A 56,194-nucleotide genomic window follows, 5' to 3' on the forward strand; every position below is an offset into this window, starting at 1 on the left:
CACGCTCTACGCCCTGTTCCTGCGCATGCAGGTGGGCGTGCACAGCTACTTCTTCAGCTACAGCTATCCGAAGGCGAAGGGCGAGGGGAGCGCGAGAGAGGGCGGCCCCGACCAGCCGGTGTTGCCGTCGATCGTGATCCTGATCCTCGGCATCGTGCTGATCGGTGTGCTGGCGGAAGTGATGTCGTCGCTGCTGACATCGGGCTTGAAAGGGAGCGGTGCACCGCCGGCTGTCACGGCCATCGTCGTCGCGGCGATTTCCGCCTCTCCGGAGATCATGACCGCCATGCGCGCCGCTCTCGCAAATCGCATGCAGGCGGTCGTCAATATCGCGCTCGGCGCTTCGCTTTCGACCGTCATCCTGACGGTGCCGGTGATGGAGGCGATCGCGCTCTATACCGGCCAGCCGTTCCTGATGGCGATGTCGCCGGTGCAGACGGTGATGGTGACGATCACGCTGATCGTTGCCGCGATCAACCTCAATGACGGCCAGACCAACGCCATCGAGGGCATGACGCATTTCGTGCTGTTTGCCACCTTCGTCATGCTCTCGGCGATCGGGCTCTGAACCGGCCGCCGGGCGAGCGTCAGGCCGTCGCCTTTTCCTGCGCCTTCCTGGCGACCACCTCTTCATAGGCGGCCTGGAGCGTGGCGCGCACCCGCGGCGGGCCATCGAGCGGCATCCCCAGATGGTCGTGCCGCAGCTCGTCCATGAAGCGATCCCAGAGCGCAGGGCCGCCGTTCTCCATGAGTTCGGCGCGAATGCTGAGCTCTTCGCTGACCGGCAGGTAGCGCCGTCCCCAGGTACCGAGCTGGGCCATGATCGGCACGAGTGCAATCGTCATTTCCGTCAGGCTGTAGATCGCCTTCTGCTTGTGCGTGGGGTCGTCGCGCTTCGTCAGCATTCCCTGTTCGACCAGCATCTTCAGCCGATCCGCAAGGATATTCGATGAGATACCCTCCTGCGATCGCAGCAGCTCCCGGAAGTGCCGTTTGCCGCCGAAGATCATGTCGCGAATGATCAGCAGGCTCCATTTGTCGCCGAACACTTCGAGCGAAAGATTGATCGGGCAACCCGAGCGCATGTCGTCCTTCATTGGCACCTCTTTAAAACCGCTTGCATTATCGCATCACTGACGCTAACGTTCAACTGATTTCAAAATTATAGCAGTTCACAATCGAAACCAGTTGCGTATAAGCCACCGGTTTCCGACCCAGAGGAGGCAGGACATGACTGACAGATCCGTGGAACATTCGAGCTTCACCATTGAACGCAGCTTCAAGGCGACACCGGTTGAGGTGTTCAGGGCGTTCTCGGAGCCAGCCGCAAAGGAGCGCTGGTTCGTCAACGTCGAAGCCGGGGCGCAGATCACCCACGACTTCCGCGTCGGCGGCCGCGAAAGCGGTCGCTTCAGCGTGGACGACGGGACGACCTATTACGACGATACCGTCTATCTCGATATCGTCGAGAACCGCCGGATCATCTTTGCCTATACGATGACGCAGAACGACAGGCGGATTTCTGCCTCCGTCGCCACGGTCGATATCCAGCCTGCGGGCACCGGCACGCGCCTCGTCTTTACCGAACAGGTGGCCTTCCTCGACGGGCTCGACAAGCTCGAGTACCGCCGCGGAGGCTGGGAAGAGTTGATGGGGGCGTTGGCCAAGGAACTCGGCGAGGCGGTTGCTGCCTGAGCACAACGTTTGGCCGCGCATAGCGATCGATATCCCGGAGGACACGTGCTGGTCCTCCGGGATTTTTTTGCTAGTGCATGGCGGCGATCGCGCTGCCGGCGATGCCGACGGAGAAGAGCGTGAGGCAGACGGCGGCGATCCGGCGCGGCAGGTGCGAAGCCGAAAGACCCTTGGACATCTGCACCAGCAGGGCGCCGGCCCCGATCCAGGTCGACCCGGCGGCGATGACCAGCAGGGAGAAGCCGGCGATCCAGGGCCAGACGGCTGCCAGTCCTGTCTGCGGCAACAGCACCAGGGCGACGATCAGGGCTTTCGGATTGAGCAGCGTCGTGACGAAGACTTGTCGGATGGAGATGACGACACCTTCGCTGCGCTCGGCATCGGTCGTCCAGAGCGCATAGGCGAGGTAGAGAACCCAGCAGGCGGCAATGAGCCTCAGCGCCAGGCCGAGGTTCGGATGGGCGGCAAGGAACGGTGCGAGCAACGCGACGGCGGGAATGATCACCGCGAGATAGCCGCCGAGTTCGCCGGTCAAAAGCGGCAGCGACCGGCGAAACCCGGCCGATGCGCCGGAGAGCCAAAGCAGCGTATTCGTCGGACCGGGCGTCGCGAGCAGGACGAGGGCGGCAAGGGCAAAGGCGAGCGGCTGCATGTCGTTGGGACCCGAGTTTCATGGTCGTTATCGCTGCCTTCTAGCAGCGGCGCAAGCGCCGGTTCTTGATCTCCATCAAGCTTGCTGTCCGATCTGTGGTGCAAGCCACCCCAAGAAATCGCCACAGCGCCGCCCCGACATGCCCCTTCCGCGCCCGTCGCGGCCGCGCTATCAGACGGGCTCCGCCGCTTCTCCTCCCGCCGGCGTGATCGAGGCTCCCATGAACAAGACCGTCCTGTCAGGCATCGTCATGACGACGTTTTCCTATTTCCTGTTTTCGCTGCAGGATGCGTCGGTCAAATGGCTGGTCGTCGGCTACTCGGTCTGGCAGATCCTGTTTACCCGCAGCATCACCATTCTCTTGCTCTGCCTTGTGATCGGTCGCGGCAAGCTGGTGCGCAGCGCCATCTCGTCGCCGGTGATCAAACCGCTCTTCGTGCGCAATCTTTTGCTGCTCGCTGCCTGGCTTTCCTATTTCAACGCGGCGCGCGACCTCGGCCTGGCGGAGATGACCACCCTTTACTACGCCGCGCCAATCATCGTGACGCTGCTTGCTGTACCGATCCTGAAGGAGGACGTGCCGCCGATCCGCTGGTTCGCTGTGTTCATCGGCTTCGTTGGCGTGCTCATCGCCTGCGATCCGCTCGGCACCGGCATGAAACTGTCGCTGCCGGTTTTCCTGGCGCTTATCGCCGCCGTCTTCTGGGCGATCGGCACTGTCATGCTGCGCAAGACGGCACTTCAGGAAACGACCCTGGTGCAGATGACGATCTCCAACGTCTTTTTCATCGGCATGACCGGGCTTGCCGTCGGCTTTTTCTGGACGCCGCCTGCGCTCTTCGACGTCGCGCTGATGGCCGGAACCGGCGTCATCGCCGGCATCGCCCAGTACGCGTTGTTCGAGGGTATGCGCCGGGCACCGATCTCGGTGATCGCGCCGTTCGAATATACCTCGCTCGTCTGGGCCTTCGGACTCGGCTTCCTGATCTGGGGCGACGTTCCGGCCATGAACGTCTTTGCCGGCGCCGGGCTGATCTTTGCGGCCGGCCTGCTGATCATCGTCGGCGAACGACTGGCGCATCGGCGCGCCGGTGCCGCCGCTTAGAGATACGGGACGGACGGAAATCGTCGTCATGCTTTGATGACGAGCGCCTCGGGAACACGGCCGGTCAGCCTGAAGAACATGTGTGAGGTCACGAGCACGTTTGGGTCGGCAAGATGCTGGTCGAGTGCTTCCAGATCGGCATCGAGTTCGGCCTGGCCGATGAAGCCTTCGGCGACAAGCCCGCCGCGGACATTGTCGATGAAATCCCGAAGGATCGGCCGGCGGTCGTGACCCGGCGGATAGACATGCTCGACCGCGTCGACGGATATCGCCTCGATACCGGCGTTCCGGAACAGACGATGCAGCCGGCGACCGATATTGAGGTCGATGCCTCTGGCGGCGGAATAGGCGACATAGGCGGCAAGCAGCCGGTCCCAGGCGGCAAGCGGCGGATCGCAGATATGTCCGAGGAAATCGGCCTCGAAGCTCGCGATCCAGCCACCCGGCCGTACCAATGACACCATTTCGAGCACGATCAGCTCTGGCCGCGGCACGTTGACGAGCACCAGCCGCATATGAGCGCCGTCGAAGGAACGGCGCGGCAGGCCTGTCGCATAGGCATCGCCCTCGCGCACATCCACCTGGGGGAGCGCATGGCCGGCAACGAAACGGCGGGCGAGTTCGACAAAATTCGGATCGCGTTCGATGCCGAGCACCGATCCGTTTGGCCCGACGCGTTTGCCAAGTAGGTGCAGAACCCCACCGGGGCCGCAGCCAAGATCGACGACGCGTTCGCCCGGCCGGATTCCGACCCGTTCGAGCTGCTGGTCGGAATCAGGGGCGAGATTGGCAATCTGTCGTTTCAGGCGTTCTTCTTCGGGCCCGGCGCGCCCAAGAAGATAGAGATCAGGCTCGCTCATGGCGTGTCCCCCTCTGACCTCGCGGAGGATGCGCCTGCGCGCGAAGAGCGTCAATCAGAAGATGCTGATAAGCTTAACGCACGCCGGACGTCATGAAACGTCGCTCGGGAGTTTCTTCATAGATCACAAGACCTTCGCGGCGGTAGAACGCCACCGCCGGATTGGTCGTCAGCACGCTGAGCTGCACGGGCAGGCCGATCGCCCTTGCTTCACCGAGCACTTGGCGAAGCGCGATCGCACCGTAGCCGCACTTCTGGTGACCGGGCGCGACGTAAAGCTTGTTCACCCAGAAATGGTCCTCGCGCCGCGTGACCGATACGCAGCCGACATCCTCGTGCCCCACGGCGATGATGCGATACTCGCCGAGGATGAGTGCATCCGCCAGCCGAGGCCGCCAGCTGCCCCAAAGCGCGATCGCATAGTTGCGCATACAGGCTTCTTCCAGCCAGCGCAGATAGGGTTCGTCGTCGGGGACGGCGGGGCGGAGGGCGGCTTTGGTCATGGCTTCGTCATGGAGTGTGGTTCAATCCGCGCAGGCCTAGCACCACAACCGTAACAGAGTGATGGCGGCCGGGTGGGCGCTAAGCCGGCAAGGGCCTCGAGCAGGCCGGGCTCAAACGAAAACAGGCCCTCGAGGGGGCCTGCTTCCAATGCTATTCAGCGAACCTTACGCCGCCTGTTTCTTCTCGCCGTAGGGGTCGAAGCGGCCGTAGAAGGTCTCGCCGCGTTCGGCCATTTCCTTGAGGAGTGCCGTCGGCTTGAAGTGGTTGCCATAATCCTTGGCGAGCGTCTCGCACATCGTGACGAAGGCCTTCACGCCCATGCCGTCGATGTAGGAGAGCGTGCCGCCGGTGTAGGGAGCAAAGCCGAAACCGAGGATCGAGCCGACGTCTGCTTCGCGCGGATCGGTGACGATGCCTTCTTCCATGGTGCGGGCCGCTTCGAGCGCGATCGTCGCCAGGAACCGCTGCTTCAGCACCTCAACATCGATCTTGTCGGCGTTCTTCTGCGGATAGAGGGTTTTCAGCTCCGGCCACAGATACTTCTTGGCGGGCTTGGCCGGATACTCGTAGAAGCCCTTGCCGTTCTTGCGACCGCGACGGTCGAGATCGTCGACCATCTTGTTGATCAGCGCCAGGTGCTTGGGATCGACGGCCTTTTCGCCGAGGTCGGCGACGGTGGCCTTGAGGATCTTCTGGCTGAGGTCGATCGCCACTTCGTCGTTGAGCGACAGCGGGCCGACCGGCATGCCGGCCATCTTGGCGGCATTTTCGATCATCGCCGGCGGTACGCCTTCGATCAGCATGTCATAGGCTTCGTGGATGTAGCGGAAGACGCAACGGTTGACGTAGAAGCCGCGGGTGTCGTTGACGACGATCGGCGTCTTCTTGATCGCCGCGACATAGTCGAGTGCCACGGCGAGCGCCCTGTCGCCGCTCTCCTTACCGAGGATCACTTCCGTCAGCATCATCTTCTCGACTGGTGAGAAGAAGTGGACGCCGATGAACTGGCCCGGGCGCTTGGAGTTCTTGGCAAGACCGGTGATCGGCAGCGTCGAGGTGTTGGAGGCAAAGATCGCGTCTTCGGCAATCACCGCTTCCACCTTCTCGATCACGTCCTTCTTGACCTGGCGATCCTCGAACACCGCTTCGACGACGAGGCCGGCGGTCTTCAGGTCATTGTAGTCGGCCGAAGGGGTGATACGGGCAAGCAGCGCCTCGCCCTCTTCCTTGGTCAGGCGGCCCTTGCCGATCGAATCCTTGACCAGGCCTTCCGAATGCGCCTTGCCCTTTTCGGCCGCTTCCATGTCGCGGTCGATCAGCGTCACCGCAATGCCGGCAGCAGCCGTCACATAGGCGATCGAGGCGCCCATGAAGCCGGCGCCGACGACGCCGACATGCTTGAATTCGGACTTCGGCACGCCGGCCGGACGACGGGCGCCCTTGCCGAGTTCCTGCATCGAGACGAACAGCGAGCGGATCATCGAGAAGGCTTCGGTCGTTTGAAGGATCTCGGTGAAGTAGCGCTGCTCGATCTTGAGCGCCGTGTCGAACGGTACCTGCAGGCCTTCATAGACGCACTTCAGGATCGCGACGGCGCCCGGATAGTTGCCGTAGGTCTCGCGGCGCAGGATGCCGGAAGCGGCCGGCCAGAGCTGGGCCGAAGCCGGCGTCCAGATGCCGCCGCCTGGAACCTTGTAGCCCTTTTCGTCCCACGGCTGGACCGGCTTCAGGCCGTTCTTGATCATCGCCTTGGCCGCGTCGACCAGCTTGTCGGCATCGACGACTTCATGCACCAGGCCAAGCGCCTTGGCGCGGGCTGCCGTCAGCGACGAGCCTGTCGTCATCATCTGCAGCGCATCCTGCGCATTGGTCAGGCGCGGCACGCGCTGGGTGCCGCCGGCGCCCGGGAAAATGCCGACCTTGACTTCCGGCAGCGCGATCTTGACCGACTTGGAATTCGACGCGACACGGCCGTGGCAGGCGAGCGAAAGCTCGAAGGCGCCGCCCATGCAGGTGCCGTTGATCGCCGATACCCATGGCTTGCCCGAGGTTTCGAGCTTGCGGAAGAGCCCGGTCATGCGGCCAACGAGGTCGAAGAGCTTCTGGGCGGCGTTATCCGGATCCTTCTTCTTTTCTTCCTGCTGGAAGGTGAACATCGACTTGATCATGGAAAGGTCGGCGCCGCCGGAGAAGCTCGACTTGCCGGACGTAAAGACGACGCCCTTGACCGCTGCGTCGGCCGTGGTCTGGTCGACGATGGCGTTGAGCTCTTCCATCACCTCCTGAGTGAAGACGTTCATCGACTTCTCAGGCATGTCCCAGGTGACGAGCGCGATGCCGTCAGCGTCGGTCTCGATCTTGAAATTGGTGTAATTCGTCATGGTTCTCCCCCTCAGTAGAGAATGGGTTCGATCTGCAGCGAGACGTTCGATCCGCCGCTGTAACGTTGCTTGCTGGTGTTGGTGGCGATCAGCCGGCCGTCGCGCTCGACGCGAATGGTGAAGCCCGCGTCGACAGCCTTGTCGAGTTCGGGCTTCGGCACCTGCAGCACGAAGGGCACGCGGGTGGCCTTGCCGTCGCTGACGACCGAAGTCTCGGCGATCAGTTTGGCGGCCACGTCCATCACGCCCTGCTCTTCGAGCCGGATCGTGACGGTGCCGGCCGGAACCGGGCCGCTCGCGACATTGGAGATCGCACCGGTGAGCGTGAAGCTGTCGCCGCCTTCCTCCTCGTCGGAGACGCAGCCCGCGGCTGCAAGCAGCCCCAGGCCCATCACTCCGACAAGGGTGCGGCGCATCACGTCCATGGTCAGACCCTTTCGATGATCGTGGCCGTGCCCATGCCGGCGCCGATGCAGAGCGTGACGAGCGCGGTGTTGAGATCGCGGCGCTCCAGTTCGTCGAGCACGGTGCCGAGGATCATCGCGCCGGTTGCGCCGAGCGGATGGCCCATGGCGATCGCGCCGCCGTTGACGTTGATCTTGTCGTGCGGGATGTCGAAGGCCTGCATGTAGCGCAGCACGACGGCCGCGAAGGCTTCGTTGAGCTCGAAGAGGTCGATGTCCGACAGCTTCATGTCGGCGCGCTTCAGAAGCTTTTCGGTGACGTCGACCGGGCCGGTCAGCATCAGTGCCGGGTCGGAGCCGATGTTGGCGAAGGCGCGGATGCGGGCGCGGGGCTTCAGGCCCATGCTTTCGCCGCCGGCCTTGGAGCCGAGCAACACGGCAGCAGCGCCATCGACGATGCCCGAAGAGTTGCCGGCGTGGTGCACGTAGTTGATCTTCTCAATTTCAGGATGCGCCTGGATGCCGACGGCTTCGAAGCCGCCCATTTCGCCCGGCATCTGGAAGGACGGGTTGAGCGAAGCGAGCGCCTGCATGTCGGTGCCCGGACGCATGTGCTCGTCGCGGTCGAGGATGGTCAGGCCGTTCTGGTCCTTGAAGGGCACGACGGACTTCTTGAAGTAGCCCTGTTCCCAGGCGTGCGCCGCACGCTTCTGGCTTTCGACCGCATAGGCGTCGACGTCGTCGCGGCTAAAACCGTACTTGGTGGCGATCAGGTCGGCCGAAACGCCCTGCGGCATGAAGAAGGCCGGCAAGTTGACCGAGGGGTCCATGAACCAGGCGCCGCCCGACATGCCGAGGCCGACGCGCGACATCGATTCAACGCCGCCGGCAATCACGATGTCGTCGGCGCCTTGGGCGATCTTGGCTGCGCCAAAGTTGACGGCGTCGAGGCCGGAGGCGCAGAAGCGTGAAATCTGCATGCCAGGCGCACGGGTCGAATAACCGGCTTCGAAGGCGGCAGCTTTCGGGATCACCGCGCCTGCGTCCATCACAGGATCGACGCAACCCATGATGATGTCGTCCACGGTCGAGGTGTCGAGGTCGTTGCGGTCACGCACCGCTTCCAGCATCTTGGCTGCCAGGCGAACAGACGGCACTTCGTGCAGCGATCCGTCCTTCTTGCCACGGCCGCGCGGTGTGCGCACGTGGTCGTAAACGAAGACTTTCGTCATGTCTCATCTCCCTTTCGGCAGCACCGTCAGGTGCTGCCCGTCAAAACATTTTAGATCGAACCCGCGGCGGGATTAGAAAGCGGCCGCATCGAGCGCCATCAGCGTGTCGGCGCCGGTTTCGATGCGGGCCTTGCGCAGGGCCGTTTCCGGCAGGATCCTTTCCATGAAGAAGGTCGCGGTGATCAGCTTGTTCTTCAGATAGTCTGCGCGCGCCGTTTCGCCAGAGGCAAGCTTTTCCTCGGCGGTCTTGGCGATCTTCGCCCACATGTAACCAAGGACGACGAGACCGAAGAGGTGCATGTAGTCGGTCGAGCCGGCGCCGGCATTGTCGGGCTTGGCCATCGCGTTCTGCATGAACCACATGGTGGCCGCCTGCAGGTCGTTGAGGCCTTTCTTCAGCGCCTTGGTATAGGCGGCGAGCTTTTCGTTGCTGCGGTTTTCCTCGCAGAAATCGCCGATCTCCTTGAACAGCGCCATGACGGCGCGGCCGCCGTTGAGGCCTAGCTTGCGGCCGACGAGGTCGAGCGCCTGGATGCCGTTGGCGCCTTCATAGATCATCGCTATGCGGGCATCGCGGACATACTGGCTCATGCCGTGTTCTTCGATGTAGCCGTGACCGCCGAACATCTGCTGCGCCATGACGGCATGGTCGAAGCCCTTGTCGGTAAGTACGCCCTTCAGGATCGGCGTCATCAGGCCGAGGACGTCGTCGGCCGTCTGGCGGTCGGCATCATTGTCGGAGCGGTGGGCGATGTCGGACTTGAGCGCGGTCCAGAGCGTGAAGGCGCGGCCGGCTTCGTTGAAGGCCTTGATCGTCATCAGGGTGCGGCGCACGTCCGGATGCACGATGATCGGGTCGGCCTTCTTGTCCGGCGCCTTCGGGCCGGAGAGCGAACGGCCCTGGATGCGGTCGCGCGCATAGTTGGCGGCATTCTGGTAGGCGATTTCAGCAATCGAGAGACCCTGCAGGCCGACGCCGAGGCGCGCCTCGTTCATCATCACGAACATGGCGTTGAGGCCCTTGTTCTCCGTGCCGATGAGATAGCCCTCGGCCTCGTCATAGTTCATGACGCAGGTCGAGTTGCCGTGGATGCCCATCTTGTGTTCGATCGCGCCGCAAGAAACACCGTTGCGTTCGCCCGGCTCGCCGGCGGCATCAAGCTTGAACTTCGGTACGATGAACAGTGAAATGCCCTTCACACCCTCGGGCGCGCCCTCAATGCGGGCGAGCACCAGATGGATGATGTTGTCCGACATGTCGTGTTCGCCGGCAGAGATGAAGATCTTCTGGCCGGAGATCTTGTAGGCGCCGTTGCCGGTGGGCACTGCCTTCGTGCGCAGGAGGCCGAGGTCCGTCCCGCAATGCGGCTCGGTGAGATTCATCGTTCCGGTCCAGGTGCCGGCAACCATCTTCGGCAGGTAGGCCTGCTTCTGCTCGTCCGTGCCATGCACGAGGATCGCGGCGATCGCGCCCTGGGTGAGGCCCGGATACATGGTCAGTGCCATGTTGGCCGACGACATGTATTCGCCGACGGCGGTGTGCAGCGTATAGGGCAGGCCCTGGCCACCGAATTCTTCGGGCACGGCAAGGCCAAGCCAGCCGCCTTCGCGGTAGAGGTCGAAGGCTTCCTTGAAGCCCTTCGGCACGCTGACCGAACCGTCGTCGCGACGCTTGCAGCCTTCCTGGTCGCCGGAAAGGTTGACCGGAAACAGGGCTTCTTCGGCAAGCTTGGCAGCTTCGCCGACGATCGCTTCGATCATGTCGGGCGTCGCATCGGCAAATCCGGGCAGGTTGTTGTAGCGCTCGATGCCGAGCACGTCGTTCAGGATGAAGAGGGTATCGTCGACCGGAGCCTTGTAGATGGGCATTCTTTCCTCGCCTTTGGTGCTTCGGGCTGCCGTCTCTCGTCGTCGACGCCCGGTTGCAGGATGCCGGATGCGCCGCCATCCTCATTGATTCCAGGGCATCGTCTCCCTCCCGTGCTTCCACGGGACAGCGGGATGCTCCAGGGCGGTCTCGCATCGTTGGCCGGATGCTACAAAATTTTGACGTTTGCGTAAACGTCAAAAATTGCGTGTCGTGCAGTTTGGTGGTGTGTGGGGGAGGTCGGCGGCACCGCGGCGCCTCAACTTCGCACGATCCTGCCAAATCGTTAAAAAATCATCCGCAGGTTAACCGCTTGTTTACCACGTTTCGTGAAAGGTGCGTGTTGAGATGGTCAAAGCTGCAACCTGTCCTGGCGTCGCATCGTTGTAGTTTTGCCCGCGTCGGAAGCGCCACAGGGGTGAAGAAAGCAGTTTTCTTCCGTGACGACTTTCGAGATGGCCGACGACAGGGGCGAAGAACAACATGAGCGGATTGCGATCAAATCCTCAGCGCGCAGGCAGCCAGTCCTATAGCGAGCGGCCGTCGCTCGACGCCTTGAACCGCACCATCGAAGGATTGGAGGCGCGGATCGAAGGCCTGATGAGCGGCACGGCCCGCGACCCGGCGCCAAGGCCGCCCGAGCGCCAGCCCGCCCGCGAACCCGTGCGGGAAACGGCCTCGCCCCGCGATGCCGTCGCCGAAATCATGCAGCGCCAGCGCAGCCTCAGCACCTCGCGCGAGCGCCCGACGCTTCGCGACCGGATGCCGCAGCGCGAGCCGGAACGTTATGCCCCCGAACGCCCCGTCTCCGATCGTTACGTCGAAGAGCCGCGCCAGCAACCGCTTCACAGCCAACCTCCGCGGCCCGCCTCCGCGGTCAACGATATCGCCGAAGCGCTTGTCGGTTTGCGCCAGGACCTGAAGCGCGACATCACTGACGGCCTGACGCGCGAGATGAATTCGCTGCGCACCGAAATTCGCGGCATCAAGGCGCAGGCGCAGGATCACAGCTTTGCCGAAGACGTGCGCGGCGACATGCAGCGCCTTGCCGATAGCATCCAGCATCTCGGCCGCCAGGCATCGCCCGCCCAGGCCGATGCGCTGCGCGGCGATTTTGACGACCTGCGCGCGATGATCGACGGTCTCGCGCGCGAAGACAGCATGCGCCGGATGGAAAACCGCTGGAGCGGTGTCGAAGACCGGTTGATCGCCTTTGATCAGAACCGCGACGACGAACTGGTCGCGCTCGCCTATCGCCTGGACGAAATCAAGTTGCAGATCGGCTCGCTCCAGGGAAGCTCCGCCGTCGACGCGCTGGAAGACAAGCTGATCGCCGTCGCCCAGGCGATCGAAATGCTCGGTCGCCAGATCCAGCCGGACGATCGCCGCCTCGTCTCGCAGTTTGCCGATCTCGACAGCCGTCTCGACGAAATCAGCCGCGCCATCGCGGCCAACACTCGCACGACGTCCGGGCTGGATTCCAGCTTTGTCAATCGCCTGGAAAGCCGGCTTGGCGATCTCTCCCGCCAGATCGACAGCCTGTCGCGCCCGAACGACGGTGGGCTCGGTGCGCGCCTCGAAGCCTTGACCGTCCGGGTCGAGGATCTCGCCGGTGAAAAGGCGGCTGCCCGCTTGGAAGAGCGGCTGGACCAGCTGTCGCTGATGATGGAGCGCAGCAGCAGGACCGCGCAGTCAGACCTCAACGATTACCTGTCGGACATTTCCCGCAAGATCGAAGCTCTCGACCAGGGCAGCGTCAACGACGCGCTCGCCGAACGGCTGGACTATCTCGCCCGCCGGATCGACGAGCTTGACACCCATGGCGCCCAGCCCGCTTCCGATCCGCGTTTCGACCGGCTGGAAGATCGCCTGGTCGGTATCGCGCAGCGTCTGGAAGAGACCTACGCCGCGCCGTTCGACGACCGCGCGGCACTTCAGAACCTTGAAGCCCAGATTGCCAACCTGTCGACGCTGGTCAGCCAGCCGCGGGCGGACGTCGCCCAAAGCGCCATGCCCGTCGACTACGAAAGCCGCATGACCGCGCTCGAGGACTATTTCTCGACCAGCGACGAGTACATCGTGGAAGCCGCGCGCCAGGCCGCCGAAGCTGTGATGGAAGCCTATTCCAAGAACGGCCCTTCGCAGGCCTCCGCCGGTGGCGATCTGGCAGCGATCTCGGCGCTTGCCGAAGACTTGAGGACGCTTGAGGACTTGAGCCGCTCCAGCGAAGAGCGGACTGCGCGCACCTTCGAGGCGCTGCACGAAACGCTCGTCCACATTGCCGACAAGCTGGAGCGCATCGAAAACCGCGAGCCGGCAATGGCGGCGCAGCCTGCCATGGCGGTGGTGCGCGAAGCGGCTCAGATGCCGCGCGCCGCACAGCCGGAGTTCCACGACCCCTTCGGTGGCGGCGATCTTGATGATCGCTACGACGACCTGCAGCGCAATGTCCGTGCCCTCCAGGCAGAGGACCAGGCCGTCGCGGTTCAACCCGCCGAACCGGCAACAGCCCTTGCCGACGATGCGCAGATTTCGACCGTCGAGCTCGAAGAAGAGCGCGAGCCGGCTGCCGCCGCCCGCACCGGCCTGCTCGCCGGCCTCACCCGGCGCTTTTCCGGCAAGCGCTCGGAACCGGCGCCGGAACAGGCACGCAAGCTCGTAGAGCCGACCCCGTCGATCGATCCCTCCGAAATGCTCGCGCCGGAAGAAGCGAACCAGCTGCTCGAGCCGGGCTCCGGCGTTCCCGACGTGAAGAAGATCCTGGAACGCGTGCGCGCCGGGCAGATGAACAAGGCAGGCATCCAACCGGCCGATGGCGACAAATCGGACTTCATCGCCGCCGCCCGCCGCGCCGCCCAGCTTGCCGTCGAAGAGACCGACACCCTCAACAAGACCGGCGACAAGGCCGCGACGTCCGGCATCGGCGGCGCCTTCGCCCGCCATCGCCGGCCGATCCTCATGGCCGTCGGCGCCGTTCTTTTGGCGATCATGTCTTACCCGCTGGTCAGCTCGATGCTAAACAAGGACGAGATGCCGGTCGAACCGGTCGCGGTCATCGAGCAGACGGTCACTCCGCAGGCAGCCGAGTTCAAGGCCGCCGACGACCACCTGGTGCAGGGCACGACCGTCGCGGCGCAGGAAGCACCGGTTACCGCGTCTGAGACGGCCGTTGCGACACCGCTCGATTCCGTCGAAACGCCCGTGAAGCCTCCCGAGGCCTCGATCGCGGTGACGGCAACGACCATGCCGACGACCACCTTTGCAACGCCCGAAGACAAGGCGCCGATGCTTGCGCCGGTCGCCGAAACGAAGACGCCGGTCACCGAGTTCCAGCCGGCTCCGGCCGTAGCGACGCCGGTGGCGAACGCTTCGCTCGCCAGCGCGCCGGTCGATGGCGCCGCGATGACCCCGGCGACGACAGCTGCTGCCGCTGTGCCCACCGACGTCGTGTTGCCGGAAGGTTTCGGTCCGGTCGCGCTGGTGACCGCGGCCAAGGGCGGCGACCCGCTCGCCTTCTACGAAATCGCCGTGCGCTTCACCGAGGGCCGTGGTGTTCAGGAAAACATGGCTGAAGCCGCCAAATGGTATCAGCGCGCCGCCGATGCCGGTGTCGTGCCGGCACAGTACCGCCTCGCGACCCTTTACGAGAAGGGCACCGGCGTGACGCGCGACGCGGCGAAGGCGAAGGCGCTTTATATCGCTTCCGCTGGCCAGGGCAACGCCAGCGCCATGCACAACCTCGCGGTGATGCTGGCAAGCGGCCGCGATGGCGCGCCTGACTTCAACGAGGCAACGAAGTGGTTTGCGAAGGCGGCCGAGCTCGGCATCCGCGACAGCCAGTTCAACCTTGCGGTTCTCTATGCCCGTGGCAACGGCGTGCCGCAGGACCTGACGGAATCCTACAAGTGGTTCTCGGCGGCTGCCCGCGAAGGCGATCTCGATGCCGGCGCCAAGCGCGACGAAGTTGCCAAGGCGATGAAGCCGGAGCAGCTCGAAAGCGCCAAGGCCAAGGCGGAAGCCTGGAAGGTTGAACCGGTCGACGCCAAGGCAAACAGCGTCGACGTTCCGGATGCCTGGGTTGGCCCGGCCAACAAGACCGCCAGCGTCGACATGAGCAAGGCGGTCCGCAACATTCAGGCGATCCTCAACAACAACGGCTTTGACGCTGGCAAGGCGGATGGGCAGATGGGCAAGAAGACCGTCGCCGCCATCAAGGCCTTCCAGAAGTCGGTCGGCCAGGAGCCGACGGGCGAAATCACCGAGCAGCTGGTCAAGGAATTGCTGAAACGCAATTCCTGACCCTTGGGTCTTGCGCCGTAATAAAGCCGCAGAGCCGAGCGACACGGGTTGCGGGTGGCGCAGCCATCCGCCATGTGGCTGAAAAGGTTGAAATCTCGGGCTGCTGCATAATTCCTTAATCGGAATCGGGCTAAGGAAGAACCGATGCAGCAATCAAGGTCCGATTCGTGGCCTTGGCACGTCCTGGCGGAAGCGCAACGCTGCAGGAGTGCATGACGGAGGCCGCCTCGCCCTCGGGAGAGGTGCCGGCCCTTCGAATATTCCCTCAATCGTGGTGATTTGATTGCCACACTGACTGGTTCGCCCGCATCGCGGGCCGTTGGCATATCGAGGTCCCGGCGTGTCGATTTATCTGCCCATCGCAGAGTTGTCGGTGAACATACTCATCATTCTCGGTATGGGCGCCGCAGTCGGCTTTCTGTCCGGCATGTTCGGCGTCGGTGGCGGGTTCCTGATCACCCCGCTCCTGATCTTCTACAATATTCCTCCCGTCGTAGCGGTAGCGACCGGTGCCAACCAGGTGGTGGCCTCGTCGATTTCGGGGGCGATCACGCATTTCCGGCGTGGCACGATAGACATCAAGCTCGGCACGGTGCTCTTATGCGGTGGTCTTGCCGGCGCGACCGTCGGCGTCTGGCTGTTCTCGCTGCTGCGTCGCCTCGGCCAGCTCGACCTGGTGATCTCGCTGCTTTACGTCGTGCTGCTCGGCACCGTTGGCGGCCTGATGCTTTGGGAGAGCGTCGTCGCCATGCGCAAGGCGGCCAAGAACCAGCAGACGACCTTGCGTCGCCCTGGCCAGCACAACTGGGTGCATGGCCTGCCCTTGAAGATGCGCTTCAAGAAATCGAAGATCTACCTGAGCGTCATCCCGGTTGTCGCCCTCGGCTTCTGCATCGGCATCCTGACCTCGGTCATGGGTGTCGGCGGCGGCTTCATCATGGTGCCGGCGATGATCTATCTCCTGCGCATCCCGACTAACGTCGTCGTCGGCACGTCGCTGTTCCAGATCATCTTCGTTTCGGCCTACACGGTCATCGTCCAGGCTTCGACCAACTACACCGTCGATATCGTGCTCGCCTTCGTACTGATGATCGCCGGTGTCATCGGTGCCCAATACGGCGTACGCGTCGGCCAGAAGCTGCGCGGCGAACAGCTGCGCGCATTGCTGGCCTTGCTTGTTCTTGCCGTCGGCATCCGTCTGGCAATCGAGCTCATCATTCCGCCGAAGGACGTCTATTCGGTCGTATCCGCGGGGTTCGGTTTCTGATGATCCGCCTCGCCCGCACAGCTCTCGCTCTCCTTGTTCTGGCTTTCGCCGCCCCGGCGCAGGCAGCCATCCAGGACGAGAATGCCGACTTCACCGAGAAGCTGGAGATCGGCATCTCCACCGACGAGATCGCCATCACTTCCGATTTCCGCGGCGCCGACCTGACGATCTTCGGCGCCGTCGACGGCTTCGATCAGGGCCTGCTGGCCCAGGGGCGCTACAACATCGTCGTCAGCCTCGAAGGGCCCAAGGACAACGCGACGGTGCGTAAGAAGGAGCGCGTCTTCGGCATCTGGGTGAACACCAGCTCCATGACCTTCGAGCTAGTGCCTGAATCCTATTCGCTGTCGTCGACGCGCGATATCGAGACGATCGCGCCGCCCGGCGAGATGGGCAACATGGGCATCGGCGTCGACCACATGCGGCTGGTGCCGCTCGGCTTCGTGGGTGACGGCAGCGATCTCGGCGAATTCCGCAACGCCTTCCGCCGCATCCGCGAGACCAGCGGCGTCTACGAGCGCGATCCCGGCGGCGTGCAGTTCATCAGCTCCAGCCTCTTCAAGGCCTCGGTGCGCTTGCCGGCCAACGTGCCGAACGGCGTGCATGTGGTTCGCGCCTATCTCTTCCGTGACGGCGTCTTCGTCGCCGCCAAGGCGCTGCCGCTGCGTGTCGTCAAGACCGGCCTGGAACAGTTCATCACCCAGGCGGCACACCAGCAGCCGCTGCTCTATGGCCTCATGGCCGTGCTGCTCGCCGTCATCACCGGCTGGGGCGCCAGCGTGATCTTCCGCAAGGAATAGTGACGGGCGATCTTCGCCGACGTTTCCTTTTGCGCGCCGGAGCGCTATGGAAAGGCATGCCGAATGCGTTTCATCAGCGCATGCCATGGCAAATAAAAAACAGAGGAAGCTCGATGAAACCGATTTTTGTCCAGTTGCAGTGCGCTCCCGGCAAGACCTACGAGGTTGCCGACGAGATCTACCGCAAGGAGATCGTTTCGGAGATGTATTCGACGAGCGGCGATTACGACCTGATCATCAAGGTCTATATCGAAGAAGGCCAGGACATCGGCAAGTTCATCAACGACAACATTGCCACGGTGCCGGGCATCTCGCGCTCGCTGACGACGCTGACCTTCAACGCCTTCTGATTACCGGCGGATCCCCGGCGCGGGAGAGCCGCGCCGTTTTCCCCGCCCTCTTCAGGCGATGAGATTGGCAAAGCGAACCGAATAGATCCGGTCGCGCCCGAGCATATGGGCGACAAGCTTGCTGCGGTCGAAGAGGCCGGTCATCGCCCGGTGCCTGAGATCGAGCCCGCCAGTGGTGACCCCGAAAGCCGGCATCAGCATGCGCGTGCCATCGGTCGCAAAGCAAGCGCGGCGCACCGCTCTTTCCCGTCTTACCACCGTTGCAGCCGGATGCAGGTGCCCGGCGATCTCGCCGACGGCATCGCCGCGCTTCGGCTCGTGCCGGAAGGTCAGGCCCGCATGGCCGAGTTCGTCCATCGAGGCGCCCGGCAGGCCGAAAGCGCCGTCCGGGTCGTGGTTGCCGTTGATCCAGACCCATTCGCGCCCATGCGCCATGGCGGCAACCATGTGCCGGAAATCATCGGGCATTGCCGCCGAACCGACGCGGTCATCGAAGTTGTCGCCGAGGCTGATGACGAACTTCGGGTCGTGCCGCGCGATCGCCGCTTCAAGCACACGCAGCGTCGCCAGCGTATCGTAAGGCGGCAAAAGCATGCCACGGCGGGCAAAGGCGGAGCCTTTCTCCAGATGCAGGTCGGAGACGACCAGCGTGCCCGTCTCCGGCAGGTAGAGGCTACCGAGCGGATCGCAGATCGCGATGACGCCGTTGACGATTGTCTGCGCATGGAGGAGGGGGGCAGTCGTCTGAGCCGAGAGGGCGTGGGCGAGGCGGTGCATGGTCACGGTCTCGCACATTGTGTTGCGAGGATAGTACCCCCCTCTGGCCGGCAGGCCAGAGGGGGGTAACCCGCCGATATCGACAGACTGCTCATTCTCGAAACCATTTTCCTATCAATCCACATCCAGACCGCCCATCGCCTCGTGGATCAGGTCGTCGGCGGCTTCCGACAGCAGGAAGTCCTGCGCTTCGCCCTGGACCATTTCCTTGCCGATCTCCAGCATGACGGGCACCGCCAGCGGCGAGATCCGGTCGAGCCGTCGATGCGTGATGTGGCCCTTGATTCGCTTCAGCATATCCCCGAGGCGGGCGATGTCCAAAAGCCCCGTCGCCGCATCGTTGCGGGTCGCTTCGAGCAGCAGGTGATCCGGCTCGTGCGCGTGCAATACGTCGTAAATGAGGTCTGCCGAGACCGTCACCTGCCGGCCGGTCTTTTCCTTGCCGGGATGGCGCTGGTCGATGAGGCCGGCGATGACGGCGCAGTTGCGGAAGGTCCGTTTGAGCAGGAAGGATTCGTTGAGCCAGGCTTCGAGGTCGTCGCCGAGCATGTCCTCGTCGAAGAGATCGGCAAGCGCGCCGCGCCTGAGCTCGAAGGTGGCCCCGAGGTCGTCGAGCGCCCAGACCGCCAGCGAGTAATCGGTGGCGACGAAACCGAGCGGTTTCAGCCCGGCGCGATCGAGCCGGCGGGTAAGCAGCATGCCGAGCGTCTGGTGCGCCAACCGCCCTTCGAAGGCATAGATGACCATGTAATGGCGGCTGCCGCGCGGAAAGGTCTCGATCAGAAGCTCGTCCTCGCGCGGCAGCATCGAGACGTCCTTCTGCAAGGACAGCCAGTCGCGCACCTGTTCCGGCAGCGCTGCCCGGCGCGCCGGATCGGCAAGCATCCTGCGGACCTGCTCGGCGAGATAGGTCGACAGCGGAAACTTGCCGCCAGCATAGCTCGGCACCTTGGGATCGAAGGTAAAGGCCTGGCTGACCAGGCACTCGTTTTCGCGGATGCCCTCGAAACGCAGCACCTTGCCGGAGAACATGAAGGTGTCGCCCTGCGAGAGCATTTCGAGAAAGTACTCTTCGACCTTGCCGAGCGGCATGCCGCCGCGGCCAAGCGAGCCGCGGGCGTTGCGCTTGACCAAACGCACGTTCAGCATCGGCGATTCGACGATGGTTCCGACGTTCAGCCGGTACTGTTGCGCCACCAGCGGATTGGAGACGCGATAGAGCCCGTCCTTGGTCTTGCGGATGCGGGCATAGCGCTCGTAGGTCTTCAGCGCATAGCCGCCGGTCGCAACGAAATCGATGACGCGCTCGAAGGTCTCCCAGGCGAGCGTCGCATAAGGCGAGGCGGTGGTGATTTCATCGAACAATGCGAGCGGATCGAAAGGCGCGGCGCAAGCCATGCCGAGCACGTGCTGGGCGAGCACGTCGAGAGCGCCCTTGCCGACGGGTGGCGTGTCCTGCGCGCCGATATAGTTGGCGTCGAGTGCGGCCTGGCATTCCATCACCTCGAAGCGGTTGGCCGGCACCAGGATCGCCTTCGACGGTTCGTCCATGCGGTGGTTGGCGCGGCCGATGCGCTGGGCAAGGCGACTCGCGCCCTTCGGTGCGCCCACATGCACGACGAGATCGACATCGCCCCAGTCGATGCCGAGGTCGAGCGTCGAGGTCGCAACGACCGCCCGAAGGCGGTTCTCCGCCATCGCCGCCTCGACTTTGCGGCGCTGGGCGACGTCGAGCGAACCGTGATGCAGCGCGATCGGCAGGTTGTCGTCGTTGATCGTCCAGAGCTCCTGGAAGAGCAGCTCCGCCTGGCTGCGGGTGTTGACGAAGAGCAGGGTTGTGCCGTGCTCCTTGATCGCTTCGTAGACATCGGCGATGGCGTAGCGTGCCGAGTGCCCGGCCCAGGGCACATGCTCCTCGGTCTTCAGAATGGAGATCTGCGGCTTGGCCCCGCCCTGGACCTGGACGAGACCGGCATGGTTGTGCGCGTCCGGCTCTTGCGGCGCCAGCCAACGCTGCAGATCCATCGGGTCGGCGACCGTTGCCGAGAGGCCGATCGTCTGCAGGCCGGGCGCCAGCCGGCGCAGCCGCGCCAGACCGAGGGAGAGAAGATGGCCGCGTTTGGAGGTGACGAGCGAATGCAGCTCGTCAAAGACGACGTAGCGCAGGTCCTTGAAGAAGCGTTGCGCCTCGCCGTTGGCGAGCAGCAGCGCGAGTTGCTCCGGCGTCGTCAGCAGAATGTCGGGCGGATTGAGTTTTTGTCGCTGACGCTTGGCGGTCGGCGTATCGCCGGTACGGTTTTCGACGCGCACAGGCAGTCCCATTTCGCCGACCGGTTTCATCAGGTTGCGCTCGATATCGACGGCGAGCGCCTTCAGAGGCGAGATGTAGAGCGTGTGGATGCCGACGAAGGCTGCGCCCGGCGGGATCTTGCCGCGCCGGGTGAGATCGACCAGCGAAGGCAGGAAGCCGGCGAGCGTCTTGCCGGCGCCGGTCGGAGCGATCAGCAGCGTGCTTTCCCCGGCCTCGGCGCGGGCGAGCAGCTCCAGCTGGTGCGCACGCGGCCGCCAGCCCTTCTCGCCGAACCAGCGCAGAAAGGGAGCGGGCAGGGTCAGGGCATCGCCCTGCGGCTCTCTGGAATCGATCCTGTTCACGGAGAACAAAGGTAGATCAAATCCGCCAAAAGAGAAGCCTGTCCGATGGGTGCAATCACAGGCATTGACTCTCCGTCTAATCATAGATAAAAATTATCCACGATTAAGGAGCCGCCCATGAAACTCGGTGACGGGGTCGAGCAGGCCATTCACAGCGTGACGATGCTGAGCTGTCTTCAGCCCGGCAGCACCCTGTCGGCGGCCGCTCTTGCCGAGTTCCATGGCGTCTCTACGAGCTATCTCTTGAAGCACCTGCAGGCGATGTCCGGTGCCGGACTGCTGGAGGCAGTTCCGGGTCCTAAGGGCGGTTACCGGCTCGCGAAGACGCCGGAGAAGATTACCTTGCTCGATATCGTACTTGCGGTCGAAGGCCCGGAGCCGGCGTTCCGGTGCAACGAGATCCGGCTGCGCGGTCCCAATCCCTATGCCTGCAAGCCGACCGCGCCCTGCACCATCAATGTCGCGATGCTGAAGGCCGAGCAGGCCTACCGCACCGAACTCAGGCGCGTGACCATCGCCAGCATCCTGGATGACCTCAACGCCAAGGATGACGGCAGCGTATGGGCGCGAACCGAAGCCTTTCTGGCGATCAACGAGCGCAAATCGTCCGCCAGCGCCTGACCCCCATCAACCCGTTAAGCCCAAGGAGAAGACCATGCAGCCGCGTTTCAACTTCGTTCAAGCCGCTCCCGATGCCTACAAGGCCGCGGCCGCCTTCGACAGCTACATCGTCAAGGAATCCGGCCTGGAGCCGCGCCTGATCCACCTGATCAAGCTGCGCGCCTCGCAGATCAACGGCTGCGCCTATTGCATCGACATGCATGTGAAAGAGGCGCGCCACACCGGTATGAGCGAGCAGTGGATTCACCTGATCTGCGCCTGGCGGGAATCGCCGATCTATGACGCGCGTGAGCGCGCCGTGCTCGCGTGGACGGAATCGCTGACCAACCTTGCCCAGACCGGCGCACCCGACGCGGATTTCGAGCCGCTGCGCGCGCACTTCAGCGAGGCTGAAATCACCAAGATCACCATGGCGATCGGCGTCATCAATGTCTGGAACCGTGTCGCTGTCGGCCTGCGCTCGCAGCATCCGGTCGATCAGCCGGTCAAGGCCGCCTGATATCGCGTGAGGAGCTTCCAGCTAGCCCCGAGGTCCGCTTCGGGGCTAGCTGCTCTGCATCCTAGAGCATCCGCGTTCAGATGAACGCACGGCGCTCTAGAGCGCGATGTAACGATCTGCGCGGTGGTTGATGGCCACGAACAGGTTCAAGACGACAGCACCGAGCACCGACCAGGCAACGACGGTGGGCGAAGTCACGCCGAAGGCGAAGACAAGCACGACCATGTCGATCGCAAGCTGCACGAGGCCGGCGCGAATGCCGAAGCGCTCCTGCAGATAGATGCCGAGAATACCGACGCCGCCGAGGCTGGCGCGGTGGCGGTAGAGCGCAAGCAGGCCGTAGCCGAGCAGAAGTCCGCCGAGCAGGGCCGCCCAGGCCGGCTGGATCGTGCCGATCTGGAAGAGGCGCGACTGGATGTCTGTCAGGAACGAGGTCACGCCGATGGCGATGAAGGTTTTGACCGTGAAGGCCGGGCCAAGTCGCTTCAGCGAAAGATAGAAGAACGGCAGGTTGAGCAGGAAGAAGGCGAGGCCGAAATTGATGCCGAAGGCATAGTGCAAGAGGAAGGCGACGCCCGCCGTGCTGCCGGTCAAAAGGCCGGCGCTTGCGAGGAAATAGAGGCCGAGCGCCGCAATCAGGCTGCCGGTAAAGATGCCCTGCAGGTCCTCGACGGCGGAGTGCCGGGTGGGACTGGTGTTCCAGAGACCGAAAACGCTGCTGATCTGGGCCATGGCAAATCCTCGATTGCGATGGCTTGAGCAATGCTGCAATGCACAACAACAATCAAGAAAAATATGTCAGTTATGCTGACCTATTTTTGCGACTCTGCCTTGCGTTTTATGCAGGCTTGCGCGCCAGGAACAGGATGCCGAAGACTGGCTCTCCCGCATCCATGCGGATGACCGTGTGCTCCATGGCCACAAGCTCCAGTCCATGCGTTGCGCAGAGGCCGCGGACATAGGTCTCGCTGTGAGCGTAGCGCAGCGACGGCCGCAGCAGGAACTCCTCCCCATCGCCGGCGTCTTCTACCGAGAACGCAAAATGGCCCTGAGGGGTGAGCAGGCGCGTGGTGATGTCGAAGACACTGTCGAGATTGCCGAGATACATGAGCACGTCGGCGGCGCTGACGAGATCGGCTCGGGCGGTGGCGAAGTTGCCGAAGATGCCGGAAACCTCCGGCGAAAGAGAGAGATCGGCGCGGGCCAGCCGATCGTAGGTGGATTTCGCCTCGGCCTTGGCGAGCATGTTGATGGAGATGTCGAAACCTTCGAGGAACTGTGCCTGATCCCGGATGCGCTCGCCGAAGAGGCCGGTGCCGCACCCGAGATCCGTCACATGCTCGAAGATGAGGCCTCCCGTGTGGCTTTGCCCGATATGGCTTTGAATGAGCGCCGCGAGCTTCTGCGGCACGGTATAATCGAGTTTCTCCACCAGGGCCTTGTCGAAGCGATCGGCATAGTCGTCGAAGAGGCGCTCGACATAGAGGCTCGGGGGCTGTTCGGGCATGGCCGCAGCGCCAAGCAGAGCCAGTTTGAGGCCGGCGCCGAAGATATCCTGGGGGCTGAGCGCCAGCGTTTTCCTCAGCGCTTCGATCGCCGCCTCTTTCCGGCCAGATTTTTCTTCATAGTCCGCGAGCCGAAACCAGCCGGCTGCCCAGTTGGGTGCCTGTTCCAGCGCTTGCGCCATGAGTTCGGCCGCACTTGCGGGCTCGCCGCCCTCGGCAAGCATTTTTGCGTAGTCGGCGCGGCGGTCGGCGATCAGGTCGCCGGAGGAGAGCTGGTTGAGCGTCATCAATGTGAGATGTTGGTTGCGATTAGCGCTTCTGACGCCGGATGCCGCAAAATACAAGCGGAATCTGGCGCGATCGGAAGCGCGGGCCGTGCCCGCCGGGGCCGGTGACTTGCGACGTTGCCGATCGCGGCTTATGTGAAGACAAACAGGAGAAGTTCGCTGATGTCGGACGGAATGAACAGATTCTTGGGTGACTCGCCGCTGCGTGTGCTGGTCAAGCTCATCGTGGTGTCGATCCTCGTCGGCTTCGTGATGAGGATGTTCGGCTGGTATCCGACCGATATCTACTTCGCCGTCCGCAACTTCCTGCTCGACCTCTGGTACACCGGCTTTGCAGCGCTTGGTCGGGTCGGCGACTATCTGCTGCTCGGCGCCGTGATCGTTGTGCCGGCCTTCGTCATCCTGCGCGTCCTGAACTTTCGGCGTTGACGATGCAGGACCGCCTTCTTCTGATCGAACGCCGCGGGCTGCTGCGTGCGACCGCCATCCTCTCGCTCGGCGCACTTGCCGGCTGCACGACGTCCAAGGTGCTGATGCCCGAAAGCGGCACCGGCAGCGACCAGACCGCAGCGAGCCTCGGTTATGTCAACAAGCTGCGCAAGGGCAAGGGCCTGACCGAGCTCGTCGCCGACCATGCGGCGTCCGTCGCTGCGATGAACCAGGCGGCGCGCATGGCCAAGGCCGGCAAGATGCAGCACCTGATCGGCTGGAACGACAGTTTCTACGACCGCATGAAGGGCCAGGGCGTGACGCTTCCGGCCGCCGAAAACATCGCCGTGGGCCAGGACGATGCCGAACGCGCCTATGACGCCTGGTACAGGTCGCCCAAGCATCTCGAAAACATGCTCGGCAATTACCGTGGCCTGGGCGTTGCCGTCGCGCAGAACGCAGCCTCCGGCAACCGTCCGTTCTGGGCGATGGTACTTTCGGGCTGATAGCGTCCACATTCGTATGGAACTGCGCCCCTCATCCCCCTGCCCGGACAATCTCCCCGCAGGCGGGGAGACGGAGGCTTGCCGCGCCCTTCCAATTCACTGTGACTGATATCCGGACTTTCCTTCGGTCGATGCCGGGGGTGACGTTGCGTTCGCCACGTCCCCTCTCCCCGCTTGCGGGGGAGAGGGCTAGGGTGAACGGCTCTTGCCGCATTGGGACGTTTTCGCCGAGCTGCACGACGCGCTTGCATCCCCCCATGCTCATTCCCTAAAACGGTCATCTCTCACCTACCACGCCCGGACCGTTCGATGACCGCCTCTTCCGCCTCGCCGAGCGACGCTGCCGGCCCGTTCCATGTCACCCATCGGCTGATCCTGGCGATCGCGCTGCCGATGACGCTCGGCTTTCTGACGACGCCTTTGCTTGGCCTCGTCGATACTGCCGTTGTCGGCCGCATGGGGCAGGCAACCTTGCTGGCGGGCCTTGCCGTCGGCGCCATCCTGTTCGACCTGATCTTCACCAGCTTCAACTTCCTGCGGGCAGCGACCACGGGCCTGGTTGCCCAGGCCTATGGCCGCGGCGACCGGCGCGAGCAGCAGGCGGTGTTCTGGCGCTCGCTGATCATCGCGCTCGTTTGCGGCACGATCAGCCTGCTCGTTTCGCCGGTGCTTTTGTCCGGCGGCCTCTGGCTGATGGGACCGGAGCCTGAAGTGGCTGATGTCACCAGCACCTACTTTCTCTGTCGCATCCTTTCGGCACCGGCGGCGCTTGCCAACTACGCCATCCTTGGCTTCGTGCTCGGCCGCGGCGAAGGCACCATCGGGTTGATGCTGCAGACGCTGATCAACGGCATCAACATCGTGCTGTCGATCCTGCTCGGCCTGGTGTTCGGCTGGGGTGTTATGGGGGTGGCGCTGGCGACCGTTACCGGCGAGGTGATCGGGTCTCTCGCCGGATTTGCCATCGTCTATGGCCGTTTCGACAGAAAGGATGCGCCAAGCTGGGCCGAGATCTTCGATCGCGAGCGGCTGAAGCCGCTTTTCGGCCTCAACCGCGACATCATGATCCGCTCGTTCCTGCTTCTGGCCGCCTTCACGCTGATGACCCGCATCGGCACCGCCTTCGGGCCTGTGACGCTTGCCGCCAATGCGGTGCTAATGACGATCTTCCTCGTTGCCGGCTACTATCTCGACGGCCTTGCCAATGCGGCGGAACAGCTCATCGGCCGCTCGATCGGCGCCGGTTACCGCCCGGCCTTCGACCGTGCGCTGCGGCTGACGGCGGCCTGGTCGCTGGGGCTTGCACTGGTGACGACCGTTGCCTTCCTGCTGTTCGGCGGCAGGCTCATCGATCTTCTGACGACGGCCCCGGATGTTCGCGCGGCGGCTTACGAATATCTGCCCTGGGCCGCAGTGACGGCGATGACCGGCGCGCTCGCCTTCCTGATGGACGGCGTCTTCATCGGCGCCACATGGTCGCGCGAGATGCGCAACATGATGCTGGCGGCCTTTGTCGGTTATGCCGCAGCGCTCGCCGTGCTGGTCCCCGCCTTCGGCAATCATGGCCTGTGGGCGGGGCTCAACCTGTTCCTGTTAATGCGCGGGCTGTTCCTCTTGTCGCGGATCCCGATGAAGGCGCGTCAGACGTTCCTGCCGGCCCAGTAGTCGAGACGGCTGTCGCGGATATCGCGGATCGAGGTGAGACGCTCGCGCTCACAGAGATCCGAGAGGCCACGTACGATGCGGTCCGGCAGGGCAGGGCCCTCATAGACCATGCAGGAATAGAGCTGAACCAGATCGGCGCCGGCGCGGATCTTTTCGGCCGCGGTTTCGGCCGAGCTGACACCGCCAACGCCGATGATCGGCAGCTTCGGGCCGACACGCTTGCGCATGCGGGCAAGCACCGCCGTCGACTTTTCAAACAGTGGCTTGCCCGAGAGGCCACCGGACTCCTTCGCTTGGGCCTGATCCTTGAGGCCGTCGCGCGAAAGCGTCGTGTTGGAGACGATCAGGCCGTCGAGATTGTGTGCCAGCACTTCGGCAGCGATATCGTCCATGCCTTCTTCGGTGAGATCGGGCGCGATCTTCAGGAAGACGGGAACACGGCGATTGCTGCGCAGCGCCTCTTCGTCGCGCGCGGCAAGCACCGCCGACAACAGGGCGGCGAGACTTTCGCGCGCCTGCAGGTCGCGCAGACCCGGCGTGTTCGGCGAGGAGATGTTGGCGGTGAAATAGCGGGCGACCGAGTAGAACGTATGGATGCCGCTGACATAGTCGGCGATGCGGTCGGCGCTGTCCTTGTTGGCGCCGATATTGACGCCGATCAGCGCATCGCGCGAACAGGCCTTCAGCCGCGCCAGCGCTGCGCCATGGCCTTCATTGTTGAAGCCGAGGCGATTGATCACCGCTTCGTCCTCGACCAGGCGGAAAATGCGCGGCTTGTCGTTGCCTGCCTGCGGCTTCGGCGTGACGGTGCCGATCTCGGTGAAACCGAAGCCGATCTTCAGCAGTGCTTCCGGCACCTCTGCATTCTTGTCGTAGCCGGCCGCCATGCCGATCGGGTTCGGAAAAACGATGCCAGCGACTGTCTGCGCAAGCCGCTTGTCGGCCTTGGCGGGACAGTTCGGCACGAGCCCGGTCTTCAGCGCCTTGATCGAAAGGCCGTGCGCGGCCTCCGGATCGAAGAGGAAAAGGCCGCGGCGGGCAAGGCTGGTCAGCGGGTTCATGCATCAAGTTCCGGGAAGATATGCGCGCCGTCGGCGCCGAGCGGCAGGGGCTTTTCCCAGAGAACGGCCGACAGGAAGAGGGGGGCATAGAGATGTGGGAAGAGGGCGCCGCCGCGCGAGGGTTCATAGACCAGCTCTTCGCCAAGTGCGTCGCCGTCGACGGCGACCAGAAGCAGGCCTTCCTGTCCCTCGAAGTAGCGCGCTGCCGTCTCGACCACCTGTTCACCGGTCGAAAAATGGACGTAACCGTCGGCGAGATCGACCGGCGCGCCGTCGAAGCGCCCGCTGCGCTTGGCTTCCTGCCACAGCAATGCCGGAACGATTTTGTAGATGATGGAACTCATGGTGCCCGTCTGTCCCCGTAATCTTCTGTCGTGGCCTTGCCGTAAATATCGGCGATTGTCCATCGCAGAAGGACGACGATTCGCGCATAATCGGCGGTGAAGACCGATTTCGCTCTTCTCGTTCGCGCACATGTGATGTTCCGACAAGGATCGTAACGGAGAAGATGTCATGAAAAACGCTGCTGCCATACTTCTGTTCGGTACCGGATTGGCTCTGGCCGGCGGCGCCAGCGCGCAGGATCCGTCTCCCGGACGCTACAGCATGCAGAAGTCCGACACCGGTATCGCCCGGCTCGATACCCAGACCGGCGAGGTATCGCTCTGCCAGGAGAAGGACGGCCAGTTGGTGTGCCGCATGGCCGCCGACGAGCGGGCCGCTTTTGAACAGGAGTTGGACCTCCTGACGAAGCGGGTCGATGCCTTGGAAAAGGCGGCCAAAGCCGGTGAAAGTGTCGCAAAACAGGACCTTCCGGCTGAGGAAGAGATTGACCGGGCAATGGGCATCATGGAAAGAATGATGCGTAGGTTCATGGATATCGTGAAGGATCTCGAAGGCAGCGACCCCGCTCAGGAGCCGCAGAAGACCTGAGTTTCCGGATCGGCCATGCGGGATGCGGATCGGCGCGTGGGGGCGTGCAGATTTCAGCCCGGGCTCTTGGGAGGGAGCAGCATGACACCGGACATGACCATCATCATCGCGGACGACCATCCGCTGTTTCGGGGCGCAATGCGCCAGGCACTGAGCGGCGTGGACGGCGCGCCCGCCATCGTCGAAGCCGGCGATTTCGCAGCCGCGCGCAAGGCGGCGGCCGACAACCCTGACGCCGATCTCATGCTGCTCGACCTGACCATGCCCGGCGTCAGCGGGCTTTCCGGCCTGATTGCACTTCGCGCCGAATTTCCGAGCCTGCCGGTCATGGTGGTTTCCGCCCATGACGACCCGGCGACGATCCATCGCGCGCTCGATCTCGGCGCGTCCGGCTTTCTTTCGAAATCGGCCGGCATCGAGGAAATCCGCGAGGGGATCGAGAAGGTGATGGCCGGCGAGGTCTTCGTTCCCGCGGGCTACGATCAGGCCCAGGAATACGAACCCGAGGTCGCCGATCTGCTCCAGCGCCTGCAGACCTTGACGCCGCAACAGTCCCGCGTGCTCAGTATGCTCGGCGAGGGCCTGCTCAACAAGCAGATCGCCTACGAACTCGGCGTCTCCGAGGCGACGATCAAGGCGCATGTCTCGGCGATCCTGCTAAAGCTCAATGTCGACAGCCGCACCCAGGCGGTCATCCAGCTTTCGAAGATCGGCACCGTCGCCGCCGCCTGATGCGGCCGGCCTTGGCTTTGTGATTTCTCTCGTCCCAGGCGGCCCCACAACGTGGGAGCCGTTCATTCCGCAGCCGTTCGTGCCGCCGTCGAAAGTTGCGTCAGCCAGGCGCGCATCGCCGCCGGGCGCACCGGCTTGTTCTGGATCGCGATGCCGTCGCGTTCGGCCGCGGCGCGCACTTCCGGCGAGCGGTCAGCCGTCACGAGCAGCGCCGGCGTCGCTTCGCCGGTCGATGCCCGAATGCGGGCGACCGCCTCGATGCCGGTCCCGTCGTCGAGGTGATAATCGGCGATGACGGCGTGTGGCTTCTCGCCGGGCTCCACGCCGAATTCGGAACAGGCAGAAAGCGATTCCGCCGTACTGACGATACAGCCCCAACCTGACAGCAGCACCCGCATACCCTCGAGGATCCGCGGTTCGTTGTCGATGCAGAGCACCCGCAGGCCGTTCAGCGCCTCGCTTGCCTTGCTCTGCGGCACCGGACGGACAGCGACCCGTTCGCCGGCGCTGGCATCAAGCGGCAGGGTCACCTTGAAGCCCGTGCCCTTGCCGGGAGTCGATTGCAGGCTGACGGGATGGTTGAGCACGCGCGAGATGCGGTCGACGATCGAAAGGCCGAGCCCAAGACCGGACGCCGTGCGGGCGCCTTCGTCGAGCCGGGCGAATTCCTTGAAGACGGTGCGGAACTTCGACTGGGGAATGCCGATGCCGGAATCGAGCACTTCGATCGTCGCCATGGCGCCATGTCTGCGCACCCCGACGAGCACCTTGCCGGCCAGGGTGTATTTGATCGCGTTGGAGACCAGGTTCTGGACGACGCGGCGCAGCAGGTTCGGATCGCTGCGCACGACGAGCGATGTCGGCATGATAATGAGTTCGAGATCCTTGGCCCGCGCCATCGGGGCGAAATCGGTCTCGATCCTTCTGAGCAGCTCGTTGAGCGGAACGGACTGTATCCGCGCCTTCATGGCGCCGGTGTCGAGGCGCGATATGTCGAGCACGGCACCGAGGATGGCCTCGACCGATTCCAGCGAGGAATCGATGTTTTCGACCAGCGTGCTGTTGTCGGACTCGCCGAGCCGCTCGACGAGCGACGAGGAATAGAGGCGGGCGGCGTTCAGCGGCTGCAGGATATCGTGGCCGGCGGCGGCGAAGAACCGGGTCTTGCCGATATTGGCCTCTTCCGCGGCCGCGCGCGCCTCGGCGAGCTCCCGGTTCACCCGGGTCAATTCGCCGGTGCGCTCGGCCACGCGCAGTTCCAGTGTCTCGTTCGCCTGCTTCAGCGCCATGTCGGCGGCGACGCGCTGGGTGATGTCGGTATAGGTGGTGACGATGCCTTTGTCGGGCATGGCGTTGGTGCGCACTTCGATGATGCGCTCGCCGTTGCCCAGTTCGAGCAGGAAGGGTTTGTCGAGCGTCAGGAAGTTGGCGATCAGCCCCTTTTCCTGATCCTTGCGAATATCGCCGCGCTTGGTGAGGATCGAGACGATATCGGCCAGCGGGAAGCCGACCTGGCCGGCTGCCTCCGGCAGGTCGAGAAGCTGGCGGAAGCGCCGGTTCCAGATGATCAGGTTGTTGGCATTGTCGAAGACGGCGATGCCCTGGTCCATCTGCGAGAGCGCAGTCTGCAGCATATCCTGATTGTATTGCAGCGCCTCACTCGCCTGGTCGAGCAGCCAGGCCGTTTCGGACGATGTGTCGTCGCCGCGCTGCAGCGCCAGGGAAAGCACCAGCCGGGCGGAGGACGAGCCGATGGCGCTGCCGAGCAGTTGCTCGGAGAAATGCACCACGGCCATGTCGGCTGGCGCATTGTCGTCCAGCCAGCGGCCGGTCTGGCGCTCGTACGTATGGAACGAGCGCTGCATGCGCTCAGCACCCATGTAACGGGCGATCGTCGCCTTGAGGTCGCGCACCGTGACCTTGGTCTTGCGGCCGCGAAAGGCGCCTTCGGTTCGCGACCGCCGGGTGATGAACACGCCGGCCTGGAAGCGTTCGATCGGCTTCGGTGTGCGGGTCAGCGATCCGAGGATATAGGTGGCGCAGTTGACGAGCAGGCTGAGTGCCGTCGCGTTCACCAGCGGATCGGCGTTGGGGCCGGAGAAGAGGTCGGTGAACGGCAACAGGAAGCTTAAGACCGTCGTCGCCACATGGGAATTGTCGGGTCCGCCGAGGCTCGGCAGGAAGAGCAGATAGGCCCAGACGAGGAAGCCCGAGACCATGCCGGTGATCGCGCCGCGGGCATTGGCCTGTCGCCAGATGAGGCCGCCGAGCAGCGCCGGCGCCATCTGCGAGATGGCGACGAAAGACAGAAGGCCGAGCGAGGCGAGGCCGGCGCTGATATCGGCGGAGCGGTAGTAGCCATAGCCGAGCAACAACACCACGAAGATCGCTGAACGGCGGATGTTGAGCAGCGTTCCCGCGAGGTTTTCCTGCAAGCCGCCGCGCTGGCTGAGGTTGCGGCGCAGGAACACCGGCATGACGATATCGTTGGAGATCATGATCGACAGCGCCACGGATGCGACGATCACCATCGCGGTCGCTGCCGAAAAACCGCCGATGAAGGTGATCAGCGTCAGCACCGGCAGGCCGTTGGCGAGCGGCAAGGTCAGCAGGTAGAGATCCGCGTCGCCGGAACCGGAAAAGGTGAGGATGCCGGCTATCGCGATCGGCAGCACGAAGAGATTGATGCCGATCAGGTAGAGCGGAAAGAGGATGCCGGCGGTGCGAAGCTCGCCTTCGGTGCGGTTTTCGACGACCGTCACGTGGAACTGCCTGGGCAGCATGATGATCGCGAAAGCCGACGTGACGATCAACAGCACCCAACGGGCGATAGGGGTCTCGTAGGAGAGCGCCGACTGCACGGCGGGGCTCTCTGCAGCCAGCGACCACAGGTGAGCCGGTCCGTTGAAGATGACGAAGACGATGTAGAAGCCGGCGGTGACGAGCGCCACCAGCTTGACCAGCGATTCCATCGCGATCGCAAGGATCAGCCCGTCCTGGTGCTCCGTTGCGTCCGTATGGCGCGTGCCGAAGACGATGGCGAAGCAGGCGAGAAACAATGTGACGAGCAGGGGAAGATCGACGTAGCTCTGCCCGGCGCCGATGCCGTAGTCGCTGGTGTTGATCATCGCTGCGACCGAGCTCGAAATCGCCTTCAGCTGCAGCGCGATATAGGGAATGGCGCCGACCAGCGAGATCAGCGCGACGATGGCGGCCACCGCCGGGTTCTTGCCGTAGCGGGCGGCGATGAAGTCGGCGACGGAGGTCAGCTTCTCGGTTTTGGCAAGGCGGATGATCTTGCGGATCAGCGGCATGCCGAGCGTGAACATCAGGATCGGGCCGATATAGATGCCGGTGAACTCGAGTCCGCGTTCGGCAGCAAGGCCGATGCCGCCGAAATAGGTCCAGGACGTGCAATAGATGGCAAGGCTCAGCGCATAGACGAGCGGTCTGCCCTTCAGCGCAGCGCTGTTCCTCCTGGCCCGCCGGTCGCCATAGCTAGCCACTGCAAACAGCAGCAGCAGATAGGCGAAGGCCGAGGCAAAGATGACCGAACCCGAAAGCATGCCTCATTCCTCCAGGGCGGAGCATAGGACAAGTCCGCCGGGTTGAGAATTGCCTGCCGCATGAGTCTTAAGTTCAAGGCTCGACACGAGAAATCGGTGTACAGCACAGGCTGCCTTCCCGTTCCTGCTCCATCCGCTGCCAATTGACCAAAGGCAAAGAAAGGTTTTCTCGCTGCCCGCTTTGGTTTAGTTTCCGTAAACGCTTGCAGCGCGGGACAGCGCCGCCGGCCGTTTTCAAACGGGGATAATACGGAGAGATTTATGCTGAATGAGTTCAAGGAGTTTATTGCCCGCGGGAACGTGATGGATCTCGCGGTCGGTGTCATCATCGGCGCCGCCTTCAACAAGATCGTAACGTCGGTCGTCGAGGATCTGGTGATGCCAATCGTCGGTGCGCTGACCGGCGGCGGTTTCGATTTCTCCAATTATTTCCTGCCGCTCTCGGCGAACGTGACGGCGACGTCTCTCGCCGCCGCCCGTCAACAGGGTGCCGTCTTTGCCTATGGCAACTTCATCACCGTGCTCATCAACTTCCTGATCCTTGCCTGGATCATCTTCCTGATGATCAAGGCGGTGAATCGCATGCGCGCTTCGATGGAGAAGAAGAAGGACGAAGCACCGGCCGCACCCCCGCCGGAAGACATTCTGCTTCTCGGTGAAATCCGCGACCTGCTGAAGCAGCGCGCGTGATTTTCCTCGCGGCCCTGGCTTCGCCGGGGCCGCGAAACATCACAAAAATCGATAAACCGGTCAGATAAAGTCGCGTGATCGCCTTGGCGAAAGCGGCTAGAAGCAACGGGCAAGCTGGAGCGGTCCATGTCGCTCTAGTCCATTGGAATCTTTCACGATGATCTAAAGGCCGCGGCCTTTAACGTCGTGCATCCGGAGCCCGCCGATGACCATCCTCAGCACCATCAGTCCCCGTGCGCTTTCGGCACCTGAAAGCGGCATCGTCGAGGTGGTGAACTATGCACGCGGGCGCGATGGCCTGATCCCGCTGTGGGTCGGAGAAGGCGACCTGCCGACGCCTGCCTTCATCAGCGACGTTGCGCGCGATGCGCTTGCCGGCGGCGAGACCTTCTACACCTGGCAGCGCGGTATCCCGCCGCTGCGCGAGGCACTGTCGCGCTACTATCAAAGGCGCTTTCAGAAGTCGCTTTCGCCCGAGAATTTCTACGTCGTCGGCTCCGGCATGCAGGCGATCAAGCTCTCGATCGAGGCGATCGCCTCGCCCGGCGACGAGATGGTGCTTCTGACGCCGGCGTGGCCGAACTTTGCCGCCGCCGCCGATCTCTCCGGCGTTCGCCCGGTCTCGGTGGAGCTTCGTTTCGAACACGGCAAATGGCAACTCGATCTCGATCGGCTGCAGGCGGTGATCGGTCCGAAGACCAAGGCGCTGTTCATCAACACGCCGTCGAACCCGACCGGCTGGACCGCGACCCGCGAGGAGTTGGCCGCGATCCTGACGCTGGCGCGCAGGCAGGGGCTCTGGATCATCGCCGATGAGATCTACGCGCTCTATTATTATGGCGGCGCCCGCGCGCCGTCCTTCCTCGACGTGATGGAGGAAGGCGACCGCATCCTCTTCGTCAATTCGTTCTCGAAGAACTGGTCGATGACCGGGTGGCGTGTCGGCTGGATCGTGGCTCCACCCGCGATCGGCCAGGTTCTCGAAAACCTGGTGCAGTACTCGACCTCGGGTGTCGCCCAGTTCATGCAGCGCGGTGCCGTCGTGGCGCTCGACGAGGGCGACGCCTTTGTTGATGCCAATGTCGCCAAGGCGGCGGAGAACCGGGACGTCTTCTGCGACGCGTTGATCGCCACCAACCGGGTGGAAACGCTCAAACCCGACGGCGCGCTCTATGCGTTCCTGAAGATCGACGGCGTCACGGATTCGCGCGCGGCAGCGATCGACATCGTCGACAAGACCGGCGTTGGCCTGGCGCCGGGAACGGCGTTCGGCGACGGCGGCTCGCTGTTCATGCGCGCCTGCTTCCTGCGTGATCCGGGCCACGTGAAGGAAGCGGCGGACCGTCTCCAGGGTTACATTCTCGGGCGCTGACGGCCGTAGATTGAAAGAGCGAGGCGGCGACGTTATTCGTCGCCGGTTTCGCCAAGCAGCTTCTGCTCATGAGCGATCGCGTGGCCGATCAGCCGCGCCCAGATGTCTTCGTAAAAATCAGGATCGAGGTTGACGCGCGCAGCGTTCTTGCGGGCATTCTCGCGCACTTCCATCACCCGCGCCGGAATGTCGGCCTTCAGTTTCAGCGGCGCCTTGATCTCGGCCGCGCGGTCAATATAGCCCCAGCGCTCGGCAAACAGCGCCATCAGCGCCTGGTCGAGACGGTCGATCTCGGCACGCACGTCGGCCATGGTTTCGCATTGCGCGGGGGTTTTCTGCATCTGTCTCGTCCAATTGCCTGGATGCGGCCAAGCGCGGGCCCAGGATGTTCGAGCGTCCCTCGGCTCTCAGCAAGCGGGGCGCTTCTGCGGCGCACTGCTAACAAACGGCGAGCTATCTTGGAAGGGGCAACAGGGTCGCAGCCGGCGACCCTTGAGGTGGTCACCTCAGCAGGCGATCGCTTTGCAGGGGAGGAGGGTGCGGTCCTGTCTCCGTCTGCGGCGATCGCCTGCTGACGTGTTAAGGGAAGTTAGCTGGCCAAGCTTGAGCGAGGCTTTTTAGAACGGGATGAGGAAAAGTGTCTGCGGTTTTCCGCCCGCATCCCGCTCCAATGGATCGACTACGTTCCGATCATCAGCTTGATCGCAAGGCCGACGAGGGTGACGGCCGCCACCCCCGCGCACCAGAGGCCAACGAACCAGAGAAGCTTGCGGCCGGTTCCTGTTTCGCTGGTCAATGGTAGCCCTCCTCCGGATCGACCTTGCCGCGGAAGACCCAGTAGGAATAGGCGGTGTAGGCGAGAATGATCGGCACCAGCACCAAAGCGCCGGCAAGCAGGAAGGAGAGGCTTTCCTCAGGCGCGGCCGCGTCCCAGATCGTCAGCGAAGGCGGCACCATATAGGGGTAGAAACTGATGCCGATGCCGGCATAGCCGAGCACGAAGAGGCCCAGTGCGGCGATGAACGGCCGGCTGTCGTGGCGCTTGCGGATACCCGTGATCAGCGCATAAAGGCAGCCGAGAACGAGCGCCGGCACGACGACGCTGAAGATCGCCGTCGGATAGCCGAACCAGCGGTCCAGATACTGCGGCTCCAGGAACGGCGTCCACAGGCTGACGATGCCCATGGCGGCGACGGTGGCGAAGGAGCATTTGAGCGCGAGGTCGCGGGCCCGGTCGGCAAGGTCGCCATGGGTCTTCATCACAAGCCAGGTGGCGCCGAGCAGCGCATAGCCGACGACGACGGCGATGCCGGTCATGATCGAGAACGGCGTCAACCAATCCCACCAGCCGCCGACATAGGCACGGTTCTCGACCGGAATGCCCTGGACGAGCGCGCCGAGCGTGATCCCTTGCGCGAAGGCGGCCAGCATCGAGCCGCCGGAGAAGGCCCAGTTCCAGAGATATTCGGCCCGCCGCGTGCGCCAGCGATATTCGAAGGCGACGCCGCGGAAGATGAGGCCGATCACCATGGCGATGATGGGCGCGTAAAGTGCGGGCAGGATGGTCGCGTAGGCCAGCGGAAACACCGCCATCAGGCCGCCGCCGCCAAGAACCAGCCAGGTCTCGTTGCCGTCCCAGACCGGGGCGACGGAATTCATCATCACGTCACGGTCGTGCTTCTCCGGGAAGAACGGGAAGAGGATGCCGACACCGAGGTCGAAGCCGTCGAGAATGACATAGGCGAGCACCGCAAAGGCGATGATGCCAGCCCAGATGAACGGCAGATCAAACTCCATGATGGCCTCCCTTGGTGTTTGCATGGCTGCTATGGATGGCGGGGCCCGGCATGATGCCGGAACTGCGCAATGGTCCTTCGCCGAGCTCCGGCATCGGATCCCGCGGCAATCGCGCCATCAGCCGGAGGATGTAGAAGGTGCCGGCGCCGAAGACGAAGAAATAGACGATGATGAAGGCGATCAGCGAGGCGGCGACCGCGGGTGCCGCGATCGGCGCCACTGAGTTTGCCGTCAGCAGATGGCCGTAGACGGTATAGGGCTGACGGCCGACTTCGGTCGTGACCCAGCCCGCGAGCACGGCGACGAAGCCGGCGGGCCCCATGGCGATCGCGGCACGGTGCAGCCAGACATTGCTGTCGAGCGTGCCGCGATAGCGACACCAGAGCGACCAGAGCCCGATGCCGAGCATGGCGAAGCCGAGGCCGACCATCACCCGGAATGACCAGAACACGATACCAACAGGCGGGTGAAGTTCTTCCGGGATCGTATCGAGACCGGCAAGCGGCGCGTTCAGATCATGCTTCAGGATGAGGCTCGAAAGCTTCGGGATCTCGATCGCGTAATCGACGCGCTTTTCAGGCGAGTTCGGAATGCCGAAGAGGATGAGCGGCGCGCCGTCCGGATGGCTCTGGTAGTGCCCCTCCATCGCCATCACCTTGGCCGGCTGGTGCTCCAGCGTGTTGAGACCATGCATGTCGCCGGCGAAGATCTGGATCGGCGCGACAATCGCCGCCATCCACATAGCCATCGAAAACATCTTTTGCGCCCGCCGCGGCGCCGTCTTGCGGATGAGGTGCCAGGCGCCGCAGGCGCCGACGACGAAGGCGGTCGTGAGATAGGCCGCCAGCACCATGTGGGTGAGGCGATAGGGGAAGGAGGGGTTGAAGACGATCGCCCACCAGTCGACCGGGACGAACTGGCCCGCCTCGTTCATTGCGAAACCGGCCGGCGTCTGCATCCACGAGTTCGCCGAAAGGATCCAAGTGGCCGAGATCAGCGTGCCGACGGCGACCATGACGGTTGCCAAGAAATGCAGCTTCGGCCCGACGCGGTTGAGGCCGAACAGCATGACACCGAGGAAGCCCGCTTCGAGGAAGAAGGCGGTCAGCACCTCGTAGCCCATCAGCGGCCCGATGATCGGCCCGGCCTTGTCGGAAAAGACGCTCCAGTTGGTGCCGAACTGATAGGACATGACGATGCCGGAAACGACGCCCATGCCGAAGGCGACGGCAAAGATCGTCTTCCAGAAATTGAAGAGTTCGAGATAGACCCCGTCCTTCTTCCACAGCCACAACCCTTCGAGCACCGCGAGGTAACTCGCAAGCCCGATGGAAAAGGCGGGGAAGATGATGTGGAAGGAAACGGTAAAGGCGAACTGGAAGCGAGCGAGCAGGGTCGCATCGAAACTCTCAAACACGGGCGCAATCCTTTCAGACACGCGGATGCGACGCCTCACGGAAGCGTAGGCCGCAATGCTCTGGCTGCTGCATCATTTGTCCGGTGACCGATCGTCGATCAGGGAACCTGTCTTGGCCTCTGGCCGAGGCAAATCCTGGGGTTGCACCGGCTTTTCAGCATGCACTTGAATCTGCGCCAAATTTGCCAAACGTCAATGACAGCGCGTCCGCCACGTTGTCACACTGCGGCAATGTTGCGCTGCGGCATATTGGCGAAAGGTGAGCGGGATATCAGCGGCGCGCGAGATAGGCCTCGGCCAACTCCGTCCAGAAAGCCGCGCCGATCGGCAGCAGGTCGTCGTTGAAGTTGTAGCCGGGGTGATGCAGCGGCCTGTCGTCGTCGCTGACCTTCGAGCCGAGGAAGAAGTAGGTCCCCGGCCGCTCCTTCAGCATATAGGCGAAATCCTCGCTGCCCATGAAGGGGCGGGCGAGATCGACCACCTTGTCGGCGCCGGCGAAGCGGACCGCGAGATCGCGGACGAAGTCCGTCTCGGCCTTGTGGTTGATCGTCGCATCGTAGCTGCGCTGGTAGTCGACGGTCGCGCGCATGCCGAAGCTCGTCGCCTGCGCCTCGGCGATCATGCGGATGCGGCGTTCGAGTTCGTCGCGCACATCGGGCTCGAATGAGCGGATACCGACGACGATCTCGGCGCGTTCGGGAATGATGTTGCTGGCCGAGCCCGCATGGAAGGCGCCGACGGTGACCACAGTCGGATCCATCGGATGGATGTTGCGCGAGACGATCGATTGCAGCGCCATGACGATCGAGGCGCCGCAGACGATGGGATCTGCTGTTTCCTGCGGCTCCGCGCCATGCCCGCCGCGTCCATGCACGGTGATGCGCGCCTCGTCGACGGCGGCCATGATCGGGCCTTCTCTAAGGGCGAACTGGCCGAAAGGCAGACCCGGCTCGTTGTGAAGCGCGAAGACGGCGTCGCAGGGAAACTGATCGAACAGGCCCTCGTCCATCATGATCTTGGCGCCGCCGAAATTCTCCTCGGCCGGCTGGAAGATCAGGTGGATCGTGCCGTCGAAATTGCGCCGCTCGGCAAGCGCGCGGGCAGCACCCAGCAGCATCGTCGTGTGGCCATCGTGGCCGCAGGCATGCATGAGGCCCGAGGTCTTGCTGGCATAGTCCAGCCCGGTTTCTTCCAGGATCGGCAGCGCATCGATGTCGGCGCGGATGCCGATCGAGCGCTTGCCGTTGCCGTTCCTGAGCGTGCCGACGACACCGGTTTTCGCAAGCCCCGTCGTCACCTCATAGCCGAGACTTTCGAGGTGCTTGGCGATGAAGGCGGAAGTACGCGTCTCCTCCAGTCCGAGTTCCGGATGCGCATGCAGGTCGTGGCGAATGGCGACGAGTTCCGGCATGGCGTTGGTGATCGAGGGGGAAAGCTTCATGTCAGGCACCGCGGGTTGGTATGCGATTTTCGAAGGTGCGGAAAGCCACCACCAGAATACCGGTGAGGCACATGTAGATGAGCGCGAGCAAAAGCAGCGGCTCGTAGGTGAGGAAGGTTTCCTGCCGCACCTTGGAGATGACCGCATAGACGTCGACGACAGTCACGGTCGCGACAAGTGGCGTCGATTTCAGCTGCAGCACCGTTTCGCCATTGAGCGTCGGCAGAGCCCGATGGATGGCGCGCGGCAGCCAGATGCGGCGGAACATCGTCCAGCGGCCCATGCCATAGGCCTTCGCCGCCTCAAGCTCGCCGTTCGGAACGCCGGCAAAAGCGCCGCGCATGACTTCGCCCTCATAGGCCGCAAACGAAATGGTCAACGCCGCCACGCCATAGGGCCACGCTTCGCGCAGGTAAGGCCAGAGGAAGGACTGGCGGATCGCCGGAAACTGCGGGAACAGCGAGCCGAGACCGTAATAGAGCAGCCAGAGCTGCAACAGCAGCGGCGTGCCGCGGATCACGGTACAAAACACCTTGGCCGGCAGTTTCAGGAACCAGGGGCCGGTGACCTGCACGAGGCCGATCGGCACCGCCAGCAGGAAGCCGAGGATGGCGGTGCTGAACAGCATCATCAGGCTGACGAGGATGCCCCAGCCAAGCCGTGGCAGGTAGCGCGGCAGCCAGTCCCAGCGCATGAAGACGGCGACGGCGACGACGAAGGCGGCAAAGACCAGCATCATGAGGATGCGGTGCGGCAGGAAGAAGCTCTTCGCCGTCGGCAGGTCTTCGGGCGTAAACGCAACGGCGTGGGTGGTTTCGTCGGTCATCGGCTCTCCGCAAAACCGCGTCGGGCATGGCGTTCGAGCATGCCGATGAAGACGTTGGAGATGAGCGTCAGCGCCAGGTAGAGCGCGCCAGCCGCCAGGAAGAACAGGAGATAGGCCTTGGTCGTGCCGGCCGCCTGGCGGGTGACCAGCGTCAACTCGCTGAAGCCGACGACCGCGAGAAGGGCCGTGTCCTTGGTGGCGATCAGCCAGAGATTGGAGAGGCCGGGAATGGCATAGGGCAACATCGCCGGCAGGGTGATGCGGCGCAGAACCATGGCCGGCGACATGCCATAGGCGCGCGCCGCCTCGATCTGCCCGGCGGGCACCGCCTTGATCGCGCCGCGCAACACTTCGGTCGAATAGGCACCCTGGACGACGCCGATGACGAAGATGCCGGCCATCAGGCCGCTGATGTCGACCGGGCCAACCGAAAACAACGCCAGAACCTGATTGAGCAGGTCGGTGCCGGCATAATAGAGCAAGAGGATCAGCACCAACTCGGGCACTGCACGCACGACCGTGGTGTAGCATTCGAGCAGATCGCGCAGGACTGGGCCGCCATAGAGCTTGCCGAATGCACCGCCGATGCCGAGCGCCAGGCCGAGCGTGAAGCCGCCGACGGCGATCTGGATGGAATTGAAAAAGCCTTGCAGCAATACGCCACCCCAGCCGGGTGCTGAAAGCGAGAGCAGGCCCCAATTGATGAGGGAATCCGCAGCCATGCGTCGTCGAGCTCCGATGGCGCCGGCCGGCGATCGCTGCAGCGCTGCGGTCTTTGTCAGACGCGACAAGCGCTGCGACGGTTCGATCGCCGGCCGATCGCGCCTTATCCGCCGTAGATGTCGAAGTCGAAGTACTTCTTCGAGAACGTATCGTAGGTGCCGTTGTCGCGGATCGCCTTGATGGCGGCGTTGATCTTGTCCTTGAGCTCGGTTTCGCCCTTGCGCAGGCCGACGCCGACACCCGGGCCGATCACGGCGACGTCTTCGGCAACGTCGCCCTTGTATTCACAGCATTCCTTGCCCTGGTCGGTCGCCAGAAACGCCTTGAGCGCGATGGCATCCGCCTGCACCGCATCGAGGCGGCCGGCGGCGAGGTCGTTGTTGGCCTCGTCCTGCGTCTGGTATTCCTTGACCTCGACGCCCGCCGGCGCGAAGTGCTTTGCGGCATAGGCCTGGTGGACCGTCGAGACCTGGACGCCGAGCGTCTTGCCCTTCAGCCCTTCCGGCGAGGAGTTCATCTCGACGCCCTTGGTGCCGATGATGCCGGTCGGGGTGTTGTAGTACTTGTCGGAGAAATCGATGGTCTTCAGGCGCTCGTCGGTGATCGACATCGAACTGATGATCATGTCGATCTTCTTCGACGTCAGTGCCGGAATGATGCCGTCCCAGGCAACCGGCGTCAGCACGCATTCGAGCTTGGCCTCGGCGCACATTGCGTTCATGAACTCGACTTCCCAGCCTTCCCATTTGCCGCTGGCGTCAGGCGCTGTGAACGGCGGATAGGGCTCCGCTGCGACGCCGACCTTCAGCGCTTCCGCCGACGCCGCGACGCCGCCGCTCACGGCGATCGCCGCCGCAACGGCCAGGACTTTCAATGCCTTCTTCATGCTGTTCCCCTTTTTGGTTGTTTAGCATTCAGGAATTCAGTGAATGGAACTGATGAACTTCTTGAGCCTTTCCGATTTCGGTGCGCCGAAGATGGCCTCAGGCGGGCCCTGTTCTTCGATCACGCCGTTGTGGAGGAAGACGATGTGGTTGGCGACGTCGCGCGCAAACTTCATCTCGTGGGTGACGAGGATCATCGTGCGCTTTTCGCGCGCGAGGTCCCCGATGACAGTGAGAACTTCGCCGACGAGTTCGGGATCGAGTGCCGAGGTCGGCTCGTCGAAGAGCATGACGAGCGGCTGGATGGCAAGCGCCCGGGCGATCGCGGCGCGTTGCTGCTGGCCGCCGGAAAGGAAGGCCGGGTAGGCGTCGCGTTTCTCGTAGAGGCCGACGCGTTTCAGCAGGGTTTCGGCGGTGGCGACCGCTTCCGCCTTCGGCTTGCCGAGCACATGGATCGGCGCTTCGATGACGTTTTCAAGGATGGTCATGTGCTGCCAGAGATTGAAGCTCTGGAACACCATGCCGAGCTGGCTGCGGATGCGCTGGACCTGTTTGCGGTCCTCCGGCACCAGGCCGCCGCGACCGTCGGATTTCATCCGGATCTTTTCGCCATGCACGCTGACGCTACCGGCGGAGGGGAGTTCGAGGAGGTTGATGCAGCGAAGGAAAGTGGATTTGCCGGAACCGCTGCCGCCGATGATGGCGATCACGTCGCCCTGCTTCGCTGTGAGCGAAACTCCCTTCAGCACTTCCAATGGCCCGAAACGCTTGTGCAGGTCAGTGACCGCGATTGCCTGGGCCGCATCCGTCATCGGCGCGCCGCTCCCATGGCTCTGCGAGCTTTTTCTGTCAGCATCGAAACAGTTCCCCTGTCGTCTTCCGTGCGGCATCTTTGGCCTGTCACGGGTTTTTGTTGGCCGGCATGGTTGCACTTGTGCCGCTATTGTTCAAGCGTATAATAATAGACGTCGTCGATTTTTTGACGCCCGCCGATCGTTCGATTTCCCGAAGGAGCCGCCCATGCCGCCGTTCTGGCCGAAGCCTTTGCCGACCGCGCCTGAACAGCATTTTGGGCCGGTTCGAGAGCAGAGTGCCGCATGAACAGACGCAGTTTTCACCGCGCGCCGGAAGGCGAGCGCCGCCAGGAATTGATCGAAGCGACGCTCGACTGCATCTCGGAATTCGGGCTGAAGGGCGCAACCGTTCGGCAGATCGCAATCCGCGCCGGCGTGACCGCCGGGCTGGTGCGCCACTACTTCGAATCGAAGGACCAGATGGTTGCCGAGGCCTATCGCGCCGTCATCGCCTCGCTCACCGAAAAGGCGAGCAAGGTCGAGGGCGATCCGGAAACCCGGCTCCGGGATTTCATCGCGATCAACCTCACCGAGCCGGTGGCAGACAGCCGCAGCATCTCGCTCTGGGCCGCCTTCATCAGCCAGGTCCGGGTCGATTCGGTGCTGTCGGAGATCCACCGCGAAGGCTATCTCGCCTTTCGCAATTCGCTGCAGGAACTGCTTGCCGATTTCCTTGCGACCAAAGGCAAGCCGGCCGACGCCGAAACTTGCCGGGCCTTCGCCATCGCCATCAACGGGTTGGTCGACGGCCTCTGGGTCGAGGGCTGCCTTGCCGGCGATCTCTTTCGCGAAGGCGAGCTCGTCGCCATCGCCATGTCTTCGGTCGAAGCGCTGCTCGGCACGAAGATCGGAACTGCAAAACAATGAAAACGGGAGAAAGCACCATGCGCTACGCGTCCATCACCGAACGTCTTGCCGATCTTGGTTCGGGCAAATGGTCGCTGCATATCCGTGCCCGCCAATTGAAGGCGAGTGGTGCCGACATCATCGAACTGACGATCGGCGAGCCGGATCTTCCGCCGGACCGCGCCCTGCTCGATGAATGCCAGCGCGCGATGAATGCGGGGCGCTATCGCTACTCCAACGGCCGCGGTGAACCGACGGTCGTGGCGGCCGTCGCGGAGAAATACCGTCGTCGCCGTGCCGATGTGACGAACGAGAACGTGCTCTGCTTCCCCGGCACGCAGACGGCGCTCTTCGCCGTGATTCTCGGGTTGGCGGAGGCCGGCGATGCCGTTCTCGTCGGCGATCCGCTCTATGCGACCTATGAAGGCGTGATCCGCTCGACCGGCGCGCATCCGGTGCTGGTGCCGCTGAAGCCGGAATTCGGCTTCCACATGCAGGCCGAAGATCTGGAAAAAGCGATCACGCCGGAGAGCCGCGTGCTGCTGCTGAATACGCCACACAATCCGACCGGTGCCGTGCTGACGGCGGAAGAAATTGCCGCGATCGGCGAGGTCGCGCGCCGTCACGATCTCTGGATCGTCTGCGACGAGGTCTATGAGGAGCTGGTGTTCGACGCCGTCTTTGCCTCGCCCTTCGACAATCCGGATTTCGCCGAACGCACGATCGTCGTCTCGTCGATCTCCAAATCGCACGCCGCGCCCGGCTTCCGCAGCGGCTGGGCGGTCGGCCCGGTCGAGTTCACCGAGCGGCTGCTGCCGGTCTCCGAAACGATGCTTTTCGGCACGCAGCCCTTCATCGCGGACATGACCGCCTATGCCCTGACGCATGACATCGATACGGCGCGCCGGATGCGCTTGTCCTATAAGTCGCGCGCCGCGCAGATCGTCGCCGGCCTTGCCGCGGCGCCCGGCATCGAGGTGTTCGCGCCGGAAGCCGGCATGTTCATCTTGATTGATGTTTCCGGAACCGGTCTCGACGGCGATGCGTTTGCTTGGGCGCTGCTTGAAGAAGAGGGGGTTGCCGTCATGCCCGGATCGTCCTTTGGCGATGAAGCACAGAACTATCTGCGCGTCAGCCTGACCGTGCCCGATGGTGCCATCGACGAGGCCTGCCGCCGCATCTCCGCACTTGCCGAGCGGGCCAGCCTGCGCAAGGAGCGCTGCGCATGACCATGGAAAGAACGGTTGGAGAAGTCCTGGTCGACCTGCTCGAGGCCAATGGCGTCGAGGTGGTTTTCGGCATTCCCGGCGTGCACACGGTCGAGCTCTACCGGGGCCTCGCTGCATCGAAGATCCGCCACGTGACGCCACGGCATGAACAGGGCGCCGGCTTCATGGCCGACGGCTATGCCCGCGTCAGCGGCAAGCCGGGCGTTGCCCTCGTCATCACCGGGCCCGGCCTCACGAACACCATCACGGCGATGGCGCAGGCGCGCCAGGATTCGATCCCGATGCTGGTGATTTCAGGCGTCAATCGCCGCGATTCGCTCGGCCATGGGCGCGGCCTGCTGCACGAGCTGCCCGACCAGCACGGCATGATGAAGACGCTGGCGCTCTATTCGCACACGCTCCTCAATCCGGAAGACCTGCCTTTCGTCGTCGACCGCGCCTTCTCGGTGCTCGTCTCCGGTCGGCCGGGACCGGTGCATATCGAGATCCCGACCGACGTGATGTCGGCGAAGATCACGCCGCAGGCGCTGCGGCCGGCAACGGCCACCCGACCGCGCTCCGACAGCGAGACGCTGCAGCGCGCGGCGATCCTCTGCGCCGACGCCTCGCGCCCGGTCATCATCTGCGGCGGCGGCGCCCTGACGGCGGAGGCGGAAGTTGCGGAGCTTGCCGAAAAGATCGGTGCGCCCGTCGTCACCACTGTCAATGCTCGCGGCATGTTCTCGGGCAGTCCCTTGAGGGTTCCTGCGAGCCCCAGCCTGAAGGCGGTGCGGTCGCTGCTGAAGGAGGCCGACCTGGTGCTGGCGCTCGGCACCGAAATGGGCCAGACCGACTACGACATGTATGCCGATGGCGGCTTTCCGGCCCTGCGCAACCTGATCCGCACCGACATCGATGCGGCGCAGCTCGCGCGCGGGCCGCATGCGGCGCTCTCCATCCTCTCCGGCGCCAAGGCGGCGACGGCGGGCATCCTCGCCTTTCTCCCCGGTCATGCTGCGAAGGATGGAGCGGGACGGGCCGAAACGGCGCGGAGGGCGGCGCTGAAGGAACTGACGCCGAAGATGCGGGCCGAGATCGGCATCATCGACACCATCTACAAGTCTCTGCCGGATTGCACCGTCGTCGGCGACTCGACCCAGGCCGTCTATGCCGGCAACCTCTACTGTGATGCACCGCGGCAGCGTAGCTGGTTCAATTCGGCGACCGGTTACGGTTCTCTGGGCTATGCGCCGCCAGCAGCCGTCGGTGCAGCCGTCGCCGATCCGTCTCGGCCGGTCGTCTGTCTCGTCGGCGACGGTGGCTTCCAGTTTTCGCTCGCTGAAATCGGGTCTGCCGTCGATGCGCAGGCGCAGGTCATCTTCCTCGTCTGGAACAATGACGGCTACCAGGAAATCGAAAGCTACATGGTCGATGCCGGCGTTACGCCGGAGGGCGTCAAGCCTTCGGCGCCGGACTTCCTGATGGCGGCGAAGGCCTATGGCGTCGAGGGACGGCGGCTTGCTTCCGTCGCCGATCTCTCACAGGCGCTCGCCGAGGCGGCGAAGCGCAAGGGACCGTCGCTTATCGAGATCCACGAGCGGCGAACGAGCGGCATCACGGCCTGAGCAACGACAACCACGAAACGGGCCGGATTTGACTTTTCCGGCCCGGAATGGTGTTAAAGGCGCCCATGCTCGATTCCGGCCACGTTCTCTAGGTAAGGTCGGGCATTCGGGCTCAATTTTCGTCTCGCTGGCGTGCAATCGCCAGGGAAAGGGACCGCGTCCTCGATGGACCGCATGGGTGGTGGCAGCAAGAACATACAGGCCGGCCGGCTTCTCGCTGTGCTGTGGCTGTTCTGCGCCTCCTTCGCAATGCAGGTCATCTCGGTCGGACAGAGCATCCCGTCCCGTTCGGCCTCCGGTGCCCAGGCCGGCAACGTCACCGACACCGGTTCGACTGACCGTCCCGCCGCCCGGCAACTCTCGCGGGCGACACCGCTTTCAGACCTTCGGTTTACGGCCGAGCGCAAGGACGCCAAGTCCGCGGCCGATGATGGCTTGCCGGCGCTCTTGCCGGCATCGCTCGAACTCGAACTTCCCCGTTCGTCGGACGGGCGGATTTTCCGCGAGTTCGCTGCGTATCTTGGCGGGGCCTCGAACCCTGGCCCCCATATTCGCGCGCCTCCCGGCGCCTGATCCACAACGCGGATTTTGGCTGGCTGGCGGCTTCGGCTGCAGCTCTGCCCTTTATGAAACAAGCCCTGACGACGCGCCCCGTGCCCGCGCAGGCTCCTCTGGAACCACAACATGCGTACATCGAAATGGGCGATTCTCGTCTATGTCGTCGTGATCATCTTCGGATGTATCGCGGCGCTTCCGAACGTGCTGACGCCGGCACAACGTGAACAATTTGCAGGCTGGCTGCCGGTCAAGCCGGTAACCCTCGGCCTCGACCTCAAGGGCGGCTCGCACCTCGTGCTCGAAGTCGATGCTGCCGGCCTTCGCAAAGCTCGGCTCGAAACCCTGCTTGACGATACGCGCCGGGCGCTCCGCGCCGAGCGCATCTCGGCCTCCTCGGCCCGCATCGCCGGCGATACCGTTACCGTGAAGATCGAAGATCCGGCCGACCGCGAAAAGGTTCTGCCGAAGCTGAAAGAGCTGGCGGCCCCTGTCGGCACGCTTGGTTTCGGCGGCGCGGCTTCCGATATCGAGGTGACCGAGAACGGCGACAGCATCAACATCGCGATGACAGAGGCCGGCCTTGCCGACCGCACCACCAAGGCCGTCGAACAGAGCCTCGAGATCATCCGCCAGCGCGTCGACACCGTCGGCGTTGCCGAGCCGCTGATCCAGCGTGTCGGTTCCGACCGCATTCTCGTCCAGCTTCCGGGCCTCGAGGATCCGACGGCACTGCGCCAGCTCTTGGGCTCGACCGCGCAGATGAGCTTCCACATGGTGGACCAGACCGTGGATCCCAACCAGCCGGCGCCGCGCGGCGTCGACATTCTGCCGGGCGCCCACGACAACAACAAATATGCGGTCGAAAGCCGCGTCGCGATTTCGGGCGAGCGCCTGGCCGATGCCAAGGCCGGCTTCGACCAGCGCACCAACGAACCGATCGTGTCCTTCACCTTCGACACGCTCGGTGCCCGCCAGTTCGCGGAAATCACCCAGGCTGCCGTCGGCCGGCCCTTCGCGATCGTTCTTGACGGCAAGGTCCTGACGGCTCCTGTTATCCGCGAGCCGATCATCGGCGGCAACGGCCAGATCAGCGGCAACTTCACCGCACAGGAAGCGACCGTTCTGTCGGCGCTGCTGCGCTCCGGCGCGCTTCCGGCACCGCTCACCGTTATCGAGGAACGCTCCGTCGGCCCGAACCTCGGTTCCGACTCGATCCGCATGGGCATCTACACCGGTCTTGCCGGCTTCGCGCTCGTCGTCACCCTCATGGTCGTGCTCTACGGCGCCTGGGGCATGATCGCCAATGTCGGCCTGGTGCTGCACACGATCCTGACCATCGCGCTTCTCGCCATGCTCGGCTCGACGCTGACCTTGCCGGGTATAGCCGGTATCATTCTCGGCATCGGCATGGCGGTGGACGCCAACATCCTGATCAACGCGCGTATCCGTGAAGAAACGGAAGCGGGTGCCGGCGCGATGAAGGCGCTCGATATCGGCTTCAACAAGGCCTACGCGACCATCATCGATAGTAACGTCACGACGCTTTCGGGCACCGTGCTCTTGTTCGCCTTCGGCTCCGGCCCGGTCAAGGGATTTGCCGTCACCATGATGCTCGGCATCATCATCTCGATGTTCACCTCGATCACCGTCGTTCGCCTGATGATGCGTGAGGTCGTCGTCCGCCGGAAGATGAAGAAGCTCGAGATCCCGTCGCTGTTCGGCAAGGTTCCGAAGCTTCCGTCCTTCTCCTTCATGAAGGGCCGCTTCGTCGCCATCGGCATGTCCGCCTTCCTGTCGGTCAGCTCGGTGGTGCTGTTCTTCACGCCCGGCCTCAACTACGGCATCGACTTCGTCGGCGGTATCCAGGTCGAAACCACCTCGAAGAACACGCTCGACCTTCCGACGCTTCGCCACAATCTCGAAGCGCTCAACATCGGCGAAGTGGCGCTGCAGGAATTCGGCCAGGACAAATCGGTCCTGATCCGCGTCCAGCGCCAGCCGGGCGGCGAGCAGGAACAGACGGCAGCGCTCAACCGCATCAAGGATGCCGTCGTCCAGACGATCCCGGATGCGAGCTTCGAGCGCACCGAAGTCGTCGGCCCGACCGTCAGCACCGAGCTTGCCCGTTCGGGCTTCCTCGCTGTCGGTCTCGCGATGGTGGCGATCCTGCTTTACATCTGGTTCCGCTTCGAATGGCACTTCGCCGTCGGCGCGATCGCGGTCCTCTTGCTCGACATCACCAAGACGATCGGCTTCTTTGCGTTGACAGGCATCGACTTCAACCTGACGGCCATCGCCGCGCTCCTGACGATGATCGGCTACTCGGTCAACGACAAGGTCGTGGTTTATGACCGCATGCGCGAGAACCTCAGGAAGTACAAGTCGATGCCGTTCTCGGATCTCATCGACATGAGCATCAACCAGGTGATCGCGCGATGCATCTTCACCTCGATGGCGACGGCCTTCTCGCTGGTGCCGATGGCGATCTGGGGCGGCGATGCCGTCAAGAGCTTCGCCTGGCCGATGATCTTCGGCGTGATCGTGGCAACGACCTCGTCGATCTATATCGGCGGCCCGATCCTGCTGTTCCTCAATCGCTGGTGGAAGGATCGCGAAGCATCCCGCGGTGGCACAACCACGCCGCAGGCGGGCACGCCTGCTGCCTGACATCCGGCACTGGAACACAAAACGTGAAGGGGCGGCCCGACGGGCCGCCCCTTTTTTGTCCGAATGTGCTGTCTTTATCCACCCGTGCCTTGCAGACTGATTCTTCGCTTCCTAAATAGCGTAGGTCTCCGGCTCCGGAACGGGTGGATGGATTTTGCGTACATCGCCCCTTGAATTTAAAGGGTGAAGAAATTTTTTCTGCGTCTTCATCTTTTTAATTGACGGAATTGGTAGATTATTCTAGTTTGCCACTACGTGAACGCGGGGAGTCCGCCTCACGGTTGTTCATCGAACGCTCCGGCATTGCTGATGCCGGGCCAGCCAAAGGAGTGTGACATGTCCGAAACCGTCTCGACCGCCGCCTTCTTCGGCACGCGTCTCCTTTGTCGCGCAACAGAGAAAAAATGGCTCATTCGCAATCTTTGCCGAATGTGACCTTCGAACCCCTCGAACTTTATCTTTTGCCGAAATTGAAAGTTTCCGCGCCGACAGCGTGGATGGAGCGTTATTTGTATGAGCAAGCAGGTTATCGAATTTGGCGGCGAAGCCGTCGGCGTTGTTGTCCCGGATGAAGATCGCTTCAAGTTCCTGGCGGTGAAGTATCACGTCTGGGACCTGGACGCGAAGCGCTTCGGCTCGGCCGATGAAGCGCGCGCCGCAATCCGGCAGCTGTTGGCCCACCAGGCCGTCCAGGCCAAGCGGCAGAACCACAGCGCCGCTGCCTGAAGCCGCACTTGAAGCGGATGAGAAAAGCCGGTTTCGGCTTTTCTCCCGCATCCACCGCGAAGACATCCGCAAATCTTGCCGCATCGGCCGCACGCAATTGCCCGCGACATCGGTCAATTCCCCACTATAATTATATGTTGGCAGTACGTTTCTTGTGCTATGCCAATATATATTTGCATTTGCGCGGATGATTCCCGTTTTCTGGGGTGCCGCCGCAGGGAAAGCGTGCCGGAATGCTGACGAAGAAGGGAAAGTACGGACTGAAGGCCTTGGTCGATCTTGCTCGGCTGGAGCCGGGGGAAACTGCCTTCATTACCGAGATCGCGCAGCGCAACAATATCCCGAAGAAGTTCCTGGACACGATCCTGCTTGAGCTGCGCAACGCCGGCATGCTGCGCTCGAAAAAGGGGCCTGGCGGCGGCTACTCGCTCTCGCGGCCCGCTTCGGAAATCCGTATCGGTCACGTGATCCGCACGCTGGACGGGCCGCTTGCGCCGATCCGCTGTGCGAGCCGCACGGCCTACGAGGTCTGCGAAGATTGTAACGATCCCGAGACCTGTCAGGTGCGGGTGTCGATGACGACGGTCCGTGATGCCGTTGCCGCCATTCTTGATTCGATGACGCTCGAAGAATTCGCGGCCGACAAGTCGATGCCGCTGGAAATGGAAGAAAAGCGCGCCGGCTGACGAAAACGCCGCGGTTCACGCCAGTTTTCCCCCGAACTCTGCTTCCAAGACTTGGTTTGCCAAGAAAAAGCGCTTATCTGCCGTCAATGGTCTGGCGGGCAAATTCGTGCCTGTTGCTTAAGTCTTCGCAGAATTGGGGTCATCATGGGTTTGAGACATGCATCGGCGGATGATCGCACTGCACTTGCGGCTTTGGAGTCGATCGGCCGGACGCTGACGACCGCGATGGCCGGCATCAAGGCGCTGGCGGACCAATTTGGCGCTGACGAAGTTTTTGCGCGCAGCGTCGTCGAAGCCGTCGAACTGATCGGCGAAAGCCAGGGGCGCGTCGTCGTCTCCGGCGTCGGCAAGAGCGGCCATATCGGCCGCAAGATTGCAGCCACGCTGGCATCGACCGGAACATCCGCCTACTTCGTGCACCCGACCGAAGCGAGCCATGGCGACCTCGGCATGGTCACCTCGCAGGACGTGCTGATCCTGCTCTCCTGGTCGGGCGAGACGGCCGAGCTTGCCAACATGCTCACCTATGCCAAGCGCTTCAACGTGCCGATCGTCTCGATCTGCGCCAACCGCGACAGCGTGCTTGCCCGCAACTCGGAAGTGCCGATCGTCTTGCCGAAGGTTCAGGAAGCCTGTCCGCACGGCCTCGCGCCGACGACCTCGGCCATGCTGCAACTCGCCATCGGCGACGCGCTCGCCATCGCGCTTTTGGAGCGGCGCGGCTTTTCGGCCGAGGATTTCAAGACTTTTCATCCGGGCGGCAAGCTCGGCGCGCAGTTGCGGCTTGTTCGCGAGCTGGCGCATGACGGCGCCCAGATGCCGCTTCTCAGCGTCGGACGCCCGATGAGCGAGGCGCTGATCGAGATGTCGTCCAAGGGTTTCGGTGTCGTCGGCATCATCGACGATGGCGGCAAGCTGGCCGGCGTGATCACCGACGGCGACCTGCGTCGTCACATGTCCGGCGACCTGCTGCTGCAACCGGTCGAGGCGGTGATGTCGCGCAATCCGCGCGTGATCCGCGGCGACGTGCTTGCAAGCGGCGCCATGGAATTCATGCAGCAGCATAAGGTGACCGTGCTCTTCGTCGTCGACGACGGCGGGGCGCCGGTCAGCATCCTGCATATTCATGATCTGCTGCGCGCTGGCGTCGTCTGAGACTGCCAAGGCGGCCCTCCGCCTGGCGAAAGCAGCCTACCCCTTCACCACGGCGGGCCAGTCGCTCGTCGTGCCCGGCTGCACCGGCCGTTCCAGATAGGTGGAAAGCACCACATAGCTGCGCGTCGCCTTGACGCCGGGCGTGTCGTAGAGCCGCGCCAGAAGCCCTTCGAGCGCATGCGTGCTTTCTGTGCGCACCTTGAGCAGCATGCAGGTGTCGCCGGCGACCGAGTGGATCTCTTCCACTTCAGGGCATTCCTCGATCGCAAGCAGCGCCTGCGTCTTGCCCCAGCCGGTCGTGTCGACATGGACGAAGGCAAGCAGCGTCTTTCCGACCGCGTCCGGATCGATGAGCGCCGACACGCGGCGGATCGCGCCCGAACGCCGGAGCCGCTTCACCCGTTCATGGGCCGCCGGCGGCGAAAGTCCGACGCGTTCGCCAAGCTCGGCATAGCTCGTGGTCGCGTCCTCGACGAGGACGCCTAATAGTTTTCGGTCCATCGCGTCGAGGTCGCGCTCCGGCGGACGCTTCCGCCGAACGTCATCTGTATTTTGATCCATACCGAGAATTCCTCTTGTTGCTGAATTTCATTCTGCAAAAATGGAGGAATGACGAACATCAATCAACAAATTTCGCCAGATTCGATCGACAGGACCTCGATCGACAGGGCGCGCATCCCGCCCTTCGCCTATGTCCTGACCGTCTGCATCGGCGTCATCGGCTCCAACTCGCTGGCGCTCGGACCAATCGCGCCGGAGGTGGCGCGGAGCCTCGGCACGGATGTTCCATCGGTAATGGTCGCTTCGGCCGCCTTCGGACTGGGCACGGCCGTCAGCGCCATCTTCCTTGGCCGCTTCATCGACCGGTACGGCCCCCATCGCATTCTGGCTGCCGCGCTGTTGCTTCTGGCCGCCGGGCTCACCGGTAGCGCGCTTGCGCCCATGCTGGCGTTCCTGGTCGCCGCCCAACTCGTTGTCGGCGTCGCCACCGGCATTGCGCTTCCGTCGATCTACACGCTGGCCTCAGTGATCGCGCCGGCCGGACGGGAGAGCGAGACGATCGGCCTGGTGCTGACCGGCTGGACGCTCAGCATGGTGGCCGGCGTGCCGCTATCGGCAGCGATTGCTGACTTCGGAGGATGGCGCGCCGTTTACTTCGTCGTTGCCGTAGCCACACTGGTTGCTTGCGCTGCCGTCAGGCTCGCGCCGGTGCGGGAAGGACTGGCCGGCAAGACGACGTCGCCGCTCGCGGCGCTTGGCGTGCGTGGCGCCGGACCGCTGTTGATCGCCTGTGCCGCCTTCATGGCCGCCTTCTACGGCGTTTATGCCTATATCGGCGAACACCTGCACGCAGCGCTCGGGTTGCCCCTCAGCGCCAATGGCCTCGTGGCCGTTTCCTACGGCTTCGGCTTCGGTGCGGCGGCACTACTCGACCGGCTGATCGACCGCTTCGGCGCTGGCAGGTTGCTGCCTCTGATTTTTCTCGTCGTCGCCGGCGTCTATGCGGCGATGGCCGCCGTGAGTAGCTCCTACACGGCCATGCTGGTCGTCGTCTTTTTCTGGGGCCTTGCCAACCATTTCGGTCTCAACGTGCTGATCATGCGGCTGACGGGGCTCGATCCCACAAGGCGTGGCGCGATCATGGGGCTGAACAGCGGCGTCACCTATCTGTCGCTCTTTTTGGGAACGCTTGGTTTCGGCGTGGTTTATGGCGGGGCCGGTTTTTCCGCGCTGCCCTTGGCCGCGACCGGCCTGATGCTGGTCGCCGCCATCGCCGCAGCGCTCGCGCCGCGCTAGGTCCCCGCGATGTGAAAACGGCTACCCTTGGCGGGAAGCGGAAGGCGCGCGTTTCGCAGGCTTTTGGCGCGGCGCGGGGTCAATAAAGGCGCCAGGTTCGTTGAGGCTGCTTTCGTTCAGCCGCCGGGCAATCGCTTCCGCGCCGGCATCGGTTCCGGCGCGGGAATAAAGGTTGCCGCGCACCTGGATCGACGCGGCAAGCAGGCGGAACATTGCGACACTAAGTTCAGGCTCCGGCGCCTGGGGCGCCTGCCAGAAACCGTCGAGTGGCTGCTGGTCGGTCAGACCGGCAATATCGAAGACGGCAGTGCCGAGCACTTTGACCGGCCGCCCTTGCTTCAGGGCGTGCAATCCGGCCGTCGAATTCACCGTGACCATGCCGGCGCTCGCCTCGCCAAGCGTATCGAGATTTCCGCCGTCCAGGTAGAAGACGCGCCCTCTCAAGCCAAGCGCCGCTGCTCGCTGCTCGATGAAGCTGCGCCACGGGACCAGGTCGTTGTCGAGCGGATGCACCTTGAAGACCAGGCGTGCATTCGGCGCGGCAAAGGCGCCGAACGAGGTCAGGACGTCAGCGATTGCATCCTTCTGGCTGTGGAAGGGCGAATGCGCCCTGAGCTGAAAGTCGGTTTCGAGCTGAAGCGGATAGACGAAGTAGGGGGCATCGTCCGAAAGGAGCTGCGCAACGGTCGCCACCGCTTCCGCGTTGCGCCGCTTCTCGGAGAGCAGCCGGCGCACCCAGCCCGCGTATTCGGCGAGCGGATGGAAAATCCCGTGACGGCGGTAGTGCGGAAACAGGAACCAGAAAAAGACGTTCGGCAGATTGTAGAGCAGATCGTAGCTCGCATCGGCGAGGAACGTCTGGCTGTAGCGCTTGCGCCAGTCCGGCTCCGGCAGGTTTGACGCTGCCGAAAGGATCTGACCGGCGTCGTTCGGAAAATGGGAGTTCGACGACATGCCGTTGCGCTCGAGCGTCAGCCAGTCCGGCCGCAGATAGCCCATTTCGATAATGGCGACACTGACGCCGGCGCGATGGGCGACGGCAGTCGCTGCCTGGTGATAAGGCCGCTCTTCGCCAAGCAGCAGCATGTCGGTGACGCCGTGGGTGGCGATGAATGTCTCGAGATAGCCAGGCCAGGCGGCCGCCGTACCGCGATAGTTGAAGCCGCCCTTGCGGCGCCAGAAGATCTGGTCGCCGACGTTCAGATTGATCCTCAGGCAGCGGTGGCCGAGGGCTTCGAGCCGGTCGGCGATCTTGCGGAAGATCGGCGAGGAGGGGCCCTGCAGGAACAGGAAGACCCGCTGTCTCGGCCGTGCGGCCCCACCGGCCGATGTCGTCGAAGCGTTCTCCATCCGCAGACCGCCGCTAGCGCAGCGTATCCTTTCTCAGGTTCGCGTGGTTGAGAAGCGCCTCAATCAGGTTCCAGGCCTCGACGCTGCTCGGTTCGGCCGGCTTATGGGACGACCGCTTCGCCTTGGCGAGCGGCACGATCAGATAGTCGGTGCGCGGATCCGGGAAGGGGTCGGCGAAGGATTTGAGCAGCGGTGCGTGATCGCCGTAGAACACGAGCCAGACCGGACGGTCGAGCTTGTCGAGGTGTTCGCTCAATGTGTTGAGCGCCGCATCGGACTGCTCGAGGATGGCCAGATAGATGTCGACGGGATTGGTGAGGTCGCCGACGCGGCCCGGCTCCCATGGACCGTGATTGGCCATGGATGCGACGAAGATGAAGCCGCTTTCGTCTTCGGGCAGCTTCTCGCTTGCGTCGATCACCTTCGCCGCGAGCTTCTCGTCGGAGACGTAGGGTCCGTCTCGCTCTGGGCGATGGTCGAAACCGTCGAGCATCGTCAGCTTGGAGAAGCCGAGCTGCGGCATCGCCTTGTGCCTGAGGAAGAAGGTCCGGTCATAAGGATGGATGAAGTGGGTATTCCAGCCGGCACGCTTCAACTTTCCGGGCCAGACGACGTCGGCATAGTGCGATGCGCGCAGATAGGGATAGCTGGCGTCGACATGAATATCGTCGGGCACCAGGCCGCTGATCACGGCGAATTCGGTGCGCAGCGTATAGCCGCCTTCGAACACGCTGCTGAGCCGGCCCCACTGAACCGCCTCGCGCCGCAGCCGGTCGAGCGTCGGCAGTTTCAGCGTATCGACGCCGAAGTGCCGCATGTCGATGAAGGATTCCGATTGCCAGACGACGATCAGCGGCGAGCCGTCGTCACCGATCAGATCCTGCACGGCGGCCCGGACGATCTTGGAGAGATCCGCGACGATCT

Annotated in this window: 51 protein-coding genes (2 of these 51 cut by a window edge); 25 read left to right on the top strand and 26 right to left on the bottom strand. The window is 63.5% G+C overall.

Annotated features, from left to right (window positions below):
* Positions 1 to 568: the 3' portion of a calcium:cation antiporter gene (locus tag FA04_RS00800; protein ID WP_034797145.1), read on the top strand. It extends 515 nt beyond the left edge of the window; only the last 568 of its 1,083 coding nucleotides appear in the window; its start codon lies off the left edge, out of view; the stop codon is at positions 566 to 568.
* Between the two features lie 19 nt (positions 569 to 587).
* Here FA04_RS00800 and FA04_RS00805 read toward each other — a convergent pair whose 3' ends face one another.
* Positions 588 to 1,097, bottom strand: coding sequence for a winged helix-turn-helix transcriptional regulator (locus FA04_RS00805; protein WP_034797143.1), 510 nt, complete (start codon positions 1,095 to 1,097; stop codon positions 588 to 590).
* Positions 1,098 to 1,230: 133 nt separating this feature from the next.
* Between FA04_RS00805 and FA04_RS00810 the strand changes: the two genes are divergently transcribed.
* Complete coding sequence (locus FA04_RS00810; RefSeq protein WP_034797141.1) at positions 1,231 to 1,695, top strand: SRPBCC family protein; 465 nt, start codon at positions 1,231 to 1,233, stop codon at positions 1,693 to 1,695.
* A gap of 70 nt (positions 1,696 to 1,765) precedes the next feature.
* On the opposite strand, the gene FA04_RS00815 is transcribed toward FA04_RS00810, so the two are convergent.
* Positions 1,766 to 2,347, bottom strand: a complete 582-nt coding sequence (locus tag FA04_RS00815; protein WP_034797140.1) for a LysE family translocator — start codon at positions 2,345 to 2,347, stop codon at positions 1,766 to 1,768.
* 220 nt (positions 2,348 to 2,567) lie between these two features.
* On the opposite strand from FA04_RS00815, the gene FA04_RS00820 reads away from it, so the two are divergent.
* Positions 2,568 to 3,452 carry a DMT family transporter gene (locus FA04_RS00820; protein WP_034797139.1) on the top strand — a complete coding sequence of 295 codons (885 nt, stop codon included), beginning with the start codon at positions 2,568 to 2,570 and terminating at the stop codon, positions 3,450 to 3,452.
* Between the two features lie 26 nt (positions 3,453 to 3,478).
* On the opposite strand, the gene FA04_RS00825 is transcribed toward FA04_RS00820, so the two are convergent.
* The 6 genes from FA04_RS00825 to FA04_RS00850 form a co-directional block, all read right to left on the bottom strand.
* Complete coding sequence (locus FA04_RS00825; RefSeq protein WP_034797138.1) at positions 3,479 to 4,312, bottom strand: methyltransferase domain-containing protein; 834 nt, start codon at positions 4,310 to 4,312, stop codon at positions 3,479 to 3,481.
* 73 nt (positions 4,313 to 4,385) lie between these two features.
* Positions 4,386 to 4,814: a GNAT family N-acetyltransferase gene (locus FA04_RS00830; RefSeq protein ID WP_034797137.1), complete on the bottom strand. Its 429-nt coding sequence runs from the start codon at positions 4,812 to 4,814 to the stop codon at positions 4,386 to 4,388.
* A 165-nt stretch (positions 4,815 to 4,979) separates the two neighbouring features.
* Positions 4,980 to 7,196 carry an FAD-dependent oxidoreductase gene (locus tag FA04_RS00835; RefSeq protein ID WP_034797136.1) on the bottom strand — a complete coding sequence of 739 codons (2,217 nt, stop codon included), beginning with the start codon at positions 7,194 to 7,196 and terminating at the stop codon, positions 4,980 to 4,982.
* An 11-nt stretch (positions 7,197 to 7,207) separates the two neighbouring features.
* Entirely contained in the window at positions 7,208 to 7,621 is a 414-nt protein-coding gene (locus tag FA04_RS00840) for a YbaY family lipoprotein (protein WP_034797135.1), read from the bottom strand.
* 2 nt (positions 7,622 to 7,623) lie between these two features.
* Complete coding sequence (locus FA04_RS00845) at positions 7,624 to 8,832, bottom strand: acetyl-CoA C-acetyltransferase (RefSeq protein ID WP_034797134.1); 1,209 nt, start codon at positions 8,830 to 8,832, stop codon at positions 7,624 to 7,626.
* 72 nt (positions 8,833 to 8,904) lie between these two features.
* Positions 8,905 to 10,701, bottom strand: a complete 1,797-nt coding sequence (locus FA04_RS00850) for an acyl-CoA dehydrogenase C-terminal domain-containing protein (protein WP_034797133.1) — start codon at positions 10,699 to 10,701, stop codon at positions 8,905 to 8,907.
* Between the two features lie 481 nt (positions 10,702 to 11,182).
* Here FA04_RS00850 and FA04_RS00855 point away from each other — a divergent pair, with 481 nt between their 5' ends.
* The 4 genes from FA04_RS00855 to FA04_RS00870 all read left to right on the top strand — a co-directional run bounded on the left by FA04_RS00855 (position 11,183) and on the right by FA04_RS00870 (position 17,415).
* Positions 11,183 to 14,998, top strand: coding sequence for a peptidoglycan-binding protein (locus FA04_RS00855; protein WP_034797132.1), 3,816 nt, complete (start codon positions 11,183 to 11,185; stop codon positions 14,996 to 14,998).
* Positions 14,999 to 15,338: 340 nt separating this feature from the next.
* Positions 15,339 to 16,265, top strand: a complete 927-nt coding sequence (locus tag FA04_RS00860) for a sulfite exporter TauE/SafE family protein (RefSeq protein ID WP_034797131.1) — start codon at positions 15,339 to 15,341, stop codon at positions 16,263 to 16,265.
* Positions 16,265 to 17,065, top strand: a complete 801-nt coding sequence (locus FA04_RS00865; RefSeq protein WP_034797130.1) for a TIGR02186 family protein — start codon at positions 16,265 to 16,267, stop codon at positions 17,063 to 17,065. The genes FA04_RS00860 and FA04_RS00865 overlap by 1 nt, the downstream gene beginning before the upstream one ends.
* Before the next feature lie 113 nt (positions 17,066 to 17,178).
* A complete protein-coding gene (locus FA04_RS00870) occupies positions 17,179 to 17,415 on the top strand; it encodes an Lrp/AsnC ligand binding domain-containing protein (RefSeq protein ID WP_034797129.1) in 237 nt (78 codons plus the stop codon).
* A 51-nt stretch (positions 17,416 to 17,466) separates the two neighbouring features.
* On the opposite strand, the gene pdeM is transcribed toward FA04_RS00870, so the two are convergent.
* Entirely contained in the window at positions 17,467 to 18,192 is a 726-nt protein-coding gene (gene pdeM, locus FA04_RS00875) for a ligase-associated DNA damage response endonuclease PdeM (RefSeq protein ID WP_034797601.1), read from the bottom strand.
* A gap of 114 nt (positions 18,193 to 18,306) precedes the next feature.
* The gene (locus FA04_RS00880) at positions 18,307 to 20,853 is read right to left on the bottom strand and encodes a ligase-associated DNA damage response DEXH box helicase (RefSeq protein WP_034797128.1); all 2,547 of its coding nucleotides are present in this window, start codon (positions 20,851 to 20,853) and stop codon (positions 18,307 to 18,309) included.
* A gap of 108 nt (positions 20,854 to 20,961) precedes the next feature.
* Between FA04_RS00880 and FA04_RS00885 the strand changes: the two genes are divergently transcribed.
* Both FA04_RS00885 and FA04_RS00890 read left to right on the top strand, forming a co-directional pair.
* On the top strand, positions 20,962 to 21,465 hold the full coding sequence (locus FA04_RS00885; protein ID WP_034797127.1) for an Rrf2 family transcriptional regulator: 504 nt from the start codon (positions 20,962 to 20,964) through the stop codon (positions 21,463 to 21,465).
* A gap of 34 nt (positions 21,466 to 21,499) precedes the next feature.
* Complete coding sequence (locus tag FA04_RS00890; protein WP_034797125.1) at positions 21,500 to 21,964, top strand: carboxymuconolactone decarboxylase family protein; 465 nt, start codon at positions 21,500 to 21,502, stop codon at positions 21,962 to 21,964.
* Positions 21,965 to 22,060: 96 nt separating this feature from the next.
* Here FA04_RS00890 and FA04_RS00895 read toward each other — a convergent pair whose 3' ends face one another.
* Both FA04_RS00895 and FA04_RS00900 read right to left on the bottom strand, forming a co-directional pair.
* Positions 22,061 to 22,696 (bottom strand): YitT family protein, encoded by a 636-nt coding sequence (locus tag FA04_RS00895; protein ID WP_034797123.1) that lies wholly within the window; start codon positions 22,694 to 22,696, stop codon positions 22,061 to 22,063.
* A gap of 106 nt (positions 22,697 to 22,802) precedes the next feature.
* Entirely contained in the window at positions 22,803 to 23,756 is a 954-nt protein-coding gene (locus FA04_RS00900) for a methyltransferase (RefSeq protein ID WP_034797121.1), read from the bottom strand.
* 162 nt (positions 23,757 to 23,918) lie between these two features.
* On the opposite strand from FA04_RS00900, the gene FA04_RS00905 reads away from it, so the two are divergent.
* The 3 genes from FA04_RS00905 to FA04_RS00915 all read left to right on the top strand — a co-directional run bounded on the left by FA04_RS00905 (position 23,919) and on the right by FA04_RS00915 (position 26,356).
* A complete protein-coding gene (locus FA04_RS00905; protein WP_034797119.1) occupies positions 23,919 to 24,185 on the top strand; it encodes a DUF6460 domain-containing protein in 267 nt (88 codons plus the stop codon).
* A 2-nt stretch (positions 24,186 to 24,187) separates the two neighbouring features.
* Positions 24,188 to 24,691, top strand: a complete 504-nt coding sequence (locus FA04_RS00910) for a CAP domain-containing protein (protein ID WP_034797109.1) — start codon at positions 24,188 to 24,190, stop codon at positions 24,689 to 24,691.
* Positions 24,692 to 25,000: 309 nt separating this feature from the next.
* The gene (locus tag FA04_RS00915; RefSeq protein WP_034797107.1) at positions 25,001 to 26,356 is read left to right on the top strand and encodes an MATE family efflux transporter; all 1,356 of its coding nucleotides are present in this window, start codon (positions 25,001 to 25,003) and stop codon (positions 26,354 to 26,356) included.
* On the opposite strand, the gene FA04_RS00920 is transcribed toward FA04_RS00915, so the two are convergent.
* Both FA04_RS00920 and FA04_RS00925 read right to left on the bottom strand, forming a co-directional pair.
* Positions 26,332 to 27,417, bottom strand: a complete 1,086-nt coding sequence (locus FA04_RS00920; RefSeq protein WP_034797105.1) for a quinone-dependent dihydroorotate dehydrogenase — start codon at positions 27,415 to 27,417, stop codon at positions 26,332 to 26,334. The two genes, FA04_RS00915 and FA04_RS00920, sit on opposite strands and share 25 nt — an antisense overlap.
* Positions 27,414 to 27,761 (bottom strand): DUF952 domain-containing protein, encoded by a 348-nt coding sequence (locus tag FA04_RS00925; RefSeq protein ID WP_034797103.1) that lies wholly within the window; start codon positions 27,759 to 27,761, stop codon positions 27,414 to 27,416. The genes FA04_RS00920 and FA04_RS00925 overlap by 4 nt, the downstream gene beginning before the upstream one ends.
* 169 nt (positions 27,762 to 27,930) lie before the next feature.
* Here FA04_RS00925 and FA04_RS00930 point away from each other — a divergent pair, with 169 nt between their 5' ends.
* Together FA04_RS00930 and FA04_RS00935 are read left to right on the top strand one after the other, a co-directional pair.
* On the top strand, positions 27,931 to 28,350 hold the full coding sequence (locus tag FA04_RS00930; RefSeq protein WP_034797089.1) for a hypothetical protein: 420 nt from the start codon (positions 27,931 to 27,933) through the stop codon (positions 28,348 to 28,350).
* Between the two features lie 81 nt (positions 28,351 to 28,431).
* Complete coding sequence (locus FA04_RS00935) at positions 28,432 to 29,082, top strand: response regulator (protein WP_034797087.1); 651 nt, start codon at positions 28,432 to 28,434, stop codon at positions 29,080 to 29,082.
* A gap of 62 nt (positions 29,083 to 29,144) precedes the next feature.
* Here the strand turns inward: FA04_RS00935 and FA04_RS00940 are convergent, their stop codons facing one another.
* Positions 29,145 to 32,648 carry a PAS domain-containing hybrid sensor histidine kinase/response regulator gene (locus FA04_RS00940; RefSeq protein ID WP_034797084.1) on the bottom strand — a complete coding sequence of 1,168 codons (3,504 nt, stop codon included), beginning with the start codon at positions 32,646 to 32,648 and terminating at the stop codon, positions 29,145 to 29,147.
* Between the two features lie 261 nt (positions 32,649 to 32,909).
* On the opposite strand from FA04_RS00940, the gene mscL reads away from it, so the two are divergent.
* Together mscL and FA04_RS00950 are read left to right on the top strand one after the other, a co-directional pair.
* Entirely contained in the window at positions 32,910 to 33,338 is a 429-nt protein-coding gene (gene mscL, locus FA04_RS00945) for a large conductance mechanosensitive channel protein MscL (RefSeq protein WP_034797082.1), read from the top strand.
* A 205-nt stretch (positions 33,339 to 33,543) separates the two neighbouring features.
* Positions 33,544 to 34,710: a pyridoxal phosphate-dependent aminotransferase gene (locus tag FA04_RS00950; protein ID WP_034797080.1), complete on the top strand. Its 1,167-nt coding sequence runs from the start codon at positions 33,544 to 33,546 to the stop codon at positions 34,708 to 34,710.
* A 32-nt stretch (positions 34,711 to 34,742) separates the two neighbouring features.
* On the opposite strand, the gene FA04_RS00955 is transcribed toward FA04_RS00950, so the two are convergent.
* The 8 genes from FA04_RS00955 to FA04_RS00990 all read right to left on the bottom strand — a co-directional run bounded on the left by FA04_RS00955 (position 34,743) and on the right by FA04_RS00990 (position 42,610).
* Complete coding sequence (locus FA04_RS00955; protein ID WP_034797078.1) at positions 34,743 to 35,051, bottom strand: chorismate mutase family protein; 309 nt, start codon at positions 35,049 to 35,051, stop codon at positions 34,743 to 34,745.
* Positions 35,052 to 35,502: 451 nt separating this feature from the next.
* Positions 35,503 to 36,507: a cytochrome d ubiquinol oxidase subunit II gene (cydB, locus tag FA04_RS00960; RefSeq protein ID WP_034797073.1), complete on the bottom strand. Its 1,005-nt coding sequence runs from the start codon at positions 36,505 to 36,507 to the stop codon at positions 35,503 to 35,505.
* A complete protein-coding gene (locus tag FA04_RS00965; RefSeq protein WP_051659369.1) occupies positions 36,497 to 37,924 on the bottom strand; it encodes a cytochrome ubiquinol oxidase subunit I in 1,428 nt (475 codons plus the stop codon). The genes cydB and FA04_RS00965 overlap by 11 nt, the downstream gene beginning before the upstream one ends.
* Before the next feature lie 271 nt (positions 37,925 to 38,195).
* Entirely contained in the window at positions 38,196 to 39,365 is a 1,170-nt protein-coding gene (locus FA04_RS00970; RefSeq protein WP_034797071.1) for a M20 aminoacylase family protein, read from the bottom strand.
* Position 39,366: 1 nt separating this feature from the next.
* A complete protein-coding gene (locus FA04_RS00975; RefSeq protein WP_034797068.1) occupies positions 39,367 to 40,191 on the bottom strand; it encodes an ABC transporter permease in 825 nt (274 codons plus the stop codon).
* Positions 40,188 to 40,913 carry an ABC transporter permease gene (locus tag FA04_RS00980; RefSeq protein WP_034797065.1) on the bottom strand — a complete coding sequence of 242 codons (726 nt, stop codon included), beginning with the start codon at positions 40,911 to 40,913 and terminating at the stop codon, positions 40,188 to 40,190. The genes FA04_RS00975 and FA04_RS00980 overlap by 4 nt, the downstream gene beginning before the upstream one ends.
* Positions 40,914 to 41,017: 104 nt before the next feature.
* Positions 41,018 to 41,800 carry a transporter substrate-binding domain-containing protein gene (locus FA04_RS00985; protein ID WP_034797062.1) on the bottom strand — a complete coding sequence of 261 codons (783 nt, stop codon included), beginning with the start codon at positions 41,798 to 41,800 and terminating at the stop codon, positions 41,018 to 41,020.
* Between the two features lie 36 nt (positions 41,801 to 41,836).
* Complete coding sequence (locus FA04_RS00990) at positions 41,837 to 42,610, bottom strand: ABC transporter ATP-binding protein (RefSeq protein ID WP_034797059.1); 774 nt, start codon at positions 42,608 to 42,610, stop codon at positions 41,837 to 41,839.
* Positions 42,611 to 42,895: 285 nt separating this feature from the next.
* Between FA04_RS00990 and FA04_RS00995 the strand changes: the two genes are divergently transcribed.
* The 8 genes from FA04_RS00995 (at position 42,896) to FA04_RS01030 (ending at position 52,123) form a co-directional block, all read left to right on the top strand.
* A complete protein-coding gene (locus FA04_RS00995; RefSeq protein ID WP_034797056.1) occupies positions 42,896 to 43,519 on the top strand; it encodes a TetR/AcrR family transcriptional regulator in 624 nt (207 codons plus the stop codon).
* Positions 43,520 to 43,536: 17 nt separating this feature from the next.
* A complete protein-coding gene (locus FA04_RS01000; RefSeq protein WP_034797053.1) occupies positions 43,537 to 44,727 on the top strand; it encodes a pyridoxal phosphate-dependent aminotransferase in 1,191 nt (396 codons plus the stop codon).
* The gene (locus tag FA04_RS01005) at positions 44,724 to 46,331 is read left to right on the top strand and encodes a 5-guanidino-2-oxopentanoate decarboxylase (RefSeq protein ID WP_034797049.1); all 1,608 of its coding nucleotides are present in this window, start codon (positions 44,724 to 44,726) and stop codon (positions 46,329 to 46,331) included. Before FA04_RS01000 ends, FA04_RS01005 begins: the two co-directional genes overlap by 4 nt.
* 165 nt (positions 46,332 to 46,496) lie before the next feature.
* Positions 46,497 to 46,904, top strand: coding sequence for a hypothetical protein (locus FA04_RS35820; RefSeq protein WP_034797046.1), 408 nt, complete (start codon positions 46,497 to 46,499; stop codon positions 46,902 to 46,904).
* Positions 46,905 to 47,015: 111 nt separating this feature from the next.
* Positions 47,016 to 49,556, top strand: a complete 2,541-nt coding sequence (gene secD, locus FA04_RS01015) for a protein translocase subunit SecD (RefSeq protein WP_034797042.1) — start codon at positions 47,016 to 47,018, stop codon at positions 49,554 to 49,556.
* A 513-nt stretch (positions 49,557 to 50,069) separates the two neighbouring features.
* Entirely contained in the window at positions 50,070 to 50,282 is a 213-nt protein-coding gene (locus tag FA04_RS01020; protein ID WP_034797039.1) for a hypothetical protein, read from the top strand.
* Positions 50,283 to 50,515: 233 nt separating this feature from the next.
* Positions 50,516 to 50,968: an RrF2 family transcriptional regulator gene (locus tag FA04_RS01025; protein ID WP_034797035.1), complete on the top strand. Its 453-nt coding sequence runs from the start codon at positions 50,516 to 50,518 to the stop codon at positions 50,966 to 50,968.
* A gap of 144 nt (positions 50,969 to 51,112) precedes the next feature.
* Complete coding sequence (locus tag FA04_RS01030; RefSeq protein ID WP_034797034.1) at positions 51,113 to 52,123, top strand: KpsF/GutQ family sugar-phosphate isomerase; 1,011 nt, start codon at positions 51,113 to 51,115, stop codon at positions 52,121 to 52,123.
* A gap of 36 nt (positions 52,124 to 52,159) precedes the next feature.
* Here the strand turns inward: FA04_RS01030 and FA04_RS01035 are convergent, their stop codons facing one another.
* Positions 52,160 to 52,684, bottom strand: coding sequence for an Lrp/AsnC family transcriptional regulator (locus FA04_RS01035; RefSeq protein WP_034797032.1), 525 nt, complete (start codon positions 52,682 to 52,684; stop codon positions 52,160 to 52,162).
* Positions 52,685 to 52,732: 48 nt separating this feature from the next.
* Here FA04_RS01035 and FA04_RS01040 point away from each other — a divergent pair, with 48 nt between their 5' ends.
* Positions 52,733 to 53,920 carry an MFS transporter gene (locus FA04_RS01040; protein WP_034797030.1) on the top strand — a complete coding sequence of 396 codons (1,188 nt, stop codon included), beginning with the start codon at positions 52,733 to 52,735 and terminating at the stop codon, positions 53,918 to 53,920.
* A 21-nt stretch (positions 53,921 to 53,941) separates the two neighbouring features.
* Here the strand turns inward: FA04_RS01040 and FA04_RS01045 are convergent, their stop codons facing one another.
* Together FA04_RS01045 and FA04_RS01050 are read right to left on the bottom strand one after the other, a co-directional pair.
* Complete coding sequence (locus tag FA04_RS01045) at positions 53,942 to 55,270, bottom strand: capsule biosynthesis protein (RefSeq protein WP_034797028.1); 1,329 nt, start codon at positions 55,268 to 55,270, stop codon at positions 53,942 to 53,944.
* Positions 55,271 to 55,283: 13 nt separating this feature from the next.
* Positions 55,284 to 56,194: the 3' portion of an LTA synthase family protein gene (locus FA04_RS01050; RefSeq protein WP_034797021.1), read on the bottom strand. The gene runs 682 nt beyond the window's last position; only the last 911 of its 1,593 coding nucleotides appear in the window; its start codon lies off the right edge, out of view — the gene reads right to left on this strand; it ends in the stop codon at positions 55,284 to 55,286.

It is taken from the genome of Ensifer adhaerens (genome assembly GCF_000697965.2).
Taxonomy (GTDB): domain Bacteria; phylum Pseudomonadota; class Alphaproteobacteria; order Rhizobiales; family Rhizobiaceae; genus Ensifer; species Ensifer adhaerens.

Bases quoted from the DNA above. Each gene is read 5' to 3' on its own strand.
- FA04_RS00935 (WP_034797087.1), top strand. From the start codon at position 28,432: ATGACACCGGACATGACCATCATCATCGCGGACGACCATCCGCTGTTT.
- FA04_RS00820 (WP_034797139.1), top strand. From the start codon at position 2,568: ATGAACAAGACCGTCCTGTCAGGCATCGTCATGACGACGTTTTCCTAT.
- FA04_RS00810 (WP_034797141.1), top strand. From the start codon at position 1,231: ATGACTGACAGATCCGTGGAACATTCGAGCTTCACCATTGAACGCAGC.
- cydB (WP_034797073.1), bottom strand. From the start codon at position 36,507: ATGGAGTTTGATCTGCCGTTCATCTGGGCTGGCATCATCGCCTTTGCG.
- mscL (WP_034797082.1), top strand. From the start codon at position 32,910: ATGCTGAATGAGTTCAAGGAGTTTATTGCCCGCGGGAACGTGATGGAT.
- FA04_RS00970 (WP_034797071.1), bottom strand. From the start codon at position 39,365: ATGAAGCTTTCCCCCTCGATCACCAACGCCATGCCGGAACTCGTCGCC.
- FA04_RS00990 (WP_034797059.1), bottom strand. From the start codon at position 42,610: ATGACGGATGCGGCCCAGGCAATCGCGGTCACTGACCTGCACAAGCGT.
- FA04_RS00855 (WP_034797132.1), top strand. From the start codon at position 11,183: ATGAGCGGATTGCGATCAAATCCTCAGCGCGCAGGCAGCCAGTCCTAT.
- FA04_RS00850 (WP_034797133.1), bottom strand. From the start codon at position 10,701: ATGCCCATCTACAAGGCTCCGGTCGACGATACCCTCTTCATCCTGAAC.
- FA04_RS00975 (WP_034797068.1), bottom strand. From the start codon at position 40,191: ATGACCGACGAAACCACCCACGCCGTTGCGTTTACGCCCGAAGACCTG.
- FA04_RS01035 (WP_034797032.1), bottom strand. From the start codon at position 52,684: ATGGATCAAAATACAGATGACGTTCGGCGGAAGCGTCCGCCGGAGCGC.
- FA04_RS01005 (WP_034797049.1), top strand. From the start codon at position 44,724: ATGACCATGGAAAGAACGGTTGGAGAAGTCCTGGTCGACCTGCTCGAG.
- FA04_RS00840 (WP_034797135.1), bottom strand. From the start codon at position 7,621: ATGGACGTGATGCGCCGCACCCTTGTCGGAGTGATGGGCCTGGGGCTG.
- FA04_RS00830 (WP_034797137.1), bottom strand. From the start codon at position 4,814: ATGACCAAAGCCGCCCTCCGCCCCGCCGTCCCCGACGACGAACCCTAT.
- FA04_RS00845 (WP_034797134.1), bottom strand. From the start codon at position 8,832: ATGACGAAAGTCTTCGTTTACGACCACGTGCGCACACCGCGCGGCCGT.
- FA04_RS00915 (WP_034797107.1), top strand. From the start codon at position 25,001: ATGACCGCCTCTTCCGCCTCGCCGAGCGACGCTGCCGGCCCGTTCCAT.
- FA04_RS00955 (WP_034797078.1), bottom strand. From the start codon at position 35,051: ATGCAGAAAACCCCCGCGCAATGCGAAACCATGGCCGACGTGCGTGCC.
- FA04_RS00825 (WP_034797138.1), bottom strand. From the start codon at position 4,312: ATGAGCGAGCCTGATCTCTATCTTCTTGGGCGCGCCGGGCCCGAAGAA.
- FA04_RS01040 (WP_034797030.1), top strand. From the start codon at position 52,733: ATGACGAACATCAATCAACAAATTTCGCCAGATTCGATCGACAGGACC.
- FA04_RS01020 (WP_034797039.1), top strand. From the start codon at position 50,070: ATGAGCAAGCAGGTTATCGAATTTGGCGGCGAAGCCGTCGGCGTTGTT.
- FA04_RS00885 (WP_034797127.1), top strand. From the start codon at position 20,962: ATGAAACTCGGTGACGGGGTCGAGCAGGCCATTCACAGCGTGACGATG.
- secD (WP_034797042.1), top strand. From the start codon at position 47,016: ATGCGTACATCGAAATGGGCGATTCTCGTCTATGTCGTCGTGATCATC.
- FA04_RS00815 (WP_034797140.1), bottom strand. From the start codon at position 2,347: ATGCAGCCGCTCGCCTTTGCCCTTGCCGCCCTCGTCCTGCTCGCGACG.
- FA04_RS00995 (WP_034797056.1), top strand. From the start codon at position 42,896: ATGAACAGACGCAGTTTTCACCGCGCGCCGGAAGGCGAGCGCCGCCAG.
- FA04_RS00895 (WP_034797123.1), bottom strand. From the start codon at position 22,696: ATGGCCCAGATCAGCAGCGTTTTCGGTCTCTGGAACACCAGTCCCACC.
- FA04_RS00865 (WP_034797130.1), top strand. From the start codon at position 16,265: ATGATCCGCCTCGCCCGCACAGCTCTCGCTCTCCTTGTTCTGGCTTTC.
- FA04_RS00925 (WP_034797103.1), bottom strand. From the start codon at position 27,761: ATGAGTTCCATCATCTACAAAATCGTTCCGGCATTGCTGTGGCAGGAA.
- FA04_RS00950 (WP_034797080.1), top strand. From the start codon at position 33,544: ATGACCATCCTCAGCACCATCAGTCCCCGTGCGCTTTCGGCACCTGAA.
- FA04_RS00890 (WP_034797125.1), top strand. From the start codon at position 21,500: ATGCAGCCGCGTTTCAACTTCGTTCAAGCCGCTCCCGATGCCTACAAG.
- FA04_RS00930 (WP_034797089.1), top strand. From the start codon at position 27,931: ATGAAAAACGCTGCTGCCATACTTCTGTTCGGTACCGGATTGGCTCTG.
- FA04_RS00910 (WP_034797109.1), top strand. From the start codon at position 24,188: ATGCAGGACCGCCTTCTTCTGATCGAACGCCGCGGGCTGCTGCGTGCG.
- FA04_RS00835 (WP_034797136.1), bottom strand. From the start codon at position 7,196: ATGACGAATTACACCAATTTCAAGATCGAGACCGACGCTGACGGCATC.
- FA04_RS00900 (WP_034797121.1), bottom strand. From the start codon at position 23,756: ATGACGCTCAACCAGCTCTCCTCCGGCGACCTGATCGCCGACCGCCGC.
- FA04_RS00985 (WP_034797062.1), bottom strand. From the start codon at position 41,800: ATGAAGAAGGCATTGAAAGTCCTGGCCGTTGCGGCGGCGATCGCCGTG.
- FA04_RS01045 (WP_034797028.1), bottom strand. From the start codon at position 55,270: ATGGAGAACGCTTCGACGACATCGGCCGGTGGGGCCGCACGGCCGAGA.
- FA04_RS00870 (WP_034797129.1), top strand. From the start codon at position 17,179: ATGAAACCGATTTTTGTCCAGTTGCAGTGCGCTCCCGGCAAGACCTAC.
- FA04_RS00905 (WP_034797119.1), top strand. From the start codon at position 23,919: ATGTCGGACGGAATGAACAGATTCTTGGGTGACTCGCCGCTGCGTGTG.
- FA04_RS01030 (WP_034797034.1), top strand. From the start codon at position 51,113: ATGGGTTTGAGACATGCATCGGCGGATGATCGCACTGCACTTGCGGCT.
- FA04_RS00805 (WP_034797143.1), bottom strand. From the start codon at position 1,097: ATGAAGGACGACATGCGCTCGGGTTGCCCGATCAATCTTTCGCTCGAA.
- pdeM (WP_034797601.1), bottom strand. From the start codon at position 18,192: ATGCACCGCCTCGCCCACGCCCTCTCGGCTCAGACGACTGCCCCCCTC.
- FA04_RS00920 (WP_034797105.1), bottom strand. From the start codon at position 27,417: ATGAACCCGCTGACCAGCCTTGCCCGCCGCGGCCTTTTCCTCTTCGAT.
- FA04_RS35820 (WP_034797046.1), top strand. From the start codon at position 46,497: ATGGACCGCATGGGTGGTGGCAGCAAGAACATACAGGCCGGCCGGCTT.
- FA04_RS01000 (WP_034797053.1), top strand. From the start codon at position 43,537: ATGCGCTACGCGTCCATCACCGAACGTCTTGCCGATCTTGGTTCGGGC.
- FA04_RS00980 (WP_034797065.1), bottom strand. From the start codon at position 40,913: ATGGCTGCGGATTCCCTCATCAATTGGGGCCTGCTCTCGCTTTCAGCA.
- FA04_RS00940 (WP_034797084.1), bottom strand. From the start codon at position 32,648: ATGCTTTCGGGTTCGGTCATCTTTGCCTCGGCCTTCGCCTATCTGCTG.
- FA04_RS01025 (WP_034797035.1), top strand. From the start codon at position 50,516: ATGCTGACGAAGAAGGGAAAGTACGGACTGAAGGCCTTGGTCGATCTT.